At 42.3% G+C, this 57671-nt stretch carries 62 protein-coding genes and 1 pseudogene (1 of these 63 running past the window's edge); 17 read left to right on the forward strand and 46 right to left on the reverse strand.

The genetic code is table 11. The features are described from left to right. Positions 1-43: 43 nt before the first annotated feature. From E2626_RS05730 to E2626_RS05740, 3 genes are read right to left on the reverse strand one after another with little or no spacing between them, the layout of a single operon-like run. The gene (locus tag E2626_RS05730) at positions 44-748 is read right to left on the reverse strand and encodes a type 1 glutamine amidotransferase (protein WP_134380711.1); all 705 of its coding nucleotides are present in this window, start codon (positions 746-748) and stop codon (positions 44-46) included. A 31-nt stretch (positions 749-779) separates the two neighbouring features. Beyond that, the gene (locus E2626_RS05735) at positions 780-1769 is read right to left on the reverse strand and encodes a DUF4003 family protein (RefSeq protein WP_134380714.1); all 990 of its coding nucleotides are present in this window, start codon (positions 1767-1769) and stop codon (positions 780-782) included. Positions 1770-1810: 41 nt separating this feature from the next. Beyond that, a complete protein-coding gene (locus tag E2626_RS05740) occupies positions 1811-2443 on the reverse strand; it encodes a FusB/FusC family EF-G-binding protein (RefSeq protein WP_134380717.1) in 633 nt (210 codons plus the stop codon). Between the two features lie 193 nt (positions 2444-2636). Here E2626_RS05740 and E2626_RS05745 point away from each other — a divergent pair, with 193 nt between their 5' ends. The 3 genes from E2626_RS05745 (at position 2637) to E2626_RS05755 (ending at position 5632) form a co-directional block, all read left to right on the forward strand. Then, entirely contained in the window at positions 2637-3626 is a 990-nt protein-coding gene (locus E2626_RS05745; protein WP_134380720.1) for a Gfo/Idh/MocA family protein, read from the forward strand. Between the two features lie 463 nt (positions 3627-4089). Further along, a complete protein-coding gene (locus E2626_RS05750) occupies positions 4090-4929 on the forward strand; it encodes a transporter substrate-binding domain-containing protein (protein ID WP_424955124.1) in 840 nt (279 codons plus the stop codon). A 25-nt stretch (positions 4930-4954) separates the two neighbouring features. After that, positions 4955-5632: an amino acid ABC transporter permease gene (locus E2626_RS05755; RefSeq protein ID WP_134380726.1), complete on the forward strand. Its 678-nt coding sequence runs from the start codon at positions 4955-4957 to the stop codon at positions 5630-5632. A gap of 43 nt (positions 5633-5675) precedes the next feature. Here E2626_RS05755 and E2626_RS05760 read toward each other — a convergent pair whose 3' ends face one another. From E2626_RS05760 to E2626_RS05795, 8 genes are all read right to left on the reverse strand, one after another. Then, positions 5676-5957 (reverse strand): toxin-antitoxin system YwqK family antitoxin, encoded by a 282-nt coding sequence (locus E2626_RS05760; RefSeq protein ID WP_134380729.1) that lies wholly within the window; start codon positions 5955-5957, stop codon positions 5676-5678. 107 nt (positions 5958-6064) lie between these two features. After that, entirely contained in the window at positions 6065-7063 is a 999-nt protein-coding gene (locus E2626_RS05765; RefSeq protein WP_134380732.1) for a sodium:calcium antiporter, read from the reverse strand. A gap of 227 nt (positions 7064-7290) precedes the next feature. Then, positions 7291-7731 carry a hypothetical protein gene (locus E2626_RS05770; RefSeq protein WP_134380735.1) on the reverse strand — a complete coding sequence of 147 codons (441 nt, stop codon included), beginning with the start codon at positions 7729-7731 and terminating at the stop codon, positions 7291-7293. After that, the gene (locus tag E2626_RS05775; protein WP_424955120.1) at positions 7712-8380 is read right to left on the reverse strand and encodes a uracil-DNA glycosylase; all 669 of its coding nucleotides are present in this window, start codon (positions 8378-8380) and stop codon (positions 7712-7714) included. The genes E2626_RS05770 and E2626_RS05775 overlap by 20 nt, the downstream gene beginning before the upstream one ends. Before the next feature lie 445 nt (positions 8381-8825). Beyond that, positions 8826-9761: a manganese-dependent inorganic pyrophosphatase gene (locus E2626_RS05780; protein WP_134380737.1), complete on the reverse strand. Its 936-nt coding sequence runs from the start codon at positions 9759-9761 to the stop codon at positions 8826-8828. Between the two features lie 170 nt (positions 9762-9931). Beyond that, positions 9932-10312 carry a hypothetical protein gene (locus E2626_RS05785; RefSeq protein WP_134380740.1) on the reverse strand — a complete coding sequence of 127 codons (381 nt, stop codon included), beginning with the start codon at positions 10310-10312 and terminating at the stop codon, positions 9932-9934. A 468-nt stretch (positions 10313-10780) separates the two neighbouring features. Further along, positions 10781-11812, reverse strand: coding sequence for a lactonase family protein (locus E2626_RS05790; RefSeq protein WP_134380743.1), 1032 nt, complete (start codon positions 11810-11812; stop codon positions 10781-10783). A gap of 59 nt (positions 11813-11871) precedes the next feature. Beyond that, positions 11872-12798 (reverse strand): AEC family transporter, encoded by a 927-nt coding sequence (locus E2626_RS05795; RefSeq protein WP_134380747.1) that lies wholly within the window; start codon positions 12796-12798, stop codon positions 11872-11874. Positions 12799-12949: 151 nt separating this feature from the next. On the opposite strand from E2626_RS05795, the gene E2626_RS05800 reads away from it, so the two are divergent. From E2626_RS05800 to E2626_RS05810, 3 genes are all read left to right on the forward strand, one after another. After that, a complete protein-coding gene (locus tag E2626_RS05800; RefSeq protein ID WP_134380750.1) occupies positions 12950-13429 on the forward strand; it encodes a hypothetical protein in 480 nt (159 codons plus the stop codon). A 93-nt stretch (positions 13430-13522) separates the two neighbouring features. Then, entirely contained in the window at positions 13523-14356 is an 834-nt protein-coding gene (nei, locus tag E2626_RS05805; protein WP_134380753.1) for an endonuclease VIII, read from the forward strand. Next, on the forward strand, positions 14353-14892 hold the full coding sequence (locus E2626_RS05810) for a M15 family metallopeptidase (RefSeq protein WP_279587256.1): 540 nt from the start codon (positions 14353-14355) through the stop codon (positions 14890-14892). Before nei ends, E2626_RS05810 begins: the two co-directional genes overlap by 4 nt. A 46-nt stretch (positions 14893-14938) precedes the next feature. Here the strand turns inward: E2626_RS05810 and E2626_RS05815 are convergent, their stop codons facing one another. Together E2626_RS05815 and E2626_RS05820 are read right to left on the reverse strand one after the other, a co-directional pair. Next, on the reverse strand, positions 14939-15568 hold the full coding sequence (locus E2626_RS05815) for an HAD family hydrolase (protein ID WP_134380756.1): 630 nt from the start codon (positions 15566-15568) through the stop codon (positions 14939-14941). Between the two features lie 108 nt (positions 15569-15676). Continuing rightward, the gene (locus E2626_RS05820) at positions 15677-17191 is read right to left on the reverse strand and encodes a UDP-N-acetylmuramoyl-L-alanyl-D-glutamate--2,6-diaminopimelate ligase (RefSeq protein ID WP_134380759.1); all 1515 of its coding nucleotides are present in this window, start codon (positions 17189-17191) and stop codon (positions 15677-15679) included. A gap of 186 nt (positions 17192-17377) precedes the next feature. On the opposite strand from E2626_RS05820, the gene E2626_RS05825 reads away from it, so the two are divergent. Further along, positions 17378-17875, forward strand: a complete 498-nt coding sequence (locus E2626_RS05825; protein ID WP_134380761.1) for a GNAT family N-acetyltransferase — start codon at positions 17378-17380, stop codon at positions 17873-17875. A gap of 125 nt (positions 17876-18000) precedes the next feature. On the opposite strand, the gene asnB is transcribed toward E2626_RS05825, so the two are convergent. The 11 genes from asnB to E2626_RS05880 form a co-directional block, all read right to left on the reverse strand. Then, positions 18001-19836, reverse strand: a complete 1836-nt coding sequence (gene asnB / locus E2626_RS05830; RefSeq protein ID WP_134380764.1) for an asparagine synthase (glutamine-hydrolyzing) — start codon at positions 19834-19836, stop codon at positions 18001-18003. 48 nt (positions 19837-19884) lie between these two features. Beyond that, the gene (locus E2626_RS05835; protein WP_134380767.1) at positions 19885-20331 is read right to left on the reverse strand and encodes a GNAT family N-acetyltransferase; all 447 of its coding nucleotides are present in this window, start codon (positions 20329-20331) and stop codon (positions 19885-19887) included. After that, the gene (locus E2626_RS05840; RefSeq protein WP_134380770.1) at positions 20318-21157 is read right to left on the reverse strand and encodes a GNAT family N-acetyltransferase; all 840 of its coding nucleotides are present in this window, start codon (positions 21155-21157) and stop codon (positions 20318-20320) included. Before E2626_RS05840 ends, E2626_RS05835 begins: the two co-directional genes overlap by 14 nt. 61 nt (positions 21158-21218) lie before the next feature. Next, positions 21219-21602: a DUF302 domain-containing protein gene (locus E2626_RS05845; RefSeq protein WP_134380773.1), complete on the reverse strand. Its 384-nt coding sequence runs from the start codon at positions 21600-21602 to the stop codon at positions 21219-21221. Positions 21603-21659: 57 nt separating this feature from the next. After that, positions 21660-23225: a ribosomal protection-like ABC-F family protein gene (gene abc-f, locus E2626_RS05850; RefSeq protein ID WP_134380776.1), complete on the reverse strand. Its 1566-nt coding sequence runs from the start codon at positions 23223-23225 to the stop codon at positions 21660-21662. Between the two features lie 311 nt (positions 23226-23536). Continuing rightward, positions 23537-25630, reverse strand: coding sequence for a heavy metal translocating P-type ATPase (locus E2626_RS05855; protein ID WP_134380778.1), 2094 nt, complete (start codon positions 25628-25630; stop codon positions 23537-23539). Beyond that, the gene (locus E2626_RS05860; RefSeq protein WP_134380780.1) at positions 25614-25994 is read right to left on the reverse strand and encodes an ArsR/SmtB family transcription factor; all 381 of its coding nucleotides are present in this window, start codon (positions 25992-25994) and stop codon (positions 25614-25616) included. Before E2626_RS05860 ends, E2626_RS05855 begins: the two co-directional genes overlap by 17 nt. 338 nt (positions 25995-26332) lie before the next feature. Next, positions 26333-27112 (reverse strand): sulfite exporter TauE/SafE family protein, encoded by a 780-nt coding sequence (locus E2626_RS05865; RefSeq protein WP_134380782.1) that lies wholly within the window; start codon positions 27110-27112, stop codon positions 26333-26335. A 34-nt stretch (positions 27113-27146) separates the two neighbouring features. Continuing rightward, positions 27147-27623: a DsrE/DsrF/DrsH-like family protein gene (locus E2626_RS05870; RefSeq protein ID WP_134380783.1), complete on the reverse strand. Its 477-nt coding sequence runs from the start codon at positions 27621-27623 to the stop codon at positions 27147-27149. Between the two features lie 59 nt (positions 27624-27682). Then, positions 27683-27946 (reverse strand): metal-sensitive transcriptional regulator, encoded by a 264-nt coding sequence (locus E2626_RS05875; RefSeq protein ID WP_134380785.1) that lies wholly within the window; start codon positions 27944-27946, stop codon positions 27683-27685. 241 nt (positions 27947-28187) lie between these two features. After that, positions 28188-29000 carry an STAS domain-containing protein gene (locus tag E2626_RS05880; protein ID WP_134380787.1) on the reverse strand — a complete coding sequence of 271 codons (813 nt, stop codon included), beginning with the start codon at positions 28998-29000 and terminating at the stop codon, positions 28188-28190. A 146-nt stretch (positions 29001-29146) separates the two neighbouring features. Between E2626_RS05880 and E2626_RS05885 the strand changes: the two genes are divergently transcribed. Together E2626_RS05885 and E2626_RS05890 are read left to right on the forward strand one after the other, a co-directional pair. After that, complete coding sequence (locus E2626_RS05885; RefSeq protein ID WP_134380789.1) at positions 29147-30364, forward strand: MFS transporter; 1218 nt, start codon at positions 29147-29149, stop codon at positions 30362-30364. A gap of 46 nt (positions 30365-30410) precedes the next feature. Beyond that, positions 30411-30800 (forward strand): sporulation protein, encoded by a 390-nt coding sequence (locus tag E2626_RS05890; protein WP_134380791.1) that lies wholly within the window; start codon positions 30411-30413, stop codon positions 30798-30800. Between the two features lie 252 nt (positions 30801-31052). Here E2626_RS05890 and fdhD read toward each other — a convergent pair whose 3' ends face one another. The 12 genes and pseudogenes from fdhD to E2626_RS05945 form a co-directional block, all read right to left on the reverse strand. Beyond that, positions 31053-31865 (reverse strand): formate dehydrogenase accessory sulfurtransferase FdhD, encoded by an 813-nt coding sequence (fdhD, locus tag E2626_RS05895; protein ID WP_134380793.1) that lies wholly within the window; start codon positions 31863-31865, stop codon positions 31053-31055. Positions 31866-31924: 59 nt separating this feature from the next. Continuing rightward, complete coding sequence (locus E2626_RS05900) at positions 31925-33199, reverse strand: L-lactate MFS transporter (RefSeq protein WP_134380795.1); 1275 nt, start codon at positions 33197-33199, stop codon at positions 31925-31927. Continuing rightward, a complete protein-coding gene (locus E2626_RS17180) occupies positions 33166-33303 on the reverse strand; it encodes a hypothetical protein (RefSeq protein WP_166786752.1) in 138 nt (45 codons plus the stop codon). The genes E2626_RS05900 and E2626_RS17180 overlap by 34 nt, the downstream gene beginning before the upstream one ends. A 309-nt stretch (positions 33304-33612) precedes the next feature. Next, a pseudogene (locus tag E2626_RS05905) lies at positions 33613-34149 on the reverse strand (helical membrane plugin domain-containing protein); the annotation flags it as partial. Next, positions 34142-37105, reverse strand: coding sequence for a formate dehydrogenase subunit alpha (gene fdhF / locus E2626_RS05910; protein ID WP_134380799.1), 2964 nt, complete (start codon positions 37103-37105; stop codon positions 34142-34144). The pseudogene E2626_RS05905 and the gene fdhF, both read right to left, overlap by 8 nt. 363 nt (positions 37106-37468) lie before the next feature. Beyond that, positions 37469-37975 carry a MogA/MoaB family molybdenum cofactor biosynthesis protein gene (locus E2626_RS05915; protein ID WP_134380801.1) on the reverse strand — a complete coding sequence of 169 codons (507 nt, stop codon included), beginning with the start codon at positions 37973-37975 and terminating at the stop codon, positions 37469-37471. 14 nt (positions 37976-37989) lie between these two features. Then, the gene (moaA, locus tag E2626_RS05920) at positions 37990-38997 is read right to left on the reverse strand and encodes a GTP 3',8-cyclase MoaA (RefSeq protein ID WP_134380803.1); all 1008 of its coding nucleotides are present in this window, start codon (positions 38995-38997) and stop codon (positions 37990-37992) included. Then, positions 38984-39601 (reverse strand): molybdenum cofactor guanylyltransferase, encoded by a 618-nt coding sequence (mobA, locus tag E2626_RS05925; protein ID WP_134380805.1) that lies wholly within the window; start codon positions 39599-39601, stop codon positions 38984-38986. Before mobA ends, moaA begins: the two co-directional genes overlap by 14 nt. Beyond that, the gene (locus E2626_RS05930; protein WP_134380807.1) at positions 39598-39828 is read right to left on the reverse strand and encodes a MoaD/ThiS family protein; all 231 of its coding nucleotides are present in this window, start codon (positions 39826-39828) and stop codon (positions 39598-39600) included. Before E2626_RS05930 ends, mobA begins: the two co-directional genes overlap by 4 nt. Next, the gene (locus E2626_RS05935; protein ID WP_134380809.1) at positions 39825-40274 is read right to left on the reverse strand and encodes a molybdenum cofactor biosynthesis protein MoaE; all 450 of its coding nucleotides are present in this window, start codon (positions 40272-40274) and stop codon (positions 39825-39827) included. Before E2626_RS05935 ends, E2626_RS05930 begins: the two co-directional genes overlap by 4 nt. A gap of 3 nt (positions 40275-40277) precedes the next feature. Then, complete coding sequence (gene mobB, locus E2626_RS05940) at positions 40278-40787, reverse strand: molybdopterin-guanine dinucleotide biosynthesis protein B (RefSeq protein ID WP_134380811.1); 510 nt, start codon at positions 40785-40787, stop codon at positions 40278-40280. After that, entirely contained in the window at positions 40775-42031 is a 1257-nt protein-coding gene (locus tag E2626_RS05945; RefSeq protein WP_134380813.1) for a molybdopterin molybdotransferase MoeA, read from the reverse strand. Before E2626_RS05945 ends, mobB begins: the two co-directional genes overlap by 13 nt. A gap of 61 nt (positions 42032-42092) precedes the next feature. Here E2626_RS05945 and moaC point away from each other — a divergent pair, with 61 nt between their 5' ends. Next, positions 42093-42593, forward strand: coding sequence for a cyclic pyranopterin monophosphate synthase MoaC (gene moaC / locus E2626_RS05950; protein ID WP_134380815.1), 501 nt, complete (start codon positions 42093-42095; stop codon positions 42591-42593). Between the two features lie 268 nt (positions 42594-42861). On the opposite strand, the gene E2626_RS05955 is transcribed toward moaC, so the two are convergent. Further along, on the reverse strand, positions 42862-43884 hold the full coding sequence (locus tag E2626_RS05955) for a ThiF family adenylyltransferase (RefSeq protein WP_134380817.1): 1023 nt from the start codon (positions 43882-43884) through the stop codon (positions 42862-42864). A 288-nt stretch (positions 43885-44172) separates the two neighbouring features. Here E2626_RS05955 and E2626_RS05960 point away from each other — a divergent pair, with 288 nt between their 5' ends. The 3 genes from E2626_RS05960 (at position 44173) to chrA (ending at position 46368) form a co-directional block, all read left to right on the forward strand. Further along, positions 44173-44481, forward strand: coding sequence for a DUF3243 domain-containing protein (locus E2626_RS05960; RefSeq protein ID WP_134380819.1), 309 nt, complete (start codon positions 44173-44175; stop codon positions 44479-44481). A 394-nt stretch (positions 44482-44875) separates the two neighbouring features. Further along, positions 44876-45184, forward strand: coding sequence for a PadR family transcriptional regulator (locus tag E2626_RS05965; RefSeq protein ID WP_134380821.1), 309 nt, complete (start codon positions 44876-44878; stop codon positions 45182-45184). A 14-nt stretch (positions 45185-45198) separates the two neighbouring features. Then, entirely contained in the window at positions 45199-46368 is a 1170-nt protein-coding gene (chrA, locus tag E2626_RS05970) for a chromate efflux transporter (protein WP_134380823.1), read from the forward strand. A 130-nt stretch (positions 46369-46498) separates the two neighbouring features. On the opposite strand, the gene E2626_RS05975 is transcribed toward chrA, so the two are convergent. Further along, positions 46499-47047 (reverse strand): YtxH domain-containing protein, encoded by a 549-nt coding sequence (locus tag E2626_RS05975; RefSeq protein ID WP_208528127.1) that lies wholly within the window; start codon positions 47045-47047, stop codon positions 46499-46501. A 66-nt stretch (positions 47048-47113) separates the two neighbouring features. After that, positions 47114-47833 (reverse strand): GNAT family N-acetyltransferase, encoded by a 720-nt coding sequence (locus tag E2626_RS05980; RefSeq protein ID WP_134380825.1) that lies wholly within the window; start codon positions 47831-47833, stop codon positions 47114-47116. Positions 47834-47906: 73 nt separating this feature from the next. Here E2626_RS05980 and E2626_RS05985 point away from each other — a divergent pair, with 73 nt between their 5' ends. Beyond that, positions 47907-48413, forward strand: a complete 507-nt coding sequence (locus E2626_RS05985) for a metallophosphoesterase family protein (RefSeq protein WP_341785730.1) — start codon at positions 47907-47909, stop codon at positions 48411-48413. A gap of 8 nt (positions 48414-48421) precedes the next feature. Then, positions 48422-49381: a D-2-hydroxyacid dehydrogenase gene (locus E2626_RS05990; RefSeq protein ID WP_134380828.1), complete on the forward strand. Its 960-nt coding sequence runs from the start codon at positions 48422-48424 to the stop codon at positions 49379-49381. A gap of 288 nt (positions 49382-49669) precedes the next feature. Here the strand turns inward: E2626_RS05990 and E2626_RS05995 are convergent, their stop codons facing one another. Next, positions 49670-49966, reverse strand: a complete 297-nt coding sequence (locus E2626_RS05995; RefSeq protein WP_134380829.1) for a rhodanese-like domain-containing protein — start codon at positions 49964-49966, stop codon at positions 49670-49672. A gap of 1 nt (position 49967) precedes the next feature. Continuing rightward, entirely contained in the window at positions 49968-50336 is a 369-nt protein-coding gene (locus E2626_RS06000) for a sulfurtransferase (RefSeq protein ID WP_134380830.1), read from the reverse strand. Positions 50337-50466: 130 nt separating this feature from the next. Here E2626_RS06000 and E2626_RS06005 point away from each other — a divergent pair, with 130 nt between their 5' ends. Further along, positions 50467-50841, forward strand: coding sequence for a hypothetical protein (locus E2626_RS06005; protein WP_134380831.1), 375 nt, complete (start codon positions 50467-50469; stop codon positions 50839-50841). Positions 50842-50850: 9 nt separating this feature from the next. Here E2626_RS06005 and E2626_RS06010 read toward each other — a convergent pair whose 3' ends face one another. After that, on the reverse strand, positions 50851-51390 hold the full coding sequence (locus E2626_RS06010) for a GNAT family N-acetyltransferase (protein ID WP_134380832.1): 540 nt from the start codon (positions 51388-51390) through the stop codon (positions 50851-50853). A 68-nt stretch (positions 51391-51458) separates the two neighbouring features. Here E2626_RS06010 and E2626_RS06015 point away from each other — a divergent pair, with 68 nt between their 5' ends. Next, positions 51459-52328 (forward strand): EamA family transporter, encoded by an 870-nt coding sequence (locus E2626_RS06015; RefSeq protein ID WP_134380833.1) that lies wholly within the window; start codon positions 51459-51461, stop codon positions 52326-52328. Positions 52329-52575: 247 nt separating this feature from the next. Here E2626_RS06015 and E2626_RS06020 read toward each other — a convergent pair whose 3' ends face one another. The 4 genes from E2626_RS06020 to E2626_RS06035 form a co-directional block, all read right to left on the reverse strand. After that, complete coding sequence (locus tag E2626_RS06020) at positions 52576-53532, reverse strand: Gfo/Idh/MocA family protein (RefSeq protein ID WP_134380834.1); 957 nt, start codon at positions 53530-53532, stop codon at positions 52576-52578. Then, entirely contained in the window at positions 53533-54336 is an 804-nt protein-coding gene (locus E2626_RS06025; protein WP_134380835.1) for a GNAT family N-acetyltransferase, read from the reverse strand. 27 nt (positions 54337-54363) lie between these two features. Next, positions 54364-55326: an acetamidase/formamidase family protein gene (locus E2626_RS06030; RefSeq protein ID WP_134380836.1), complete on the reverse strand. Its 963-nt coding sequence runs from the start codon at positions 55324-55326 to the stop codon at positions 54364-54366. Between the two features lie 379 nt (positions 55327-55705). Continuing rightward, a protein-coding gene (locus E2626_RS06035; protein WP_134380837.1) for an ATP-binding protein crosses the window boundary here: on the reverse strand, positions 55706-57671 show its 3' portion. The gene runs 812 nt beyond the window's last position; the window shows 1966 of its 2778 coding nt (coding positions 813-2778); its start codon lies off the right edge, out of view — the gene reads right to left on this strand; the stop codon is at positions 55706-55708.

The following is a 57671-nucleotide window of genomic DNA, read 5'->3' on the forward strand; positions in this document are numbered from 1 at the left end:
TCTCATTATTATTGTATACACAATTCAAATGTTTGTCCAGTTTTTAATCAATCTTTTTTTCTCCATGAACATTCAGGAACTTTTCAAGTATCGGCTGAAAGCGATTGTGGCTTTGTTCAACATATCCCGGATCCGCTCTCGGACCTTCCATATCTACTGTTTTGTCACGCTTTTCAATTTCCTGATCATCATGATCGATCAGATTCTGAATTCCGTTGACTGTCATTTCCGGATGGAACTGAAATGCCAGAATATGGTCCGTGTAGAATCCCTGAACTGGTGTCAGTTCGGACTTACCAACAGGTTTCGTGCCTCCTGGCAAATCATAAATATCGCTATGCCAATGAAAAAGCGGAATGTTCAATTGATCCACATCGAAATCTTCAAGAAAAGAGGTATGCCAATTCAGTTCTGCCCATCCCATTTCATACTTTGGCAACGAAGAAACTTCTGTTCCGAGAATATGAGCAATCAGCTGTGAACCAAGACAAATTCCCATCACTTTTCTTTTGTCGTTGATTGCTTTTTCAATATAATTAACTTCTTGTTGCATCCAATCCGTTTCAGGAAGCTCCTGGACACTCATCGGGCCGCCCAGGATGACGAGTACATCCTGATCTTTTAACACAGGATAATCGTCAGGATTTTTTGCATCTATATAATGGAGCTCACAGTCCCACGCTTTTGACCATTCCTCAAGATAACCTGCATTGTCATACCATATATGTTGAAGGCAAATAAACCTCATTGTTCATTCCTCTTTCCGATGACCTCAGCCATTAATTATTTGACGAACTTGCTGATGCTGCAGCTCCTGCTGACACTGCAGCAATCATCGCAGCCTGCTGTGCCTGCAGTATGGATTCAATCGTTGAAGCAAGACCTACATCCAGCACATTATTTTCTTCGACCTTCTTTTGCAAAACAAATCTTACTGCTGTCATAAAACAAATTTCTTTATGCCACTTAAAAGCCTTTACACTTACTAGCTGATCATACATTTCTTTTACTTCATTGATCAGTGCTGATGGTGTTCCTGCAAGTGCTAACACACCAACAATCGGAAGGTGATTCCCACGCAATTTAACTTTGTTTGTTTTCAAATCATCCAGCCAGGTTACTGTGTTTTGAACGAGCAGCTGTCTGTTATCCTGCCGCCCGTATGTAAGAATTTGTGATAAAAACTGACGATTGTTACCTTTAGCAAGAACAATATGAAGCTGATCGTAATAATAAGCCATATCATCCAGAAGTTCCTCTTCTTCTCCCTCTTCCTCTGCCAGCAGCACAGATAATGGATAATCTTCATGTGAAGTAAGGAAGAAATGCTGCTTCTTCATTCCGTTATACATATTTTTTGCACGTTTTACATGTTCGTCCATCTCTTCCTCTGTACCTGTTTCAAGAGAAACGTACAGGGCATAGGATGCAATATAGGCATGAGGGCTTCTTGAAAATCCCTCATTAATTAACTTTTCATAAATGATCATCATATCCTCAAACGACTTCTTCGGGTCATCGAATTTCGAAATCAACAATCCTGAAAGCATCAGACGAAGATCTGCTGACTGGATATATGAAAATTGACTGGATTCATTTTTAATAAATTCATTTAATGAGATCAGTTTTTTGATATCATATGGTTTTTCTGCATTCATCAGCTGTCCGGCAAGCATCATAAGTGAAGGATTACTCACCCGCCACCGGAATTTTTTTTTCAGTTGCTCATAAATCGAATGATATTGCTCCACCTGTCCCGTTATTTCCATTTCTAATCACCCTTTTGACTTATTTTACTTTTTGTAAAGCGCTACACCTGATCAAGAAAAGCTTCAAGCCGCGCTGAGTCCTGGATCGCCTGATTACACTCTTTGCTGTCATAACAAATATACTGCCCATAGGATTTCAGTTCTTCCGATTCTCTGGGTTTATTTTGAATACTGGTCAGCGCCACATCACCATAGCGATTGCATACGCCACAAATTCCCTTTCTTGCTGAAATCACGTACCTTCCCTGTATACCCTTTAATTCACCATTCTTAAAGTAGACGAAGTACTGTCTGCTCTGACTGATATCTTTCCACCCTAGATAGGTTAATGCCCGAAAATCGAACCTTTCCAAATCAGGTATGAATAACTTTTTCACCTTTGGAAAAAGCCCCCGCAAATCTGCTGGTGATACCTCCGGAAATGTTTTTCTGTAAGGTGTCAGATTCATCAGGAATTTTGTCCGTTCTTCTTCTGTTTCAAGTTCTGCAATACCCGAAATCAGCGTTTCCTGATCCGGAGTTAAATCTTGAAAAACATCATGGACCTTGGCTTCTGCAGCTTCCTTCACAGCAGTTTTCACACCCTCATCCGATGTCACAACTGCCTGCTTTTGCATACCAATAATTTGTGATTTAATGACATTAAATTGTTCGTTTGAGATAAATTGCTCCATTGAAAAAGCCCCTTTACTTCATTTGAACTGATACCTTTGTATACAGCCTGAATTACCAAATAGTTTCACGAATCATTCACTTATTTATGCATATACCCCACTTTGAACAATTTGACGCATAAGGACAAGGTTGTCATTTTCTGTTTGTTGTATGTACACTGATAATAAATGAATTGAAAAGGAATGATAGACAATGAGATTCGGAGTAGTAGGAACAAACTGGATTACAGATACTTTTATAGAGGCTGTACACGAAGCGGACGATGCACAGGTAACCGCTGTATGTTCGCGGAAGGAAGAAACAGCACTTTCCTATGCAAATAAACATCAGTTAGCGTATACATATACTTCACTGGAGGCGATGTGCGAAAGCGGAGAGATAGACGCCGTGTATCTCGCTACCCCTAATGCCGTTCATCATGAACAGGTATTAACCTGTCTTGCTAAAGGAGTTCCTGTACTATGCGAAAAGCCTCTCACTGCCACAAAAGCTCTTGCTGAAAAGATGATTGATACTTCAAGAAAACATCATGTTCTCTTAATGGAGGCCATGAAATCTACTGCAATGCCTAATTTCCAACGAGTAAAAGAACTGATTTCTTCTATTGGTACAATCAGACAAGTGCGTTTCCAATACGGTCAATATTCTTCACGCTATGACAAGTTTAAGGCCGGAGAAATATTAAATGCATTTAAGCCGGATATGGCAAACGGCTCTTTAATGGACCTTGGTGTTTACACACTGTACCCGATCATTTCACTATTCGGGAGTCCGGACCGGATTCAGTCAGACAGTACCGTTCTCCACACCGGCGTCGATGGACAGGGCTCAGTGCTGCTTTCATATGAAGGAATGATTGTAACTGCAAGTTATTCAAAAATTGCTGACAGCTTTCTGCCAAGCGAAATATCCGGGGAAAATGGCGCGATTCACATTGACCATATCAGCTCACCTGGAAAAATCACGCTCGTCACAAAACAGGGTACAGAAGACATGACTGTGAATCAGAATAAGCCTCCTATGTCGTATGAAATTGAGGAATTTATCAAAACTGCCAAAGAAGGAAAAATCGAATCTTCTATTAATACGCATGAGATTTCGCTGCAGACAGTGGAACTGATGGAGCATATCAGAAAGCAAAATGGCATTGTTTACCCGCTTGATACAGCAGATGGTGAATAAGTAATTGAGCAGCGGCAATGGATGGAGACGTCCATTGCTTTTTTGTTTTGGACAGGGATTATGGGCGAGGGCTGCGATGGCATGATTTGATTGAATCATGTATGAAGTTAATTGGTTCGGCTATCTGAATAATTGATTAACCTCTCCGGATCATTGAACCATCTGTCTTAGGAATGACCGTTATTAATCCTTTTCCTGCATTTATTTAATCACTTGGAGAATTAATTGATTCACCCTTCCCGTTAATTGAACACAACCTTTCCAAGCTGCTCATTGCTTAACATCTCACGAGCTTTTAAGTAACAAATATTACATTCTCTTCAGTATAAAACTCCACTAATGCAGATACCCCCACTATGTAAGCGTTATCTGAATATCCCCTACCTATTTAACCCTTGTGTCATATTTGTTAAAATGCTATGTTTTTAAAGGATTAATTTTAAGGAGGATTTACAAAGTGGATATAAAAAAGCTTAATGTTCGTGGACTATCTGCCGGTCTTTTAGCAGCTGTGGTTCTTGCCGGCTGTGGTTCTGATGATTCAGGATCGGAAGAAACAACGGCATGGGATGACATACAGGAAGAAGGCGTACTTAAAGTAGCAACTTCAGGTACACTTTTCCCAACTTCATATCACGAAAGTGAAACAGACGAATTGACTGGATTTGAAGTTGAGGTCGTAAAAGAGCTGGCAAACCGCCTGGATCTTGAAATTGAATGGGAAGAAATCGGTTTTGATGGTATGTTGACAGCTGTTAATACAGGACAAGTTGACTTAGCATCGAACGATATTGAAATTACTGAAGAAAGAGCTGAACAGTTTGCTTTTTCTACGCCAATTAAATACTCTTACGGCACAGCTATTGTCCGTGAAGAAGACCTTTCAGGTATTGAAACATTCGAAGATCTTGAAGGAAAACGTGCTGCCGGTGCAGCAACTTCTGTATACATGGATCTTGCACGTGATTACGGAGCAGAAGAAGTCATTTATGATAATGCCACAAACGAACAATACCTTCGCGATGTATCTGTAGGTAATACAGATGTTATTTTAAATGACTATTACTTACAAACACTGGCGCTTGAAGCATTCCCTGACTTAGGGATTGTGATTCACCCTGACTTACAGTACAGCCCGTCAGAAGTTGGTCTTGTTATGAACAAGGATAACGAAGAACTTGTAGAACAGGTCAATACTACACTTGAAGAAATGCTTGAAGACGGTACGATCGCTGAAATTTCAGGCGAATTTTTTGCAGGCGGGGATGTTACACAGAAGCCTGACATCGACTTTGAAGAATAGTAAAAAGTAGAAAGGAGCGGCCGCTTTGGACGGAATTCGCTGGGATTTATTATTTAACCCTGAACTTGCGTGGGAGTCACTTCCCTATGTCATGTCAGGGATTGGCTATACCCTGCTGATTTCAATTGTCAGTATGGCGGCCGGTCTGGTTCTGGGGTTTTTTATTTCGCTGGCAAGAACCTCAAAATTCGGCATTTTGAGCTGGCCTGCCCGTACATATATTTCATTTATGCGGGGCGTGCCCATTCTCGTAATATTGTTTCTCTTGTACTTTGGCATGCCTGTGATCGGGGTACAGATTCCCGCTGTTAATGCTGCTTTAATTGCATTCAGTATTAATAGTGCAGCCTACATTGCTGAAATTATCAGATCTGCCTTATCTTCAGTGGATAAAGGACAGTGGGAATCCTCCAAAGCGTTAGGCCTAACTTATTGGCAGACAATGTATGGAGTGATTCTTCCTCAGTCAGTCAGGATCGCGATACCACCTCTCGGAAATGTATATGTGGACATTATTAAGGCAACTTCTCTTGCCGCCATTATTACAGTGCCTGATATTTTTCAGCGTGCACGAATTGTCGGCGGACGTGAATTTGACTTCATGACCATGTATATACTGGTAGCACTGATCTATTGGGGCATCTGCTCACTGATGACCATTTTCCAGAACTATTTAGAAAAAAGATATGAAGAATATCTGTAATGAATTAAAAAAGCTCAAAGCTAAGACTTTGAGCTTTTTTAATTCATTTTTTATCCCGATTCGTAATTTTGTATTCTTCGCCTTTACTGTCATAGGTGATCCATTCTCCAACCGGGTCGCCGTTTTTAAAATAACCGGAACGCTTTTTCGTTCCATCAAGTCTGTACCACTCCCAGTAGCCATCAGGCTGACCTCCTGCCATCTTCCCTTTTGACCACATTGTTTTTCCATTTGCATGATACTTAATTGTGTAGCCATCAATGACTTCTGATTTCTTTTTCTTCACGCTGCTATTATTCGTCAGGTCACAATTTTCTTTTACCACAAAATCACCTCAAGCTGGTTTTGCTTTTATATTAACATAATGACTTATCGATCATTTCCAAAAAAATAAGTATGGAAAAATGAATTTTCCATACTTATCGTTTTCTTTTAAGATCCCATGAAAATCAGATAAGATACAACAAAATATCCCATTACAATCAATAGTGAAGGCAAAATATACGTAAACGTTGAACGTGATTTCTTTTTCACAACTGAGAACATCACGAAGATGGATAAGATCGTTACACCAATCGCCGTGAAAATATGAGAATCTGACACCGCTGAAAGAATAGAACCGCCTCTGTAAAATACATCTGAACCAGCGATAATCAGCATATTAAAGATGTTACTTCCCAGAATAGACCCCAGCGCCAGATTAACATTTTTAAGTCTGAGTGCTACAAATACGGCAACCGCTTCAGGTAAAGAAGTCGTAGCAGCAATTAGGAAGCTGCCAACAAAACTTGATCCCAGGCCGGTTATCACAGCAATTTGATCACCCATGATCGAAAGTACAGTTCCTGCACCCATGATCACGATCGCTGCAATAATGAATCTGATGACTGCCTGCTTCACAGTCATCGAAAAACCTGCAGCAACCTCTTTCTCCTCTTCAGGTGCAAGTGCGGCTTCCACACCCTTATTTTCAGGCAATTTACTAATAATAATCATGCCGACAACGTATGCTCCTGCAATGATGAATGCATCAATTCCGATACCAAGGAAAGTGGCATCAATTCTTAAATACAGTGCAACAAGTGTCAAAAGAGTGAGTAATAATCCCAAACTTGCTGTATGCAAATGACTGTTACTTGCATCTAAAAACAGTCTTTTCTTCCTGAAAAACAAATCAAACCCTGCAATGATAAACAGATTGAATAAGTTTGATCCCAGCATGTTACCAATTGCAATATCCGGGTTATCAATGACAACCGCAGATAAACTTGTTGTCACTTCAGGAAGTGACGTTGCCCCCGCAAGAAGCAGCGTTCCTACCAGCATGCCCCCCATAGCTGACTTCGTACTGATCACATCAGCATAGGTGGATAATTTAATGGCCGCATAAACCGTTACAGCTGCAGCTAATATAAACCAAACAAAAACCAATGATATTCCTCCTCAAATTCTCTTAACGAAAAAAGACCCTTTTATGAGCGCTCAGCAAATTGAGTACTCATAAAAAGGTCTTGCGTACTCTGCATATGCAGAGCTCAATGAACCGAGCAGGTAGTCTGCCGTAATGACGATTCATTAACCGTTAAGGTCGCTACTCCCCTTTTTAGGGATATATTCGTTTATATTAATATACCATATCCAAAGTCTTTTGAAACCTTTTAAGATAATTCTTTTAATTGACCCTCAATGTAATCGCGGTCCTTCTTATTTTCAAGCTTGGCAGTCAGTACTTTAGCTTTTCTGAGCGCCTCTTCCGCTTTTACTTCATTCTCCAATAATTTGTATGCCCGGGCTAACGCTTCATAGACAAACACTTCATCAAACCCAGTTAAGCCGTATTCAAGATATATTCTTTCATTCGCTTCCGCGTATACAAGCGCCTGTCTGCCATCTCCCGCTCTTGCATAAGCGTGGGAAATCTGCCATTCACCACGGGACCAATTCACATAATCACCCGCAACTCCCCAGTGATAACGAGACGTTTGAGCAAGACGGATCATTTCAAGCGTTTCGTCCGTCGTTCTGTCTCTTTTATCGATTAAATCCCATGCTTGATTAAAGCATTGCACTGCTATTTTCTTATGTTCTTCCTTGTTCATTTTTTAACCCCCGGTCCTCTATCAGCTTTTTCAGTTTCACTAAATCTTCCTTCAATTTTTCATCCAGGCTTCTGTTGTAAAAGATCGCCGCCGGGTGGAAAGTCGGGAAAATCTCATAGGCCTCTTCAGTCCATTTAAAACCGGCATCCGGATTTTCCAGGTATTGCACCGGCTGTTTCAGCAGTTGTCCGTGAACTTGTGTAACCTTCTTGTCTTTTCCTGCAAGTCTCTGTAGTCCAATGTTTCCAAGCGTCACAATAATAGGCGCATTCACATGTTTCACTTCATAATCTAATATAGGTGCATGCGCCTTAATTTCTCCGCCAGTAGGGGCGCGATTATATTTTCTTTTGATCATTTCGCCACTTTTACGGTCTTTCTTTTCTCCCCATTTATAAGGACGGCTTCTGACCGCGCTTGTGATATAGACGTCGTCTCTCGTCAGTCCGAGGAAATCCAGCGACTGCATCAGTTCTTTGCCGGCTCTTCCGCTGAAAGGTATACCATTATGTATTTCGGTTTCTCCCGGTGCTTCTCCTACAAGCATGATGACAGGATGATCAGGGCCTTCTCCATACACGAATCCTTCAACCGGATAGTTTTTGATACGTTCTTTCCCTTGCTTTGCAAGTGATTCAGGAATTTTCATTAAAAGCACCTCCATGCTTTTTTATTTCCTTTCATATGTCTAATTAAAACCAGTCTTTTTAAAAAGTCTCGCGGGAAGTGACCGGTTCATTTACGCTCCAGGTGTAGGCTTTCCGGATCGGTGGACCGTTTTGTGGTCCGATATGGCCTCCTCGCCTTCGGCTGCGGGGTCTCAGCTATCCCGCTTATCGTCCCGGAGTCCACACCTTCCGCTTCAATGAACCTAAGTATTTTAATTCATTACATTACAAAAAAGGAAAAAGTTATGAAAAATCGTTATTTATTTTTTAGAATGAGGCGTCAATAAAGGTACATTAATATTCCAGACACCCCTTCAGAATCGTTGTTCATACTCATGCAAAGAACTGCTCAGTTTAGCTTAAAAGGTATAAAAGCTCATAATCAGAAAAAAGGCAGAACCCTCTGAAGAATTCTGCCTTTGTAAATTATGCTTCTTCGTTAAATGCTTCTGTTAGTACAGGAACGATTTGTTTTTTACGCGATACGACACCTTCAAGCAGTGCAGTATGATTGATGAATGTTACTTTGAATGCTTTTTCAGCAAGTGACACGTGAGAACCTTTGACGATAATGGCAGAATTGCTGTTTAAAATATCGGTTACTACGACTGCAAATAAAGCCAGCTTTTCTTCTTCAATTGCTGTTTCAGCTGCTTTCTCAATTTCTTCCTGCAGGTTAAGGATATCCTGTGGATCAACTGCATTAACCTGGGCAATTTTCACGTGGTGGCCGCCCATTTCAAATACCTTTGCATCAAGTGAAATAAGTTCTTCTGCCGTTTTACCGCTGAGGTCTGCTCCGGCTTTCAGCATTTCAAGACCATATTCTTCAGCATTTACCCCTGCAATTTTTTCAAGCTCTTTTGCAGCTTTTACATCTTCTTCTGTGCAGGTTGGAGACTTAAACAATAGAGAATCTGAAATGATTGCAGATAACATTAAACCTGCAATGTTCTTAGGAATCTCAACTCCGTGCTCCTTGTACAGTTTCAATAAAATCGTTGCAGTACAGCCGACTGGCTCTGCTCTAAAATAGATCGGGTCACTTGTTTCAAAGTTTGCGATTCTATGATGATCGATGACTTCAATCACTTTCACTTCATCCAGATCATCCACACTTTGCTGACGCTCGTTGTGGTCTACAAGAATCACGCGGTCTGTTTCCCCTGCTACTTTATCAATCAGGCGTGGCGCCTCTGCATTGAACTGTTCAAGTGCATAGGCTGTTTCACCATTAATTTCACCAAGACGTACAGCTTCTGTCTCAAATCCAATTTCATTTTTTAAATGTGAATAGGCAATTGCTGCCGTAATTGTATCTGTATCAGGACTTTTATGTCCAAAAACCAATGCTTTAGTCATAAGTAGACTCCTTTATTCGAATAATTTTAAACGCTTCTTTTATTCTACCAATTTTACTTCAAGGAATGAAGTATTAATCAAGATCTGACATGAAATTAATCCAACGCAAAAAAGAGCGCACGTGCGCCCTTTCTTTCGAGTTGCTAAATGTACCAGTAAAAAAATAGCCGTTATTTTTTTCTAAGCAGCTCAAGTGTTTTCTCGATATTATTTAGCAGCTCCTGATCAGGCACCTTCTTTTTCTCTTCTTTTTTAGAAGGGCGGTCCATGATGCTGAATGGTTTCTCGGTGTAAGTGGTTGCACTAAGGTCAGAAATTTTTTCTAAAATCGCTACGTGGCTAATTCTAACGTATTTTCCTTCTTCATCATAAAGCTCTTCATTTACACTGATTTGCGCTTTAACTTTTTCACCTTCTACAAGTCCTTTATCAACTGCAGTAGTCCAGATGAAGCGGTTTTCAGCAGAATCAATGAAATGAACTACATTAGATAAATGTGATTTAACACGAGGTTTGACGTGTACTACTTTAAGGTCAATCGTAATCCTCATTCTTATGCAGACCCTCTCTCTTTAGTTCTATATGTATATTTTTCCACCAAAACCAGTTCATTACCAATAAAATGAAAAGTTCAGAGGACTTTTTCAGTATAAAGGATAGACCACTAGTTTTGTCAATTAGAAGTTTTATCCACATACGCCAATATTGACATGATCCCTTATTCTAATAGGATTTCATTATATATATTTTTTTTGAATTTTTTAATTTATCATCCTTTGGGAATTTTTTTGATGGATAAAAATTTGCTGTTTGCAACCATATAATAGTAAGAACTATTTTAAATACATCTTTTAAAAGATAATTTTTTCAATACTTTTCATCTGTAGTAAATGTGATATTTGATTTTTCTTGAGGTGAGGAACTTAAAAGTTTTAAAAAAGCTGCGGATGTCACCAATGACCATCCGCAGCTTTTCTGTATCTCAATCCGGCACTGCATGGCCGGGATTGAAGCTTTAATTAGTTAGATATAAATTTCACACACACTGGTTCAGGTACTTCGACTTTAACACCTGTTGCAGTCAGACGTCCTGATTCTGCATCACGTTTGAATAAAACGAGGGAATCACTTTCCTGATTAGCAGCTACTACGTATGTTTCAGAAGGATCCAATGAGAAGTCTCTTGGCCAATTCCCCTCTGTTTCAACGTATTCAATATGAGTAAGCTCTCCGCTGTTTTCATCAGCTGCGTACACTGCAATAGAATTATGTCCTCTGTTTCCTGCATAGACGAACTTACCATCAGAAGTAATGTGAATTGCACTTCCCTGACTATTTTCTTTAAAGTCCCCAGGGATCGCAGGAATAGCCTGGAGCTGTCTGAATGAGCCATTCTCGCTGTCATAAGCAAGTACTAATACTTCATTGCTCAACTCGGTCATAACGTACGCAAGAGGCTTCTCAGGGTGAAATACCAGGTGTCTTGGTCCCGCTCCAGGTTCTGCATTAAAAGTAGAAGCATGCTTCAATTCCCCACTCTGATAGCTGTAGCTGATAATTTCATCAGTTCCTAAATCAACGGCTACAATATACTTACCATCAGGTGAAAAGCCGCTATAATGGGCATGGGCTGCGTCCTGCCGTTCTTCATTTGGACCATTCCCTTCGTGCTGAACAACTGAAAGCTGTTCTGTCACTTTACCAGTTTCCTTGTCGCGGTTATAAAGTGCGATTGTGCCATCAAGGTAAGTAGCTGATGCCGCGTATTGACCGTCCGGACTTACGCTGACATGACACGGAGACCCGTCTTTTTCATTTGCGTGAGCCAATAAAGATAAAGAATCACCAACTTTGTAAGAAGCCATCCCACCTGGAGCTACCGTGTAAAGATACTCCTGGTCCGCATCCATGTTGACATAGGTAGGGCTTTGCATTTCAGCTGCTACCCCTTTCACTGTCAGTGCTTCTTTTTCTGTATCGAGTTCAATTTCATAGACACCCTTACTCGACTTCTTGGTATATGTACCAATAAAACCTTTATATTTTGTCATTTAAATCGCTCCTCTCATATTAGTATCTTTCCTTATTTTCAAGGAGAGAAACCGAAAAATCAAATTAAGAGCCAGGCGATAAATGGAATTGTGACCAGACTTAGCAGCGTAGAAGCGAAAATTGTGACGACCGCTGTTTCCTCTTCTTCTGTAAATTTAGAAAATAAGACGGCTGTAATCATAGCTGCCGGCATAGCGGTCTGGAGCACGATCAGCTGCGCTGTCCATCCTGTAAATGAAAATAATGATAAGACAGCCATGACGATGAGTGGGATCACTAATAGTCTGACCGTAACCGGGAACCATAGGTGCGGAAACATGACCTCCTTTTTTCTCTTCCAAAGTGGAGGCAGCAGCATACCCACATAAAGCATAGCCATCGGGGCTGCCAGTGCTGCAAGCATCTCAACAAACTGCACCATCATACCCGGTGGCTGAAATCCACTGAGCGCTACAACCAGACCCAAAACAATTGCAATAACCGGCATATTAATCATCGCCTTCAGCTGACTGATATGAAATTTCCCTTCAGCCTGCAAAAGATAAATCACAATTGTATAAACGGTTAGGCTCAGTCCTGCATCGAAAATAGCTGCCAGAAATCCACCGGCCGGACCAAAAATTGTAGCAGCGAGCGGGATTCCCAGAAAACCTGTATTTCCAAGTGCCCCAAGAATCATCATCTTCTTCGCAAACATTGAACGCATTTTCAGGATGACCGTCAGAACTTTAACAAAAATCAGCGCTGCAACGTGATACACAATAGATATCGCAAAGATCAATCCGGCTTCTGCCAAAGCATCACCAGTTAAATCCACACTGAAAACACCATTTAAAATGACAGCAGGGACCGCTATATTTAAAATTAATAATATGTATACTGATTTAACTTCACTTGTTACATTTACCCTGAGTGCAAATATTGAGCCTGTGGCGATCATCAGACCCATGACAATAATTGTGGATACGACCGTTTGAATCTCCATTCCTTAAACTTCCTTTTACATTTAATTTTTTCAATCGTACGCTACTCTTTCTTCGATGTCCAATTGATTCATTATTTAGAGAGGTTTAATGAATCAATTCCCGGGAAACATGTCTAGACGATACATGAAAAATTATGTTAGAGGTGTTTAAATGTTTCAATTAAAAGATATATGGACTTTTTTATGGTCTTTCATGCTTGTATTCCCAACAACTTCACTTGTCCACCAGCTTGGACACAGTTTTTTCGCTAAGATATTTGGCGGTTCTGCTGAATTTTCGTTAGGAAGAGGCAGAAGGTTATTTAAGTTCGGAAAAGTCAGTGTTCACGCTATTTACTTTCTGGACTCTTTTTGTAAATATACTAAATTAAAATATAGTAATCGCTTTACAAATACACTTGTTCATCTCGGTGGTGTGATCTTTAATATCGGTTCAATACTTTTGATAAACCTTCTGATCATACAGGATATCATTGGACCTGATATCTTTTTCTATCAGTACGCGTATTTTTCACTTTACTTTGCTGCTTTCTCATTGCTTCCTGTCAACTTTGGAGGAGGAAAGTACAGCGATGGTTATGCTGCCTTCCGTATCCTTAAATATGGAGAAGATATTCAGCTGGAGAATTAACACGGACAGATTCAGGGATGCAGGGTGTATACTCCTGCATCCCTTCCTGCATAAATTCAGTTAACACAAAACTTTTATAAAGGAAGATGCATAATGCCGGAAGGTCCTGAAATCAGACGTGCAGCCGATCAGGTTGAAAAAGCGTTGAAAGGCAAAAAGATAATGGAAGTTCATTTTGCTTTTGATCACCTTAAAGACTATGAAGACTTCTTTACCGGCGCTGATATTTTACGTGTGGAAACCGTAGGAAAAGCCATGCTGATCCGTTTTTCAAATGGGTATACGGTTTACAGTCACAATCAGCTTTATGGAAAATGGGTGGTCAGAAATGCGTATAACTATCCTAAAACAAACAGGCAGCTCAGGTTTGCTGTTCATAATGAAAAAAAGTCTGCTCTCTTATACAGCTCATCAGATATCGAAGTGATCCGGGATGAAGAAGTTCACCTTCACCCATTTATACAAAAAGCAGGCCCTGATGTTTTAAATGACACAGTTACAATTGACCAGCTCATTGAAAGGATCAACAGCAAAAAGTTCAGTGGCAGAAGGTGGACTGCCCTCTTGCTCGACCAGGGGTTTGTCGCAGGAAATGGCAATTATCTGCGCAGTGAAATTCTGTTCAAAGCGGGTATTCATCCATCCCTTCGTCCCCGGGACTGCAGCGCCCATCAAATTAAAGCTGCTGCTGAAGCAATCATTCAACTGACTGTTCAATCATATGAAACCGGTGGAATAACCAATGATATTGAGCTGGCAAACCGCCTTAAAGCAGAGGGTAAAAAGAGGGCACAATACAGACATTGGGTGTTCAACAGAGCAGGCCAGTCATGCCGCATTGATGGTACACCGATAGAAAAAATAACCGCATCTTCAAGGCGCTTGTATTTTTGTCCGACTTGCCAGAAAACAGATGATCACAATTGAAAAAACTCATACTTTTTTTGATCATCGCTGGTATTGGAGGATGGCTAATTAACGAAGAAATAAAACATCGGGAGGAATTGAGCAACCGTCCTTTACCTCAGGGACTTCATCCTGCAGTGGAGGAAAAAAGAGATGAACTGGTTCTCAAATCTGCTGAACAGGAAATAAATATTGTCATTACCGATGGATTCAGATCTTTCGACGAACAGGATGACATTTATGCACAGGGCAGAACAAGAGATGGAAATATTGTTTCCAATGCACGAGGCGGGGAATCCTATCATAACTACGGCCTTGCGATAGATTTTGCGCTTCAGACTGAAGATGATGTGATCTGGGATATGGATTACGATGGGAATGAAAATGGACAATCCGACTGGATGGAAGTCGTAGAAATTGCTAAAAACCTAGGTTTTACATGGGGTGGTGATTTCAGGGGTTTCAAAGATTATCCCCACTTTGAAATGCGCTTCGGTCTTTCCATTCGGGAATTAAAACGCGGCGAACGTCCTGAAGAAGGTCCTGTTATATATTAAAATGAAAAAAGCGTTGAATTGGAATCAACGCTTTTTTTCATGCAGATCAACTGACAATCGCACGGACTTCATCAATTTTTCCGATGCGGTAATCCGCCATTACAGCTTCTTCTTCAGTGCCAAACCCGTATGTACAGTAAATGACAGGAACCTCATGTTCTTTAGCAGCTTCTATATCGGAATAACGATCTCCGACAAGATACGCTTTTTCTTTACCGAATTTTTCGAAGTGCGCTGCTAATACCTCGCCTTTTCTTTCTCCATAGATCGAACCAAGACAAAGCGGTGACGAAAAATATTGTCTGATATCCTGGGTGTCCAATATCATATCTAAATAGTGAGTTCCACAGTTCGATGCTGTCGAAAGTGTGTGTCCATCTGCTTTTAACTGCTTCAGCGTTTCTTTTACGCCAGGAAAAAGTATATCCTTTCCTTTGACCAGCTGATCAAGGAATTCACTTCTCCTCCTTCTGATAATCGTTATATCCTGAGGAGAAGCGTCCGGAACAACTTTTGCCCAGAAATCATTGCCTGTCAGCCCATATGCAGATTGAAGCGTTTCTTTTGTCGGTTCTTTAATATGAGGCATATCCTCTACAGCCAGATGCAGAGCCTGCAGTAAATAGTCAGTGGAATCAATAATGGTTCCATCAAGATCGAATAAGATCAGTGCCACATTCATGTCCTCCTTTTTTTCATTCATTTAGTTATTATTATGGCATACTTTTGCCATGAAGGAAAAAATGAGTGAATGTTCACAATACTTTCCGATCTGAATATATGTCTATCTGCATTCCTCCATTCTTATGCTTTCAATTTTTTTTAAGTTATGAAAGTATTCCTTGATGATTTCTTCATCAGAATGAGGAATATACTCACCCTTAATAATCTGCGCACCATTTATGCAGCCGCTCGTCAAAAGAATTAAGTCCCCCTCCTCGGAATGAGAAAGTGCCTTTAACACCCCTTCTTCTCTTGTAAGTGAAGTCGAGATAGAAGGGTCAGAAGAATTTTTGAATCCTGTCATCACCTGATCCACTACGATTTGAGGATCGTGATCTCCCGGGTGGTCAACGGTGACAATGATATGATCTGCCCGTCCTTCCGCAGTTTCAGCCATTTTAGGCATTTTATTAAAGTCACGGATGCCAATCCCTGCAATCATCGCAATCATTCTGCTGTGCGGAAGCTTTTTAGCTTCACTCAAAAGACTGGTTAAAGCAACAGGCGTGTGAGCATAGTCTATAATGATTTTACGTCCGCCATATTCTTCTATGACTTGAAAACGACCTTTCGGATTTTCAATATTTTTTAGCACGGGAATGATTTGTTCAATCTGAATTTGATTGTGCAGTGCTGTACCAATTGCTGCAAGTAAATTGTGGACATTATAATTTCCATAGACCGAGGAATTGACTAAATAGGACTGATCATTCATCTTCAGTTCAAACATTGTTCCACTTTCTGAGACATGACAATTGTCTGCGATGAGATCCGCTCCGGAATGACGGTCAAGACTGTAAGTGATCAGATCCCCCGTAAAATGTTCTGCCAGTTCTAAACCCATTTCATCATCAATGTTGACAACAGCTTTATCCGCCTGATTAAAGAGCTTCATTTTTGCCTCTTTGTAACGTTCAAACGTTTTATGATATTCAAGATGTTCTGAGGAGATATTCGTGTGAATTGCTGTATCAAACTGGATACCAGCTATTCTTTGCTGGTCAATTGCAATAGACGATACTTCCATCACCACGGCCTGATCCTGTCTTTTATTCAGCTCACTGAATATTGCGTGAAGATCTGAGGCTTCAGGTGTCGTGGGGGTACTTTTTTTATATATAATTTCTTCACGGGAAGCAAAAATACCATTTGTGCCGATTGAGCCTGTTTTTATTCCGCACTGCGTTAACAGTGATTTCACAAAAGCAGCCACTGTCGTCTTGCCATTGGTGCCGGTTACACCGATCGTTTTGATTTTCTGATCAGCTTGTCCATAAAAGTAAATAGCAAATTGCGCAAGTGCTTCACGATCATCGGAAACTACCCCGAAAGAACAGTCCGGATATTGAGCAGATGCAAGTTCCATCAGCTTCTGATCCGTACCGATCACCATGACTGCCCCATGTTCAATTGCCTCTTCTATATGATCATGACCATCTGAATTTTCTCCTTTAAGACAGAAAAAAATATTGTCTTTGCCTTCCTGCCTGGAGTCATAAGTAATATGAGAAATCTGCTTTACCGGTTCATTATAAAAAGCAGTTATAAAATTCAGTTCATTTAAATGTATAAGCATGGTTCATCTCCTGTCTCTTTTCCTGATATCTTTCCATTCCCTGAAATTCGACAAAAAATGCATGTCTGTTTATATTTTATCCGATTAATGTGCTGTTAGTCCAACAACCATTAATTTCATAGCCGACTGTTCATTTTCCGGCAAGTGTTTTAAGATAGATAAAAAAGTGAAATTCCGGAGGGTATTATGACAGTCATTAGAAAAGCAAAAGAAGCTGACATTAAGGCAATGAACGACATTTATAATCAGGCGGTACTTGAAACCGTTGCAACATTCGATCTGAATCCCCATACGATCGAACAGCGGACTGACTGGTTCAGTCGCTACCAGGATCGTTACCCGCTTTTTACCGCAGAAATTGATGGACAGGTCGCAGGCTACGGCAGTTTAAGTCCATTTCGTGACAAAGAAGCGTACAAAGATACAGTTGAACTCTCAATTTATTTGTCACCAGGCTTTCAAGGAGCGGGATTAGGAAAAAAGATGATGAATGTGTTAATTGAGGATGCAAAGAAAAGAGGATTCCATACAATCATCAGTGGTATCACTGGAGGAAACGAAATCAGCGTGCGACTGCATGAGCGCTTCGGATTTGAGTTTGTGGGGAATTTTAAAGAAGTAGGCTTCAAATTCGGGGAGTGGCAGGACGTCCATTTTTATCAACTGGTTTTGACGAGATCATAAAAACATTTTTCAGCTGGACGGTGCGAATGAGTCATGACGAGCGTGCTTAATCGAATCATCCCTGGTGCTAATAGCGAAACGAGAAAGAAGATGAGACAGCTTTCGCCTCATCTTCTTTCTTATTCTCAGAGATCAAATTTCACTTCATACATGTCAAACCACGCATCAAGCTGGACCAGGTATGCAATCAGCTGAGGTCCTTTCATTAACTGACCAAACCATGGCACTTTAAATGAAGCCCCATCACTTTGTATTAGCTCCTCAATCTTTCCACGTTCAAACAGCTCAGGCAGCACGGAACTGCTTTTAGACAGGGACTGAGTGAGCAGTTGCTTTACAGATTCCGTATAATCCGGGTGATACGTTTTCGGATACGGACTCTTTTTGCGGTAAAGCACTTCATCAGGCAATAAACCTTCCAGTGCTTTTCGTAATATACCTTTTTCTCTGCCGCCAAGCTGCTTCATGCCCCATGGAATATTCCATGCATATTCAACAATTCTGTGATCTGCAAAAGGGACACGCACTTCCAGTCCTGCCGCCATACTCATCCGGTCTTTCCGATCCAGCAGTGTCGTCATAAAACTGGTCATGTTTAAGTACGCCATTTCCCTGCGTTTCTGAGTCAGCGAGGCTTCTCCATCCTGCTGGGGTGTTTCTGCTCTGATTGTGCGGCTTTGTTCAAGGAGATATTCACTCAGCTTTAGCTTTTCTTTCCATTCAGGAAGAATAAATGCTTCCCTTTCATTCACTGAAGTAATCCACGGAAATCCATTCTGGGTAAGCAGCTTCTCCTGCTGAAACCATGGATAACCGCCAAAAATTTCATCTGCGCATTCCCCGCTCAGTGCTACTGTGAAATCCTTCTTTACCTGCTCGCAAAACCACAGCAATGAAGAGTCAATGTCCGCCATCCCTGGAAGATCACGTGCACGCACAGCATCCTTCAGACGATTTGCAAGTTCAGTTTGGGAAATGACTTTGTCGTGATGAACAGAAGAAAGGTGTGACGACATTTTTTGAATCCAGGGACCGTCATCACTCGGTTTAAACCGGTCAGGCTGATAGTGCAGCTCATTCTCTTCATAACTGATTGAGCACGTATGGAGATTTTCTGATAAATGGGAGGTTGCGGCTGCACTAATCGCACTTGAATCCACACCTCCTGATAAAAAAGTACAGATCGGTTTGTCTGACACCAGCTGTCTGCTGACTGTATCTTCGAAAAGCTCGCGCAGATATACGGCTGTTTCCTGTTCTGTATGCGCATGATTTTCACTTTTTACATTCCAGTAGCGCCACTTTTTCAAACCGGCTCTTGTGTATTTAAAAGCATGTGCCGGCTTAAGTTCATAAATTCCTTTAAATACACCGCTACCCGGGTTGCGTGATGGTCCCATGCTCAGTAATTCCTGCAATCCTTCAAGCGTCACGAGTGCTTTTTGTTCAGGGTGTGCCAGAATGGCTTTTAACTCTGAACCGAAGATCAGTTCACCTTCTTTTTCTGCATAAAATAACGGCTTTACCCCAAGTCTGTCCCGTGCCGCAAAGCACTCTTCACGCTTGTGATCCCAAACCGCAAATGCAAATATTCCATTAAAACGTTCCGGACATTCTTCTTTCCATTCAATATAAGAGCGGAGAACCACTTCTGTATCAGACCTGGAAATAAATGAATGTCCTTTCCTTTTCAGCTCATTCCGTACTTCGTCTGTATTATAAAGTTCTCCATTATAAATGAGTGTATACTCACCAGATTCTGTTTTCACACTCATTGGCTGCGCACCGCCAGCAGGGTCTATGACTGTCAGACGCGTATGTCCAAACAATGCATGATGCATAGCCTTAATCCCAAAAGCGTCAGGACCCCTCCTATCGAGTGTCCTGACCATTTTCTCTATTGTTTGCCACTCACTCGTCAGCGGACGTTTCCAGCTGATCCACCCCGTAATTCCACACATACTCTGCCACCGCCTTTCACCAGGCATTATATGTGCTGAAGCGATCGTTTAGAACGTATAGCGGGCTACCTGTTCTCCTTCGACCATTACTCCGTTTTGCTCTTCAAATCCCATTTTAGTATACAAATCTCTCGCAAATGTATTTTCAGGTTCATAAGACAATGTAAGGGTTTTATGGCGCTCTTCTTTGCGCTGCCTGATATCATCAATGACAAGGTGAATGGCTGCTTTGCCATAACCCTTCCCTTGATGTTTTTCATCAATCATCATTCTGTACATCCAGTATTCACCGTCTTCTTCATCAATTCCATACAAAGTGAATCCCACCATTTCATTATCCGCATATATACCCTGTGCATGAAAACCGTCGGGTAGAAAATTCAGCTGTGCCAGTGATACTGCATTGGACGCTACAAAATGATTTTGATCTTCTCTTACTTTCAGACTGATTGCTTTTAGCCAATTGTCTTTATCAATTTTTTTAAGATGCACCATTTCTATTCCCCTTTTCATATACCTTCATAAGTTCTTCAACTGAAATACCGTCTATTGTCATCCCGGATATATTGCAATTTTCAAGCGCCACACCTGACATATCTGATGTTCTGAAAACAGACCCGCTGAGATCAGCAAACCAGAACGTAGCGTTTTGAACGGTTGCATCTGCGACAATGCTGTCAGATAAATTGACGTTTTGCAATTTTGTCTGCTGCATGGCTGCATTTGAAATATGTAATGACCTTATGTTGGCATCAGTCAACTTAACCTCCTGCGCATTAATGGATATTAGTTCCGCGCGAGTGTAATCCTGATCCTGTTTTTGCATGATGTGATCATTCCGGTTTTTGCAGTCTGAAAGATTTTTCTCAAACATTAACTCTTCTGTTTCCCATACACATTCATAGCCCACAGATTCATAAAAATACCGGTTGTTCGTCTGCCTTGCTGATGTTTCAAGCTGCCAGCGCTTTACATTTGGATAGGCCTTCTCAATTAATTGAATCGCTTTTTTGCCGTAACCCTTCCCCTGCAAATTATGATCAATAAAAATCCTGTCAATCCTTGCGTAAGTAGAGATAGGCGCTGTAATAACTACTCCTCCAATTAAGTTGTTACCTTGATAAATACCAAATACATCAAGGTGAGTGATCATATAGGCCATCATATCCTCCGAGTCATAACCGGGCGGCTGAATATTTGCATCTTCCGCACCTTCCGGCAGCCAGATTGACGCTTCCTGACTGAAAACTTCTGATGATAAGCCCGTCAGCTTCTTTACCATCGATTCATCTGCCTTTATTAATTTTATTACATTCTTCATTCTTTATTTCCCCCATTAAAAAAGGCAGCGCAAAAGAGCGCTGCCGTCCCTTTGTTCTGTTTTACACACTCTTATCCATACACACGATCAGTCTTTCTTCAATATCTGCTGCGAGTGTTTTAATGTCTTCATCCTCCACCATCTGAATCAGTGAAGTCGGTTTTGGCATACCTATTTTCGTTGTCCCATTTTCTTCGTACACAACCATTTTACATGGCAGAAAATAGCCTGCGAGCAGGTTCTTTTCAAGTACATTTTTTGCTTCTTTAGGGTTACACACTTCAAGCACATGGAACGTCTGGTCAAAATCCAGCCCTTTTTCCTGCAGCTTATTTTTAATGTCAAACTGCCATAGAACCCCGAATTGTTCCTCTTTCAGATTGTTCTCAAGTGTTGTCATTGCTTCTTCAACTGACTGCTTTGTTTCCACTGTGTAATGAAACATGATATTACCCCTTTCTGAATGTAAGTCACATACTTACAATACCCTTGTGAGTATTAATTAATCAGAAATAAGGGCACGTTTTTTACGCAGCAGCTGCTGAAATTCATGGTCCAGCTCTTCAGTCGGCTCTATACTGAGGCGGCTTAACACTTCAGTGAGTTTCGTCTCCAATTTTAATAATTCATCTGCGGTATCATTCTGTTCTTTCGGTTCATGCTGCGTAAATTCCTGCAGATTCCCATCAAAGATCGTTAGCCTGCCATTTTTAATTTCGAGCACTCTTTCTGCAAGCTTAGAAACCATTTTCCGGTCATGGGAAATGAACAAAACAGTCCCCCGGTAATCCTTTAATAACCCCTCCAGCGCTTCAACCGCATCAATATCAAGAAAATTGGTCGGCTCATCCATGACCAGTACATTTAAATCACTGACAAAGATTTTGGCAAACGCCACTTTTACACGCTCACCTCCTGAGAGCACGCGAACAGATTTGAAAACATCATCCCGATAAAAATGTAAACGTGCCAGAATCGTTCTGACAATATCCTCAGTTTGAATCGCATCTTCCATGACATTTTCAAGAATGGTTTTATCCGGCTTCAGAATATCAAGGTTCTGACTGAAGTAACCAAATTTAACTGCAGGTGAAACGGTGATCCCTTCCCTTCTGGCAAGAATCGATTTGATCAGCGTTGTTTTACCGGTCCCGTTACCACCGATCAACGCTGTTTTCTGACCACCCTTCAGATAAAAAGGCTGCAGCTCAAATAGTCTTTTGGTGCCGGCTTTAACGATTTGCTCTTCAAACCTGATAATCGGCCGGCCCTTCATATCCGATTCATTCGGCAGTGCCATTTTAATTGGTGCTGCTTCTTTAGGGCGCTCCACCTTTTCCATTTGTCCAAGTCTCGTTTCAAGGGCTTTTGCTGTCTGCCTCAGCTTTTTTTGTTTTTTTGCAAAGTAAGGCTTTGCGTTTTTAGCTACTGAAGCTGTTCCATCTGTCGGTTTTTTCGTCGCACGTTTTGCCCGCTTTTCTTTTTCTTCGATGGCTGATTCAAGCTGTTTTTTCTTTCGCTCGTATTGTTCATGTGCAGCTTCCTTCTGGCGGAATTCAAGCTGCTTTTGATCAGCATAATCCTGATAATTGCCTTTATATTCTTTCAGACGACCGTCTTCAATCTCCCATATTTTCGTACAGAGCAGATCCAGAAATGTCCGGTCATGTGAGACGAGAACCATCGATCCCTGGAACCGCTCCAGATGCTGTTCAAGCGTTTTTACTCTTTCTACATCAAGGTTCGTTGTCGGCTCATCCGCTAGCAACAGATCCGGGTTCTCTGCAAACGCCTGATTAATATAATCCTGTGTTACTTCACCTCCGCTTTGTACCGTATCTGTATTTTTCAACTGGGGAAGAAGCGTGATCCATCCATTTCTGAATATCTCTCCTTCGTCCGGCTTGATCTTGTCACTAATCAGGTGGAGAAGTGTTGATTTTCCTGAACCGTTTTTACCAACAAGCCCAATACGGTCACCTTTTCTGATTTCAAGCTCTTCAATCTCAAAGAGTACTCTTTCTCTTACTGCATAGCTTATGTCTTTCATTGAACAGATTATCGTCATTCTATCATCCCCTATTTTGATCTGTACGGGGACAAAAAAGCCCCCTATCCGCTTTACCGAATAGGAGGCATTTTGGGTATACGCAAACAGACCACGGCACATGCCATGAACGTAAAAACCCGGGTGAATCACCTAATCCTATTTGGAAAACGGATGATGCGTGCGAAGACAGACTGGTTGCGTTTGTCTTTCATCACTTCATTCATCTTTGTTTTCAAAAATAGAATTAGTTCCACATTCTCCCGGGTCACCCTTCCGTTGTTTGTTAGCATTATCTTATGGTAAAAAGTTATTTATTGTCAAGCACTCATTCAATTGTCGTCTTTCACTTTCAGCAGTCTCATACCGTTTAGCGTCACAAGGAGTGTTGCCCCAAGATCGGCGAAGATGGCGATCCACAGCGTGAGCCAGCCTGGTACGACAAGCATAAGCGCGAGTACTTTGACGCCAATCGAGAAAATGATATTCTGCTTAATGATCCACAATGCTTTACGGCTCAGCTTCACTGTAAACGGGAGTTTTTCAAGGTCGTCTGCCATGAGCGCAATATCCGCCGTCTCCATCGCAGTGTCTGTTCCGGCACCGCCCATCGCAACGCCAACTGTTGAGGCTGCAAGTGCAGGCGCATCATTAATGCCGTCTCCAACCATCGCTACCTGGCGTCCATCAGCTCTTAATTGTTTAATGACAGCTAGCTTATCTTCCGGCAATAGTTCAGCACGTACTGAAGTCACACCTGTTTGCGTACCAACTGCAGCTGCTGATTTTTTATTGTCACCAGTCAGCATGATTGTGTCTTTGATACCCAGCTGATGAAGTCGTTCAATCACAGAATAGCTTTCACTTCGCGTTTCATCTGCAACCGCGATGAACCCAAGTACAGCTTCCTCTGTTCCGAATACCATGACGGTTTTCCCGTCGTTTAAGAGTTCATCCAGCATATCATTGTCTTTTATCATATTCACATCAAAAAATGACGGCTTACCAATTTTATATTTGATCCCTTCAATACTTCCTGTCATTCCCTTGCCGGTTACAGCCTGAACATCCTCCGCCTGATACACATCAGCATCAGCACGCTCTAAAATGGCGGATGCAAGTGGATGACGTGAGTGGTGTTCCAGCGCAGCAGCAAGGTTCAATAATTCTTTCTCAGACATGTCACTGAGTGAAATCACATCTGTCACAGCTGGCTTACCCTTCGTCAGCGTCCCCGTTTTATCAAATGCGATCGTATCAAGACGTCCCATTTCTTCGAGATAGACGCCGCCTTTAATGAGCACACCTCTTTTCGCAGCGTTACCAATCGCAGTTACAATCGCTACAGGCGTAGAAATGACAAGCGCACACGGACAGCCTACTACCAGCACTGCCAGTCCCTGATAAATCCAGGTTGACCACTCCGCTCCTCCAATAAGTGGTGGAAGAATGGCCACTAAAAAGGCAATAACAATAATGACCGGCGTATAAACCTTAGCAAAACGATCGACAAATGCCTGTGAAGGTGCACGATCCGCCTGGGCTTCTTCAACCATATGAATAATTTTTGCGAGTGTGGTATCTTCTGAACGTCTTGTTACTTCAACTTCCAGTACACCTTCCTGATTCAGCGTTCCGGCATACACAGTATCCGAAACATCCTTTTCAGCAGGCACTGATTCGCCTGTAATAGCGGCCTGGTTAACAGTGGATCTGCCTTTTACAATCACGCCATCCAGCGCTACCTTATCTCCCGGCTTTACAATCATAATATCTCCTGCATTCACCTCTTCAACAGGAGTCTCCATTTCACCATGGTGACCTCTGACTAATGCAGTCTTCGGGGAAATATCCATTAATGACCGGATAGATGCTCTGGCTTTGTCCATTGAATAACGCTCAAGCGCTTCACTGATCGCAAACAAAATCACGACCACTGCACCTTCGCCCCATTCACCGATCAGAGCTGCACCAATGACCGCAATCGTCATAAGCGTTCTCATATCGAAGTTTAATCTCGCAAGGTTTTTGAAGCCTGTGATAAACAATGAATATCCGCCGGTCACAATGGCGCCACCAAACAATACAGGCGGGACCCAGTCAGGTGCTTCGGAAAGTGACGTAATAAAGCCTGCTATTGTTAACACAAATGCAGCTATGACATGCCAGTAAGCGTTGAGGAAAGGTGTTTTTTCCGGCGGTTGGTAAGCCTCCCTGTCACTCGTCACACGAAGTCTTTCAAAAGCACCTGCTTTCTCCAGCTGATCAATGCTTGCATCTCCCCGCACCGTTATTTTTGATGCACCGAAATTGACCTGGGCATCTTCCACACCCTGAAGGTTCTTCACATTCTTTTCAAACGTATTTGCACAACCGGCACAGGAAAATCCACTTACACGGTAAGTCTTTTCATTTGTTTGTTCCATCTCTTTCCTGCACCTCCTTCGTATGCTCGACAGCCAGTTCAATTAACCCTTTCACATGGCTGTCATCAAGAGAATAATAAGCCTGCTTTCCTTGCTTTCTGCTTTTAGCAAGGCCGAGCGACTTCAACATTCTCAAGTGATGAGACGCAGTTGCATTAGATGAGTCGATCACTGCCGCCACATCACATACACAAAGTTCTTCTTCTTTTAACAGTGTATAAGCAATTTTCATTCTCGTTTCATCTGCCAATGCTTTAAAAAGCTGGGCAACTGAAGCTGAATCAGTCTGTGTTAAATGTTGTTTTGCACTTTCAACTTTATCTTCGTGAACACATTTCGTTTCGCAAACATCAATACGTGGCATATGATCCCTCCTTTCATTCAAACGTTTGTTTGATTGTATTGTAACGCTTTAAGCTATAATATTCAAATGATTGTTTGAATGATCTGAATGAAATACCTAAAAATTAATACTTTTTCTGCACTATTTTCTCATTCAGAGAATGATAAGCGGGGTTCATGAGATTACCCGTGGTATTCAGGAGATTATACCCAATGTTCGGGAGATTACGTATCGTGTTCATGAAATTTCAAAGACAGTCCAGAGGATAGTGTAATGAGACCTGCTCCATCCGCACAAAAAAATGCCTGGCGCAGCCTGAAAAGTAAAAGTTACTTACTTTTCAGGCTGTCCAGACAGTTTTATAATAGAATATCCATCCAGATTTTAATGGCAGTTGCTAAAATAATCAGTGCCAGTAAAATTTGAAGTATTTTCGTATTCATGTTCTTGCCTAATTTCGCTCCGAGTGGCGCAGCAATTAAGCTGGCTACAACCATTACAAGAGCTGGCAGGTACTCTACTTGACCTGTTGTCACCTTACCTATAGTTGTTCCAATTGATGCGATGAATGTGATCGCAAGTGATGAGGCAATCGTTACTCTCGTTGGAATTTTCAGGACAACCAGCATAATCGGTACGAGCAGAAACGCGCCGGCTGCTCCAACTATTCCCGCACTGATCCCAACAATAAAAGCTAAAATTGCTGCAAGCCATTTATTAAATGTTACCTGATCAAACGGTATATCTTCACGGCCTTTTTTCGGAATAAACATCATAACAGCTGCAATAAGCGCTAATATACCATATACAGTATTAATTGCTGCTTCAGACAGGTCTCTTGAACCGACACCGCCAATCAAACTTCCTATTAGCACGCTGACACCCATATAGATAATCAGGGTTTTATTTAAATAACCGCCTTTACGATAGGCCCAGACGCCGCCAATCGTAGCGAAAAACACCTGTACTGCGGATATACCTGCTACTTCATGCGCCGAGAATGCTGCAAGACCAAATAGTGGCGGAATGTATAATAGCATAGGATATTTAATAATCGAACCGCCAATTCCAAGCATGCCTGAAATATATGAACCTACAAAACCAATTAAAAATAATACAATGATTAACTCGATACTCAACGGTTAAGCACCTCCTGACCTTTACATGATAGGGTTAGATGAATAGATTGACATTGCCTTCTTCTGCGTCAGCCAGATATGCTGCGACACCTGCATATTCAATTTCATCCAGCAGTTCCTCTTTATGAAGCCCAAGGAGATCCATCGTCATTGTGCAGGCAACCAGCTTAACATCCTGTTCCTGAGCCATTTCAATCAGATTGGGAAGCTCCATTGCATTATGCTTCTTCATCACACTTTTAATCATTTTTTGGCCCATACCGCCAAAATTCATTTTTGACAGACCCATCTTATCTGCGCCTTTAGGCATCATCTTGCCGAACATTTTTTCCATACCGCTTTTTTGCACTTCCACATCTCCATCTTTACGAAGTGCATTCAAACCCCAGAATGTATGAAAAATTGTTACTTCATGATCATAAGCCGCTGCTCCATTCGCAATAATGTATGCAGCCATTGCCTTGTCATAGTCACCACTGAATAATACGATCGTTGTTCTTTTCTTTTCCATGTTAAAAACTCCTCCTAAAAACTATATTACCCTATGGGGTATAATATTTTTCAAAAAAATTACCTGCTTTTCACAAGCAGGTTCACCGCTTCTTTGATTACATCTTCCGGTTCGCGATCTTCATCTTCTCTCGCTTCTCTTACACACGATACCAGATTTTCACTCACGACTAATCCAATTGTCCGGTCAATAGCAGTACGGATCGCTGACAGCTGCGTCACAACATCCTTACAATCTTTTTCTTCTTCCATCATTGAAAGAACGCCTCTAAGCTGACCTTCCACACGTTTTAACCGATGGATAGATTGTTTTGAGTAATCCATGAAGTGAACCTCCCTTGCCTGTTCAATAATTATTACAAGCCTTATAATATACCCCATACGGTATATTGTCAAGAGGTATGATCACACTTTTACCATACAGAAATGTTTAAACCCTGATTGGTTTATTGCAGGTTCAGGCAGCGCGGTAAATCAACAGCCGGTAAACGTTTTGATCAACGCACACCTGCAGAATCCAGTACCTTATCATACAAAAAAGGCCGCATCAGCAGCCTTTTCTCTGTTAAATCTTTAATCCTTCTATTGCCATTTTTAAGTTTTTGCGAATCGTCATTCCTTCAAATTTGATGCCGATCTCAACGACTGCCTGAGCAATTTCCGGACGGAGTCCCGTTAAAATTGTTTTTACACCAATCAGCTTAAGTGAATCGATCACCTGCGATAATTCATTTGCAACCATTGTATCGACAGTCGGTACGCCTGAAAGGTCTAAAATCAAAGTTGAGTTTCGAAGTTCCAGGCATTTATGCAGTGCCACTTCTTTTAATACTCTCGCTCTGTCATCATCCAGTTCACCGATTAATGGTAAAATCGCAACATCATCATTCAGCCCTACAACAGGTACAGAATATTCCATCACACTACTCTGCGCTTTTTTCAAATAGCGACGGTAATCTTCAACATATGTCAGACTGAATTCGCGTGCGGCTTTATTAATAATCGGTTCAATATTAAAATTAATTCCTGTCACTTCTTCAGCAGAAAAATTAAACTCATTTTGCTTTTCAAGCATGATATTCCAAATCAGCACTCTCAGTTGTGACAGCATGCTAAGCCCTTCATCAAGCTCAATTCCTCTTTGAACAGCAGACTCTCCCGCTTTACGTGCCCACTCAATCACTTGTTCATCTATCATGGAAGGGTCATCTTCTTTTATTGCAGTACCAATGTAAGAAATCAGATCACTTTGCAAATCGAGCAGTTTTTGTTCATCATTCTTCGACAGCAGCAAATCCGGACTGCCTCCATCAAGCTTTGATGCTAATTCATGTCTTTTTTCAATTATGTATGCACCCAGTTGCTCATAAGTTTTCATTCATTCATCCCCCCTAGTATTGTCGAATCTATACGTATAATGTTCTCCTATTTCATGTGAAAAGTAAATGTAAATTATTATATAGACAAACGAAATAGTTTGCCCCATACTTTTTCAATAGGAACAAAACAGAAAGTAGGTCCGTTATGCTACGCAATCGTAATGTTTGGATACTCCTGAGCGGGGAGTTTATTGCCGGGGTCGGCTTATGGCTCGGTATTATAGGAAATCTTGAATTTATGCAGGAGAAAGTCCCTTCTGACTTTATGAAATCACTGATTCTTGGTGCTGGTCTTCTCGCAAGTATTCTGATTGGACCGCTTGCAGGCAGACTGACAGATCAGCTGCGAAAAAAAACCGTGATGCTTGCTTCAGGCTTCGTAAGAGCGTTCAGCGTCATATTCATGTTAATCGCGATACAGCAGGATTCAATTATATGGATGATTGTCTTTTTAATTTTCATCCAGGTTTCAGCAGCGTTTTATTTTCCGGCACTCCAGGCAGCATTACCCCTGGTAGTAGCTGAAAGAGATTTGCTTCAGTTAAACGGCATACATATGAATGTAGCAACACTATCAAGGGTTCTTGGAACAGCGGCTGCAGGTGTGTTAGTTGCCCAGCTTCCCCTTTCAATCGTCTATCTATTATCACTTATCTCTTATTTACTATTGTTTGGATTCACGTGGCTGCTTTCAATAGAAGAACATCGCCCGTCACAGCTCCCGGCTGAAGGAAAACGACCTGCAGGGTTTAAGGAAGTTTTTCCGATTATTAAAGGACTGCCCATTGTGATGATGACGTTAATTTTGACACTTATACCGTTATTATTTATCGGGGGATTCAATCTGGTTGTAATCAACATCAGCGAAATCCAGGACAGCTCAGCCATTAAAGGGTGGATCTACACAGCTGAGGGAATTGCATTTATGGTCGGCGCTTTTGTGATTAAAAAGCTTGGAGAAGCATTTTCTCCTTATACGATATTGTTTACGTTTTCGTTTGTTATTGGATTTTCCCAGCTCATTCTGTTCTTTGCTGAAGTTCCATTTCTTTCTATCCTTGCATTTATTATATTTGGCTTTGCGGTCGGATGCTTCTTCCCAACTGCCGCAACGATTTTTCAGACAAGAATACCAAAAGAGTTTCACGGCAGATTCTTTTCATTCAGAAATATGCTCGACAGAATTGTTTTCCAGGTTGTACTGTTGATGACGGGGCTATTTCTTGATTTAATTGGACTTGTCTACATGGTGATTGTGTTCGGTCTGTTTTCACTCGTTCTTACCGGAATATTTTATGCAAGATTTATCCGTCTGCAAAACAGCGAAAAACTTGCATCCACACCTGGTGGCATGATTAAGTGAAACCTAATTGATCGCTCATTCGTATCATGATAAAGGACGTGACATAATGTTAAAAAAGCTAACGAATATGTTTTCTCCCGGCAAAGGAAAAGTTGATTTAGTATTAGATCAAAACATTCTGATACCGGGTTCTAAAATAACAGGAACATTCTATTTACAGGGACCGAAGAAAAAGAAAAAAGTTTCCCGCCTGGAATGCGATCTGATGGCATTTGACCCGAAAAACATGAATGAAAAACCCGTGGAAATCGCAACTACCATCTATATGTCAAAGGAAATCGACGAAAACTTTTTAAGAGAAATCCCTTTTTCTTATACAATACCGGAGCACTTAAAAGATAAAAGTAACCAGTGCCGCTATCGTTTCAGAACAAAATTGATTTTTGAAGATCAGGTTCAATATATTGACCATGATGAACTGAGAGCAGAATCATAGAAAAAAAAAGAGGCTGAGACATAAAAAAATGTCTCAGCCTTTTCTATAACCGGTTCACTGCGCTCCAGGCGGATGCTTTCTGCGAGGACCGTTATTTGGTCCTATACGAAAGCCTCCTCAGGCTTCACCTTGCGGGGTCTCAGCTGTCACGCTTTTCACGCTGGAGTCATCGCCTTTCGCTCCGTTCACCTCTAATTTAATCTATGAAACATCCAAATACTTCTGATTTTATCATTTCGTCTCAGTCTGTTTTTAATATACAGGTGATTCTGTTAACTGGATTCTTTCAGGGCACGTATATACGTTGAAGGAGTTCCCTCTGACAAACCCTACTGTTGTCATATTCAGCTCTTCAGCAAGGTCAAGTGCCCTTTCTGTTGGCGCTGATTTTGAGATGACAATTTCACAGCCGATCTTAGCCACTTTCAATAAAATCTCCGAAGACATTCTGCCACTGAAAACAATGACTTTACCCTTAACTGATATTTGATTACGCAGACAGTGTCCATAAATTTTATCAAGCGCATTGTGACGCCCGATATCCATGCGGGTCAGTAACAGTTCATCTTCTGTACATAACGCTGCATTATGGACGCCGCCAGTCTCTTTGAATGTCTGTGCGGACTGCTGAAGCTTTTCCATCAGCCGGAAGCACTGATCAGGTTTTAATTTTATGTTCTGTTCAGTCATTTTTTTCGCCGTCATTGCGTCACTGGCAAACACAAACCCCTGACGGCTTCCCCCGCAGCATGACGTGATATATCGTTTATTCTGGAGTGCATCATAAAGTGGGTTAATCTGATTTGCGGTCACATGAATAAATCCTGATTTATGATCCAATCTGATTGAAGAAATGTCTTCCGGCGAGCGGATCACACCTTCTGAAGCCAGATAACCGACGGCCAGATCCTCCATATACTCCGGAGAACATACGACTGTTACAAATTCTTCACCGTTCAGCTTAATTGTCAGAACCTGCTCAGTCACAATTGAATCTTCAATCCAATCAGATTCTCCATCATGCACTCTCAATATCTTTCTTTTTTTAATGGAATCAGCGCTCACTTCGCACACTCCCTTTTTTGTAAGAAAAAGTCCGGGCTTGGAAGCCCGGACTTACACCTTTAGCTTGCCGCTTCTGCCGGTGCGGCATTTTCCTGACGGATTTTCTTAATATTAACACGGATCAGCAGAGAAACAATTAATGCAACAACAAATGCGCCTGTGAAAATGTACATCGTCAGTGCATAACTGTTTGTTGCTTCTTCAATACGCGTTACAACACTCGGTCCAACAAGACCGGCTGCTGCCCACGCAGTTAAGATATAACCATGAATTGCGCCAAGCTGCTTTGTACCGAAAAGGTCTCCGATGAAAGCTGGAATTGATGCGAAACCTCCACCATAGCATGACAGGATGACGAAAATTAAAATTTGGAAAACCAATGCGTTGGTTACATTTGGTAATAATACAAATGCTGCAATTTGAATGACAAAAAATGCTGTATATGTGTTTGGACGGCCAATGTAATCTGATGCTGAAGCCCAGCCGAGACGACCCAGTCCATTGAATACACCCATAATTCCTACCATGACAGCTGCTGCACCTGCAGTCATTCCTGCGATGGACTGCGCCATTGGTGATGCCACTGAAATAATGGCAATACCACAAGTAACATTGATGAATAACATAATCCAAAGCGCCCAGAAGCGGACAGTTTTAACAGCTTCATTCGCTGTTAATTGAGCAAGATCGCCCGTTTTATTATTTTCCTGCTTTTCTTTCTTTTCTTCCTGCGTCATGCCTTTAGGCACATAATCTGCAGGCGGCTTTTCGAGATAAAGAGAAGAACTGAACATGAGAACAAAATAAATTGCACCCAATAGATAGAATGTACCTGAAATACCGATATTATTAATCAATGCTTCCATCACTGGGCTGGCAATCATTGACGCAAAACCAAAGCCCATGATCGCAAGACCAGTAGCCAAACCGCGGCGGTCAGGGAACCATTTAACAAGTGTAGACACCGGTGTGATATAACCGATTCCAAGGCCAATTCCACCTAATACGCCATAAAAAAAATAAAGTAAGTATAAGTTCCCAATTCCATCTGCAAAACCTGAACCAATCATTCCCAGCCCGAAACTGATGGCTGCGATCATACCTGATTTTCTCGGACCGTGTTTTTCCACGAAATGCCCCATGAAAGCTGCTGAAAGTCCTAAAAACAAGATTGCAATACTAAAAATAAGTGCGATTTCACTTGCTGCCCATCCATGTTTTTCATTTAATGGGTTAGAAAATACGCTCCAAGAATAAACCGATCCGATTGATATATGAATTCCTACCGCTGCTGCAGCAATTAGCCAGCGGTTTTTAAGCTTTTTTTCAGCCATTGTTGTTCCCCCTTAAAATTTGAGGATGATTGTTCAACCTCTTTAATCGTTGCACTACGCTTCAGGCGGAAGCTTTCCGGACGTGGACCGTTTTTTGGTCCCATAAGAGCCTCCTCGGCTTTCGCCTGCGGGGTCTCAGCTGTCCCGCTAATCGTCCCGAAGTCACCGCCTTCCGCTCCGTTACACTCTGATGGATCTTAAGAAAAGTATTTTTTGAAAGTATTAAAGATTTAGCTCAAGCTTTATTAATATTACTTTTTCTTTAACAGATACGATAATGGAATTGCTGCAAGGGCAATTCCTGCCGGCAGAAGCCAGTTACTTTTACTGGAGGAATCAGAATTCCCTTTTACAGGGTTAGACTGACTGTTCAGTTGATGATATTCATTTGTGAAGATATCACCGTTCCAGTTTTCTTCTGTTTCACTTTGCTGAGATTTCTGATCTTCAGACTTTTGAGTTGTTCGTTCATAATCATCCTGTTTCACACCGAGCCCTTTGAGAAAAGCAGCACCTACTGCCATGGCACGCTTAACTTCCGGATCATTCAGGGAACGCAGGAGCGTGAAATACCCCTCCTGCTCCTGTTTTTCATCCAGCTCTGCAACTCGGGCAATTCCGGCATTTACTTTTAAAATCAGTGGTTCAAGCTGCTGAACGTTCAGCGTGCCCAGTGTCCCAACCATGAGGAGCAGGTTTTTAAGACTGTTTGTTGTCTCTTCTGAATCAAGCGTTTTGACAATGACATCCATCACTTTATCGCCTTCTGCAAAAAGCGACGTTCCCATATCAAGCACACCTCTTTTTTGCATGTGCTCAATCATGTCAAAAATCTCATGGATGGCTTCTTTATTTTCAAGCAATCGCGTTTTTATTTCTTCCAAATCACGCTGACGAATTTCTTCCTCACTGATTTCCATACGGTGAATCACTTTTGTCGCTTTAGCCACGCTTAGACGCCTCCTTTCGAAGTTTCACAAGGTCACCTGGGAATACGTAGTCTTTACGCGCCCATTTTTTATCGACTCTGACGCCAAGCTGCGGCTGAGGATTTCCGTTACGGTGATTCGTTCTTGGAATTGGTCTTTCACCTTTTGGCTTAAGCACATCCATTTTCGCACTGATTTCTTTATAAGCTGGCGTATCGGTATCTTTATCAGCTTGAGAACTGGTCAGGTAGTTTATCGCACCTTCACCATTATCGTTCATCGGCAGATACACTTCTTTACCTTTTACGCGGTCAGTCACTAGACATTCTACTTTTACAACACCATATGGAGAAGTCAATCTGACCAGTGTGCCATCTTCAAGTCCTCTATCCTTAGCAAGCTCTTCAGAAACTTCAAGGAATACATTTGGTGTTTTAGAAGAGATCCCCTCAGATTTATAAGTCATATTCCCTTCATGGAAATGTTCCAGTAGACGTCCATTATTGACGTGAATATCATATTCTTCGTCAAATTGAAGCGGCATAGTCCAGTCAACCGGGAATAGTCTTGCTTTTCCATCCGGGAATGGGAAGTCTTCCAGGAATAGAAGTGGTGAATCTGTACCATCAGCTGCAACCGGCCACTGAAGGCTCTTATATCCTTCAAGTCGTTCATATGTTACACCTGCGTACAGTGGTGAAAGCGATGCAGCTTCTTCCATGATTTCGCTTGGGTGTGTATAGTTCCAATCAGCGCCAAGACGACTTGCAAGATCCTGAATAATTTCCCAGTCAGGTCGTGAGTCACCAAGTGGTTCCAATGCCTGATACAGACGCTGTATACGTCTTTCCGTATTTGTGAATGTGCCATCCTTTTCAAGACTCGGGCTTGCAGGAAGTACAACATCAGCAAACTCAGCAGTCTTAGAAAGGAAAATATCCTGTACAACGAAAAAGTCGAGTTTTTCAAATGCTTCGTGTACATAATTGATATTTGAATCAACAATTCCCATATCTTCACCCTTCAGATACATCATCTTCAGGTTGCCGTCATGGATTGCATCAATCATTTCGTGGTTGTTCAAACCAGTCTCAGCAGGAATCGTAGTATTCCAGGCTTTTTCATATTTTGCTCTGACTTCATCATCAGCCACTTTTTCATAGCCGGGGAAACGGTCTGGCATACTGCCAAAGTCACTCGCGCCCTGTACGTTGTTGTGGCCGCGCAGCGGATAGCTTCCTGCGCCAGGCTTACCGTAGTTGCCTGTAATCAGCAGCAGATTGGAAATTGCAGTACTTGTATCACTGCCTCCTGAGTGCTGCGTTACGCCCATCGCCCAAAGAACAGATGTTGTTTTTGCATTATGCACTTCTTCTGCAATCTGAATCAGTGTCTCTTTTGAAAGACCGGTTGCTTCTGATGCGTAGTCCAGTGTAAATTTCTCCAGACTGTCTACATATTCCTGAAGCCCGTTCACACGGTTATTCAGGAAAGTTTCATCCGCCCAGCCCTGATCAACAATATATTTCGTAACTGCTGACAGCCAGACGAGGTCAGAACCCGGCTTAGGCTGGAAGAACAGATCTGCTCTTTCTGCCATTTCATGCTTTCTGATATCTGAAACGAGCAGACGCTGACCGTGAAGCTTATGTGCACGCTTGACGCGTGTCGCGAGTACCGGATGAGATTCAGAAGTGTTTGAACCAACAATCAGGACCAGTCCTGCCTGTGCAATATCAGTAATAGAACCGGAGTCACCACCGTGACCGACTGTTCTGAAAAGTCCCATTGTAGCTGGTGTCTGGCAGTATCGTGAACAATTATCCACGTTATTTGTACCAATTACACCTCGTGCCAGTTTCTGCATCACATATGATTCTTCGTTTGTACATTTAGAAGAGCTGATAAAGGCCATTGAATCTGCACCACTGTTTTGTTTGTGCTCTTTCATTTTTGAAGCAACAAGATTAAGTGCTTCATCCCAGCTTGCTTCTCTGAAAGCATCGCCTTCACGGATTAAAGGCTTTGTAATTCTGGATTCGCTGTTCACGAAATCCCAGCCGAATTTTCCTTTAACACAAGTAGAGATACCGTTAGCAGGTGCATCAACTGAAGGCTCAACTTTAAGAATTTTGCGATCCTTCGTCCAGATGTCAAAGCTGCAGCCGACACCACAGTATGTGCAGACTGTTTTCGTCTTCTCAATACGGTCATCACGCATCGCTGATTCAGCATCAGAAATGGCAAGAATTGAACCGTATCCAGTTTCAACATTTTTTGTAATTTCGATCATTGGACGAAGTGTATTTTTCGCAAGTCCCGTAAGGAATCCTGCTTCGCCTTCCATCCCTTTTTCCATCATGGCGTTACATGGGCAGACTGTTGAACAGTGACCGCATGATACACATGAAGATTCATTAATTTTAGAATCTTTATCCCAGATGACGCGGGGCTTTTTCAGTGTCCAGTCGATTGTCAGTGTTTCAGTTACCTGCACATCCTGACATGCTTCGACACATCGTCCGCATAAAATACACTGATCCGGGTCATAACGGTAAAACGGATTTGAATCGTCCACTTCATAAGGCTTTTCTTCAAACGGCATACTTTGATGATTCACTTTCATGTCCTTGACGGTATTATGTATTTCGCACGTGCCGTTGTTGTAATCACATACTGTACAATAAAGCTCATGATTTCTCAGGATCCGATCCATCCCGACTACCTGGGCTTCCTTTACGTCCTCAGAGACTCCATCAATTGCGTCTCCTTGTTTTAACTGTGTAGAACATGAGCGGACAAACTCCCCATTCACCTTCACGATACAAGTATCACACGTCTCAATTGCTCCGAGACTCGGGTGATAACAGACTGAAGGTACTTCGGTCTGGTGATCCTCTAATGCCTGCATAGCAGACAAATGTTCATCAATCACAGCCGGCTTGCCATTAATCGTTACATTAATTTGACCTGACACACTGATCTCTCCCCCGTAATTTATTCTGCTGACACACAGCTTTACCAAAATTATTCAGTTTTCGCACCTGCTCATAAATACCCTGATAAATGTTTCGTAAAACTATATTCTTTAAAAAAAGACAAATTTCCGACAAATTTTTATTTTAGGCTGCAGGTTTGGTAGTGATTGGAACTATTCTAGGAATGGATTGCTACCACTTCCTCACATGATTGCTACCGGCGCGGCGGGGATTGCTACCACTTCCTCACGTGGTTGCTACCAATGTGGTGATGATCACTACCACTCAGTCATAAATCACTGCCTCCACCCCTCAAACCAAAAGAAAAACCTGCAGATCCCGATTATCTGCAGGTTAACCAATTAATCTTTGTTCAATTCTCGTATCACGTGTCCAAGCTCCGGCAAAATGAGTTTTTCCATCGCAAGATTCACAGCACCAGTTGAGCCCGGCGTTGAAAAGACAGCCGTTTTCCCGGTGACACCTGCGACAGCACGCGACATCATTGCTGCTGAGCCGATATCTTCTGTGTAACTTAAAAACCGGAAAAGTTCACCAAAACCGGGGATCTCTTTTTCAAACAGCGGCGTAACAGCTTCAATGGTTACATCTCTCGGTGCTAGACCGGTTCCTCCATTGATTAGCACTGCCTGAATTCCGTCATCCATCAGGCCATCTTTAACGGCGCGCTGAATCAGAATCACTTCATCGGTCACAATTTCATATGCAGCAACCTCGTGCCCTGATGCCTGAAGCAGTTCTTTCATCCGCTTTCCGCTTTTATCCGTTTCTTCATTACGTGTATCACTGACTGTAATGACTTTGCAGACAACACAATCAGGCGCCTGTTTTTTATGTTCCTCATGCACTCTGCTTCAGCTCCTTAGCCACCGATATAAGACATTTCAATCTTAGGACGGTTTTTCGCTGTTTCTTCTGTTCTTTCATCGGAATAACGATCTTTCCTTACCCGCCAGATTGAAGATACCGCCTCAACCAGTTCGCTGTGATTTTTCGTCTGGACCGCTTCTTTCAAGTCATATCCTTCAGTTGCAAACAGGCAAGTATACATCTTCCCGTCTGCTGACAGCCTTGCACGCGTACAGGTTGAGCAGAATGAATCTGATACAGATGAGATGACACCAACTTCAGTGTCAGTCCCTTTATAAATATAGCGGTCAGCTACTTCACCGAAATAATGCGGATCAGCAGGTGCCACTTCGAATTCTTCATTCAGCATTTCAATGATCTCTTTTTTCGTCACAACAGATGACATCTTCCATCCGTTTGTACTTCCGACATCCATAAATTCAATAAACCTCAGCATGATGCCGCGTTCCTTGAAATATCGTGCCATCGGAAGGATCTGATCATCATTTACATCTTTTTGCACGACCATATTAATTTTCACTTCAAGTCCTGCTTCAAGTGCTGCATCTATCCCTTTGATGACAGGTCTGGTGCTGACATTTCTGCCGTTCATTTTCTTAAATACCTCTTCTTCAATCGCGTCCATACTGATGTTGACACGTTGAAGGCCTGCAGCTTTCAGTTTTTCCGCCTGTTTCGGCAGCATCATCGCATTGGTCGTCAGTGCGATATCTTTAATTCCTGGAATCGCTGATAATTTCTCTATTAATTCGTGGATGTCTTTCCTGAGAAGAGGTTCTCCTCCTGTCAGCCTGACTTTTTCCACGCCCATTTCACTCATGGCAGTGACAAGTTTTTCAATTTCATCAAAAGTCAGGTACTGCTCTTTTGGCATGAAAGCAAAATCCGGTCCGAATATTTCTGCCGGCATGCAGTATCCACATCGGAAGTTACATTGGTCAGTAACTGATATTCGAATGTCATGTAGCGGCCGCTGGTAAAAATCTTTAATCGGTTCCATCCATTGTCCTCCTCTGTGCGTTACGTGTTAATTGCTCGTATGCCTGTTGATCATTTATATTACTAAAGGCTTCTTCACTGATTCCGAGATCAGTATGCGAAACTTCCCGCCATTTTATATGGTCAAAAAAACTTCTCATGCGGTAATTCCCACTTTCTAGATACTCTTCAATGACTGGCAAACAGCTTAGTGAATAAATAGCTGAGAGCGGTTGAAGCTTCCCGTGAACAGAAGGGATCAGCGCCTGGATATCGTGACTATTTTTAAAAAGAAGCTGCAGTTTCTCTGCATCCTCTTGTTCAAATAATGGCATATCACACGGTAATGTCATGATCGCATCACCGTCAGTCTGCTTCATCAGCGCATACAATCCACCAAGAGGTCCGCATGATTGATAAGGTGCTAAATCCGTCACGAGTCTGCCCTTAAAATCCGTGAAATCCATCAGCTGATCTTCTCTGACTGATAAAACCACTTCATCGCAGGTTTTCAGTGCGCTCACTGCTTTTTCATAAAAGCGGCTGCCTTGCCATGAGGCGAATGCTTTTGGGCGTCCAAATCGTCGTGACGCACCGCCAGCCATTACAGCGCCTGTTATCATCATCCCCCGCTCACCGGCGGAATCAGCGCAACCGTATCATATTCAGTTACCTGATCATCCGGAAAAGCATACTCTTCATTAATCGCAACTAAAACAGAGTCAGTCTGAATATGATATTTTTCCTGTACTTCCTGAAGCAATTCTTTTACTGACATTTCTTTGCGGTCAATATGGATATGATTGCCGCCTGCCTGTTCCTTTAAATGGGCAAAGCAGTTCACTTTAATCATCTGATTTCCTCCTTGTCAGGAATACCGGCACTCTTTTCAAGCTGATCACCGATCCACTCTTCTCCGTCTTCCCATTTTTCTTTTTTCCAAATCGGCACAATTTGCTTAATCCGCTCAATTGCATATTCATTTGCCTCATAAGCATCTTTTCTATGCGGCGTTGATACGGCAATGACAACGGCAATATCTGAGATACCAAGTTTTCCGGTTCTGTGAGAAATTGCAGTGACCGCTTCCGGCCAGCGCTCTTTTATCTCATCTCCAATTCTCGTAAGCTGCTTTTCAGCCATTGAGGCATAGGCTTCATATGTTAAATAAAGTGTACGCTTACCTTTTGTGAATTCTCTTACCGTCCCTGTAAAAGTGACCACTGCACCAGCTTCAGGACGCACTACTTTCTTTGATATCTCTTCTATAGAGAGTGGCTCAGATGTGACTTCAAACATGCCTTAAGCCTCCTTTATCCATTTTAAAAACCAGGTTTTATATGATTCCGGATCGTTAAATTTAAATACCGGCAGTTTCGTATGAATGTCCGGTACTGCTGATATGACAGCTTTTATATTACTTGCTTCGAGCAACGTTATATCTTCTTCACGACGCACTACTGCAACCTTACTGTAATGCTCCTTTTTATAACCTTCTACAAGGATAACATGAAGGGGGAGGGTCCTGTAAAAAGTGAGCAGTTTCTCTAAATCTGCCAAACCGGATTCCGATTCAACGACAAACGCTCCATCTCCTTCAACCGTACTGATTGCAGCACCTGACTGAAAATGAAGACTGCTGTCTTTTGAGGAATTGGCATACTCAGGGGTGCCCCCATGTCCATGGTGTTTAATTGTTCCGGCTCTCAAGCCTGCCTCTGAAGCAGCCCTCAGTAAATGATGCATAACAGTTGTTTTACCGCTGTTTTGATAACCGATGACTTGCAGCACAGGCATTACTACCATGACCATTCGCTGCCTTCAGTCGTTTCAAGCAGTGCGACTTTTACCTGATCACCTGCTGTAAATCCTCTTGTTCCACCAGGCAGTACGATGAAACAATTCGTCGCGGCCAGCGAACTGACCGCACTGGATTTGTTGAAGCCTGACGGACTCGCCTCCAGTCTGCCATTTTGAATAGAGAACGTCCCTCTGACAAAACGGGTGAATGGATTCGGCTTCGTAAAGTCGGCACCGAGTACTGCATCTTCCAATGGCAAATGAGGCTTCGGATTGCCCATCATCCGTTGAATCACAGGGCGCGTAAACAGTTCAAAGCCGACATAGCATGCAGACGGATTACCTGAAAGTCCGAATAAGAACTTCCCGTTTTTATGCGCCACTGTTGTTACGCTGCCTGGACGCATCGCCACTTTATTGAACAGCACTTCCGCTTCAAGTCTCTGATAGACTTCTGGTAGAAAATCAAAGTCACCGACTGACACACCGCCCGTGGTAATTAATATATCTACTTCTTCCATCGCCTGTTTCACAGATTCATAGCATGCCTCAAGATCGTCTGACAGTTTTCCGAGCATTTTCACTTCTGCTCCGGCTCTTTTTATCTGCGAAGCCGCCATCAGCGCATTGCTGTTTCTGATCTTACCCGGCTCAAGCGGTTCGTTCACTTCTAAAAGTTCGGAGCCTGTTGCCAGTACCCCTACTACCGGTTTTGATGCGACCTTTATGTATTCATAGCCAAAAGTAGCGAGGAGCGCAACTGTCCCGGGATTTATCATTTCTCCCTTTTGTACAAGCACAGTTCCTTCTTTCGCGTCTTCCCCTTTAAATGATATATTATCTCCTTTATTAAACGCACGCTTAATTCTCATGATGCCCTTTTCTGGTTCAGAAGTCAGTTCCAGCATCACAACCGCATCACACTCCGCAGGCATCATTGCCCCCGTCATAATACGGGCTGCTTCATGTTCTCCAACCGGAACAGATTGAACAGATCCTGCACCGATCGTTTCTGTCACCCTCAAATCAATCGGATTTTCTCTTGAAGCCGTTTTAGTATCTGCAGAACGCACTGCAAAGCCGTCATATGGCGAGCGATCAAATGGCGGTACCGGATGGGTTGCGACCAGATCTTCCGCAAGCCTCCTGCCCAGTGACTCCTCAATATGTATGCTTTCACTTTTAAATGGAATCTCTTTTAACATCACACGCTGAACTGCTTCGGCGACTGTGATTGGTTTACGTTGTTCAAGCATTTGATGCACTCCTTTCTTCTCGTGCTACAATAAGTTTAATCAAATAGATGAGGTGATTGTTATGTCAGATTTAACACATTTTAATGAACAGGGACGTGCAAGGATGGTAGATATATCTGAAAAACAGGATACGGTCAGAATGGCTGTTGCGCATTCAAGTATCGTGGTGAATGAAGAAATCTATCGCCACATTAAAGAAGGAACATCAAAAAAAGGCGACGTACTGGCCGTTGCACAGGTAGCCGGAATTATGGCCGCTAAACAAACGTCCACAATTATTCCGATGTGCCATCCGCTTTCACTAAGTGGAATCGACCTTTCATTTGAATGGGATGTATCTTCCCGATACGAACTGAAGATTTCAGCTTCAGTGAAAACAAAAGGCAATACCGGCGTCGAGATGGAGGCACTAACTGCGGCTTCCGTCTGCGCACTTACAATCTATGATATGTGCAAAGCTTCTGATAAAGGCATGGTGATAGGCCCAACCTTCCTCGCTGAAAAAACAGGCGGGAAGAACGGTGATTATCAGCGCGTCCAAAGTCCTGAAATGAATCTTTAACGCATCTTATTTAATTATAATGAAAATCAGACTCACCGTCAGAATCAACGCAGCGCCTCCGGCAAACGGCAGGCCTGCTTCTGACTGATTAAACTTTGACGGTTTAAATGATTTGAGCATGCAACATAAACTAACTATGACTACCTGTTAATATTCCCTAATTTGAATGTTGAAAACTAAGTTCCTGTCTACAATGAACAAAGTTTGTGGTTTAAAAAACGTCTTCTCCCTTAGTATTTCCACATAGGGAGAAGACGTTTCTTCCGTTTCAATTAAATACTCTATGGTAAACCTTTTTCGCTTCTGTCTTATCACTCGTACCGTGTATCAGCACTCTGCCATCTTTAAAGATGACCATTCTGTAAGGATCAAAGGTAATGCTGATTAAAAATTGGTTATATTGCACGGGCAGTCCCTGAGTTGAGAAAATTGTATGTAAATCGCCAAGGTCCACTGTTTTTTTCTCAGCCGGTCTAATTTGAACTGTATCTCGTCCGCACAGGACAGCAGTTTTCATCGCAGACTCCATTGTTAAGTATGGGTAAGTAGGCTGTTCGCCACACGATGGACAGTCAGTTTTTTTCATCCTTGAAACACCAATTGCCTGGTAATCATTCTGCCAGACGTCAAATGTGACAAGTTTTCCGCTGAGTGCATCAGCATTCCCGGAAAGAATTTTCAATGCATCCGCGGTCTGATGAGCTGTGACCATCATAACTGCAGGGCTGATAATACCTGCTGTGTCGCACGTTTGACCATTGGGAGGAGTTGCTTCCCACAGACAGTTAAAGCAAGGCGTAACTTCAGGCACAACAGTAAAACTCATGCCGGTACTGCCCACACACGCACCATAAATCCATGGCAATTTCAGTTTTTGAGCAACATCATTAATCACGAACCTTGTTTCAAAATTATCGGTTGCATCTATCATCAAATGACTTTTATTAGCATATTTCAGCAAATCTTCGTAGGTGATATCAGCTACAATTGCCTGAATTTCCACATAGCTATTTACCTGCTCCAGGCGATATTTAGCTGCAATCGCTTTTGGTATTTTTTTTCGTGCGTCTTCTTCACTATATAAAGACTGACGCTGTAAATTGCTCCATTCAACATAATCCCGGTCAATAATCGTAATTTTCCCCACACCTGCTCTTGCAAGCGATTCTGACGCACCTGTTCCGAGCGCACCAGCGCCGATTATCAGTACGTGTTTTTCACTGAGTGCTTCCTGACCGTGCGCTCCGATTGGCTTGAAAAGCTCCTGACGTGAATATCGATCCTGCTGCAACTGATCCGCCCCCTTTTAAAATAGTTTTTTATAAAGATAGCAGTTATTACAAGTCATCACAAGGTTACGGCTTGAGAATTCATACAATTCTTTTATTTAATCACCTCTGCTAAAGATGGATCATGCTCAGCATTCGCTTCCTTACGCTCTGATGATCCACTGTTCAGAAACAACGGTCTTTGAAAAAGATTTTAAAATATGCACTGTTATCTCCTGTTATGTTTTAATTTTCCCAGAAAGGGAAACCCTCTACTAGAACAATATGAAAATTTCACAGGAGGTTTTATCATGGATATCGAAAACAAAGTAGAAAAAGAAGCACGTCAGGCCGACCCTGAAAAGAAAGAAGAAATTCTGCAAAGCTTTGATCGCTTTAAAGATTACTTAGGTGATCAGGTATCAAAAGGTGAAAAACTTGGACTTGGCGAAGAAGCACTTGCTAAAGGTGCTGAGAGAGTCGGAGATTACCTGGCTAAAAATGAAGAACCCCGCAACCGTGAAGAAAAGCTTCTTCAGGAACTATGGAAGCTTGGCGATAAAGAGCAGCGTCACCAAATGGCTCATCTGCTTGTGAGACTTGCACAATCGACAAACTAATCAAGAATTCCTGCCTCCGCACATGTGCGGAGGCTTTTTTGTGCTGGTGTAGTGCTGTATTCCGTTTGGCAGTGGGCGTTCAATTAATGATCAAGATGATTCAATTAAATTAGGCGGTGTATCAAATAACACAAGTTCTGATACAAAAATCTTCCGACCGGCACTCTTCCGTTTAATAAATCATTCGGATGAACCAATTAATCAGAACGGTGATACATATATCGCCCGGGATGATTCAATTACCTGACTACGCTCCCCGATCATCAAAAAACATTACTTTGTAAATTTAATGTTAAGATCCACACCGTTCCCTTCACAACTGATCACACCCCTGTTAAAATCTTAATATCGAATTCCGATATCGAAAATCGATTACAGCAAAGGAGATATGCGTATGGATGACAAAATACTGCGGAAACTGTTTCTTGGATTTATACAGATTCATATTCTTCATCACGCTTCAGAGCATTCGATTTACGGAGCATGGATGACTGAAGAGCTTCGTGAACACGGCTATCGAATTAGCGCAGGCACACTCTATCCTATTCTTCATTCAATGGAAGCAGACGGACTTCTGCTAAAAGAGGAACGGAAAGTCGAAGGTCATATCCGAAAATACTATACGGCTACTGCCCGCGGTGAAGAAGTGTTGAAGGAAGCGCGCAGTAAAGCATATGAATTGTTTAAGGAAATAAAGGATTAAGAAGGGAGATTCAAATGAAAAAACAAGGATCATTACTTGAAATTTTACTTGTTTCACTCCGTCTCGGATTAACTTCGTTTGGTGGACCTATCGCTCACCTCGGTTATTTCAGAGATGAATATATTCAGAGAAGGAAATGGATGACTGATAAGACCTACGCTGACCTTGTTGCTCTCAGTCAATTCCTGCCGGGGCCTGCAAGCTCTCAGGTCGGAATCGGAATTGGCGTCATGCGTGGCGGATTACTTGGAGGACTCGTTTCTTTTATCGGCTTCACAATGCCTTCAGTGATTGTACTGATTATTTTTGCAATGATTGTATCAAGCTTTGATGTTTCAGACACAGGATGGCTGCAAGGGCTCAAAATTGTCGCTGTGGCAGTCGTAGCACACGCTATCATGGGAATGGCAAAGAACCTGACGCCAGACCTTCAGCGCAAAGCTATGGCTTTACTCGCCCTTTCTGTTACGCTACTTTGGCAAACCACCATCAGTCAGGTAGTTGTGATTGTCATCGCAGGGATTGCAGGCTTCTTTTTGTTTAAAGGAGATACGTCTGCTCAGAATCCTGAGTTTAAGTTCCCTGTTTCAAAAAAGTTGGGAGCGACATTTTTAGCGCTCTTCTTTGCATTACTTGCCATTCTCCCTATTGCCCGGGAAATAACGACAGCAAACTGGATTGCAATGTTCGACAGCTTTTACCGTTCAGGTTCACTCGTATTTGGCGGAGGACACGTAGTACTTCCCTTACTCGAGCGTGAATTCGTTCCAACCGGATGGCTGACTGAGGAACAATTCCTTGCGGGTTATGGTGCAGCACAGGCAGTTCCGGGACCGTTATTCACATTTGCTGCTTATATTGGTGCAGTGATTGGCGGATGGCAGGGCGGACTGCTGGCGACTGCCGCCATCTTCCTTCCTGCATTTCTGCTGATTCTGGGTGCACTCCCATTTTGGAATGCCCTGAGAACAAATCCAAAGATGAAGGCTGCTTTTATGGGTGTAAATGCTGCAGTAGTCGGCATTCTAATCTCAGCTTTCTACTTCCCGATCTGGACAAGCTCCATCTTAGAACCAATCCACTTCGTACTGGCTGCTTTCCTGTTTAGTATCCTTGTTTTCTGGAAGCTGCCGCCTTGGGTTGTAGTGCTGACTGGTGCGGTTGCAGGGTTGTTGTTTTTATAGAATGAATGTGCACTTTGGGGACGGAGGTGAGAGTGTCATGAAATGACACTCTCACCTCCGTCCCCAAAGTGCACGCCCGTTAAAAAACAAAAAAGGGAATCGCCATCGGCGGTTCCCTTTTAACACTCAATTATTTGTCACGGCCTAGATCGCCAGGAATATCTCCCTGTGGTGATGCGTCTACTGTGTTTTGGCTTTTTTTGTTCAGCTGTACGACTGAATCGTCAGATGAGTTTGATGAGCCTGTAGAAGTAGAGACGCCCTCTTTTACTTCAGATCCGGCATCGGCAACCTGGCTGCCAATTCCTTTTGCGTCTTCAGTCGCTTCTTTAGCTGAATCAGCAATTTCAGAAGCGCTCTCACGGATTGCTTCAACCTGAGGGACAACATCTTCATTTACTTTCTCATAAAGTGACTGTGCTTCACTCATTGCATTTTTCAAAGTCGATACTGCTGATTGGAAACGTCCTGAAAGATCGTTTTTAAATTCTCCCGGGTTGTCTTTTACATTGCGTACGAAACCGCTTGTAGAAGAACCTACATTTTTGCTTCCTGTTTTCACCTGGTCTCTCGTATTGCTGTCAAGAAGAGCAATAGCTCCACCAACTGCTGCACCGACAAGCACACCCATAAGTAATTTGCTGTTCCCATCATTTTTAGCGTTATAGTTTTGCGCCATGATTAATAGCCTCCTGTAATATGTTGTATATATAGAAGTCTACCCTTCACCCACGCGATTAAACCTTCAGACTGATTCTTTCAGTCTGGCCATTGCGAGCCAAACCCCCATCGGAGTCCTGCTTATTCCAACGCCCACATAGCCTGACGCCATGAAATCTTTTTGTCTGTCAGTTTTATCTGTTCTTACAAAAATATAAGAATCTTTGTCTACAAAAATCTTTTGTTTCAGCGGTTTATAAAAAATATAGCGCGGCATATTCCCATATTTGTCCTTCACGTCCACTACGACCATTTCCTGCTTAAATTTGTCTCTCATACTTGGCAGATTAGCAGGGGAAACAGTGCAGCAGACATGTTCAAAATACGTGTTTGTAAACTTCAGTTCCTGCATGATCACTTTAGCCATGGTTTGCTGAAGTCCATTCCCGCGGTATTCAGGGGCAACAAGAGAAATTTCCTGATGTACAACCCGCATCTGCTCATCATAGGAAAGTCCGAGATCCCGGCCCAGGTTTTCTTCATCGTCTCCCGGGAAAAGAAGTGCACGCGCAGCAATCAGCTGATCTTCTGCATAAACGCCAAGCAAAATGCCTCCGTCTCCCAGCACATATTGGATTTCTTCATCTGTCAGTGGCTGTAGAGAGGTTTGATCCTCAAGCTGTGTAGCAATTCTATGCTGAAAAGAATTAAATTCGTCAAATTGATTTTCTGTCATTTGTCTGATGATATATTGCACTTTAGTGCCGTCTGGCTTTCTGACAGCTTCTCCTTGATATAGCTCCATAAATTGATCTCCTTTACGTTCCATCTGAATTCATTGATAATTAATGTTAGTTTAACACGTTAAAATCAAAGGTGTGAAAGATTTGAAAATCATTGTCATATCAGATACTCATATGCCGCGAATGGCTAAAGCGATTCCACCCCGGCTTACAGAAGAATTAAAGACTGCTGAACTGATTATCCATGCAGGCGACTTCAACACGGTGGACGTTGTTAAGGAGTTGGAGCAGTATGCCCCTGTTAAAGGTGTATACGGTAATGCAGACGAATTAGCAATACGTGGGATGTATCCCGAAAAAACGATTATTGAAGCAGGATCCTTCAGAATCGGTGTCACACATGGTCACGGAAAAGGGAAGACGACTGAAAAAAGAGCAATGGATTTGTTTCAGACAGAGGAGATTGATCTGCTGATATACGGCCATTCGCACATCCCTTCTTTTAAAACAATTGATGGTCTTCAACTATTAAATCCAGGCTCCCCAACAGATAAAAGACGTCAAAAACAATTTTCTTTTGTCATATTGACGGTTGAAGAGGCATTAAATGTGGAATTTGTTTATTATGACAGCAAAATATAGGAGGAAATATTATGGAGAAAAAAATCATACTAGCTCATGACTTGGAAGAAAATCTCGTAACTGCAGTGAAGGAAGCCGCTCCTGAGTGGACTGTAATCACAGGAAAAGATGAAGAACAATGGGGTCCCCACATGAAAGATGCGTCCATTGTAGCAGGATGGAAGAAAGCGATGACCCCCTATCTTGAACAGGCTGAAAATCTAGATTGGGTGCAATCATGGAGCGCAGGCATCGACAGCCACCCGCTTGAAGATTTCGAAAAACACAATATTAAACTGACAAGTGCAAATGGGGTACATGCATACCCGATTTCAGAAACGATCTTTGCCATGTTGCTTGGCTGGACTCGCCATATCCATACATATACACGCCAGCAACAGGAGAAAAAGTGGCATCACGCCGGACTAAAACTTGAACTCCACGGAAAGAAAATTGCTATTTTAGGTGCAGGAGCAATTGGAAAAGAAACTGCTAAAATTGCAAAAGCATTTGGCATGAAGGTTGCGGGATTCCGCAGAAGTGGTAAAGATGAAGAATATTTTGACCAGATGTATAAGCTGGATCAACTGGAAGCAGTGTTACCAGACTGCGATTATGTTGTAATCACACTGCCTCTTACAAAAGAAACGAATGGACTTTTCACGGCAGAAACCTTTAAATGTATGAAGCCTGACAGTTTTCTTGTGAATATTGGCCGCGGAGAAATTATTGATGAAGAAGCGATGATCCAGGCTCTTAGAAACGGCAAAATCGCCGGAGCAGGACTAGACGTATTTGCAACAGAACCACTGCCGGAAGAAAGTCCGCTGTGGAATATGGAAAACGTGATTATCACCCCTCATACAGCAGGGTCGACACAATATTATAATGACCGTGTAATAAAAGATATTCTGCTTCCCAACTTGAAGTCATTTATAAACGATGAGAAGCTGCTGGTAAATCTTGTGGATTACAGTAAGGGGTATTAAAACAAGTGTCAGCTGGTGTTTCTATCGGTGAAGAAACTGGGAAACGGGTTTAAATGGATTCAATTTCAAGTATAAGTATTATGTTATAGCTATTTAAGGCGAACGAAGCAGAAGGCGGTGACTCCAGCGCGATAAGCGTGACAGCTGAGACCCCGCAGAGCTTTAGCTCGAGGAGGCTCAGCGCACGCCGCGCGGAAAGCGTCCGCCTGGCGCGCAGTGAGCCGCTTACTAAGAAAAAGACCTGAACATTACACTTTAATGTGTGATGTTCAGGTCTTTTAAATTCAATTATTCAGTCTTCCCCTGCCAGTTCATCATTCCGCCTGACATGTTCGTTACGTTAAAGCCCTGACCTTCAAGATACTGTGTACCCATTGTACTGCGACCGCCTGAAGCACACACGACAATATATTCCTTCGACTTATCAAGCTCCTGTTTTCGGAATTCAAGTAAGCCAAGCGGAATGTTCACAGCACCCGGAATTTTCCCGCCCTGTACTTCCTCTGTTTCTCTTACATCAAGGATCTGAAGTTCTTCATTTGCATTTAACTTTTGTTCTAATTCTGCTGGCATCATAGTTTTCATATTAAAAACCTCCACATTTTTTAAGTTTAGCGACCTGTTGTTCCTGCTTAAGAAGAGTCATTTTATTCACTTTGTAACCTTTACTTTTTAAAAAACGGATACCGAGCTTCAGATCAACGTGATCCGATGCGATAACATGAATATTCTCTTTTGGTAACTCTCTATAAAACCGCTTCAGGTAAGCGTAAGGAATTTGCTGAAACGTCGACTGACGATCTACGGTTCCGTCATTATAAGGTCTCAAATCAAGAATGCGCTCAGAGCTGCTCATTTCGTCTTCAGGCACGCACTGTACGCCACTGACTGGAGCATAACGTTTGTATATTGAAATGATTGCGATCATGATTGCTGCGACAAGAAGAAGTTCCACTTCAACACCACCTCTAAAAGTTTACATTGATTATATTATACCCCCAGGGGCATATAGTCAAGAGAAAAGTTTTTGCGTATTTGCCTATTTTTCTTCTATACTGAGAGTAGAAATTTCGGGAGGATATACTATGAAATTATGGATCAATCGAATTAGTTCACTTCTCGCACTTGCTTCACTCTCAATGGTCTTTGTGCGATTTTTCTTTCCGGACGTTGTTCCTTTTCTGACAACCGGGATCCTTTTTATTTTGTTTTTCATCTTTTTAGCCGTGTCTATTGTAACCTTTGATCCTAAAGCATCAAAGCGTGACGAACTGGTCGGTCTGCCCGTTACGATTTATTTTTCAGTGCTGGTTGTTTTTCTTCAGCTGATCGGCGGAGAGACAGATACCCCACTCAGCATTAATCAGCCCTTTTTATGGATTGCGATTGCCATCGGGATCTGGCTTGATATAAAAAGGACACGTAAGAATAAAAAAGACAGAGAAAAAAGCGCCGCGTAGGCGCTTTTTTCATTCAGCATATATTGAGTAAATCAAATGGTCCGTCCATTCTCCATTTTCATGAATAAACTTTTTACGAGTACATTCATATTGCATACCTGCTTTTTCTGCTATTTTAACAGAAGCAGTGTTATCTAAATTGATCTGAGCTTCCAGTCTGTGGAGATTCAATTTCTCAAACGCCATTCGTATCAAACCACGTAAACTTTCGGTTCCATACCCCTCACCCCAAAACTGGTTATGCAATGCGTAACCGCCTGAAGCCCACTGTGTATCATCCCGCTGTAAAATCAGCATATCTACATGTCCTAACAGTGCCTGATCTTCTTTTCTAATAATGGCAAAAACGTAAATATGATCGTCTTCTGCCCATTTATTAAAACGATCTAATTTCTCTTTGAATTGTTCAGCTGTAAATCCAGTCAGATCAATATAGCCTTCGTCATGCTGGTGCTGAGCAGGTTTTCGTCTGCTTATCTGCTTCACATATTGCTTGAAATCCACTGGTTGAAACGGTCTTAATATGATTCTTTCCATCTCTAAGTTCATGAATTCACCTCTTACAGATCCTCATTTTTCACCGTATACTGGAAGAAAAGAAATCCAGGTGGTTATTTATGAAATCTGCTTCTATTCTATTCGTACTTTTAGCTGCCATACTATGGGGCACGACTGGGACGGCACAGTCTTTTGCGCCTGAAGGTACTCATCCGGTCGCATTTGGTGCTTTCAGGTTATGTATTGGTGGTGCTGCGCTGCTTATCTTTTCAATTCTGCAGAAAAACTTTTCTTTATCAGGCTGGCCAATACAGTCATTAGTTGGAGCAGCTTTATGTATGGCTTTTTATCAGCCATTTTTCTTTTCTGCTGTTTTGATGACAGGTGTGGCTGTTGGCACGGTTACTGCAATTGGTTCAGCACCTGTAATTGCCGGGTTGCTTGAATGGCTTTTATATAAAAGACTGCCTGACCGTAAGTGGTGGGCAGCAACAATTACTGCGATTACGGGATGTATATTTTTATTCGCAAACCCTCAGTCCATTACAGTTGACCCTATAGGTATGCTGCTGGCACTCGGGGCAGGAACGGCATTTGCAACTTATACAATTGTCAGTAAAGAATTGCTGCATACACACCCTCCTGACACTGTAACCGCTGTCGTGTTTACACTTGCTGCGCTTATACTGGCACCTGTGTTATTTTTCTTCGACCTGAGCTGGATTTTAACGCCAACCGGCCTCGGAACAGGTCTGTATATAGGAATCATAGCCACAGCGATTGCCTACCTGTTATTTGCCCGTGGGCTGAAAGGAATCAAATCCTCCACTGCCGTTACATTATCACTTGCAGAACCAATGACCGCGGCACTGTTAGGTGTCATTCTTGTAGGAGAAACACTCTCAATGCTGTCCTGGACAGGTGTTTTACTGCTTATGATGTCCATCGTTATTCTTTCCTTCAAACGAAAAACAGAAGCAAGGATTTGATAACAATCTGGACAGAAGGACCGGTTCATTTACGCTCCAGGCGTAGGCTTTCCGGACGGCAGTCGCTGAGCCTCCTCGGCTTCGCCTGCGGGGTCTCAGCTATCCTGCTAATCGTCCCGGAGTCCACGCCTTCCGCTTCAATAAACCTAAGTTTTCAATAAATTTTAATATAATGAAAAGGAGGATGATGCTTAAGAAACAGAGTTTCCTCTTTCTTACTTTCTCCTGCAATTAAAAATTCTACTTTTTATATTTGCTTATAAGCCAATTCATTCACTTTGGTCAATCGACGCATATCCTGCCTCGTAATAAATGGAACCTGACCGCGCTGAATCTGCATGACCCACTGTGTCATAGCGCTTGGTAATCCATCAGACAGAACTGCTTCCTGCCATTCGCCGTCAGTTTCGTGATTCTTAAATCGCGCATGCTTGTCTTCCACAATATAAACACCCTCTGAACCGTGGATTTCAAGCTGAAATAATCCGCTTGTCACAAAGCCTGTTTCAAGTACAGCCATCTGACCATTTTCATATTTAACGAGAACTGCTGACTGGTCATCTACTTCATGATCATACACGTGCTGAAACATCGCTTTTACATCAACAGGTTCACCGAACAAACGATTTGCGAGGTAAATAGGATGTGCACCCAGATCAATGAATGAACCGCCTGCAGTCCCTTCCTTTTTAAGAAAATGAGGGGGCAGCCATCCTGGTTCTCCATTTTTGGGAACAGCACCGTCATGCGCTACACGACATCTGACTGATGACACTTTTCCAAGCTTTCCTTCATCAACCAGCTGCTGTCCATACAAATAATAATCTGCCGACAGTCTTGGTAATGACAACATCAAATGAACACCTGCTTCGTCAACCGCCTGAAAAATTTCTTCACATTCCCGCTCAGTTAGACCAAGCACTTTTTCAGAAAAAATATGCTTGCCATGCTGTGCAGCTTTTATGATGATATCTTTATGCATCGTTGTAGGCGTGTCTACAATAACACCTTCAATTTCCTGATCAGCCAGCAGATCGCCAAGCTCTTTAACAAATGGAATGCCCTGTTCATTTGCCCATGCTTCTCCTCTTATACGATCTTCATCCCAGATCGCAGCAACCTCAATATCTGGATTGTTTAAAGCTTCTTTTATGTAATCATCCGCGTGAACATGCCAGCGGCTTAACATTGCTACTTTGATCATTTAATGATTCTCCTTTACAGATGAGTGATTGAATTCTCTTAATATGAGCGTAAAACCGGTAGTAAGCAAAACTGCGCTGAAGATCAGTGGAAAAATGCTTGTTTCCTGCATTGCAGTAAAGAATTTTCCGTATCTTCCATCCCAACTGTCCAGTGTTGATGCGTAAATGGCTGATGTAATCCAGGATCCGATCAGCAATATAACACCTGAAAGAAATGCTGAAGCACCAATCAAAAGCTGATTTCTTCTCGTATAATGATCATTTTTTATCTTTGCCAAAGGAGTTGTAGTAATTCTCTGAAGGTTTCTGATTCTCTGATCGGCTTCTGTCAAAAAAACCTGCATCGTAATAGACGTACCCGACACCCCAACCTTTTCAAAACCAAAATCCCTATAAAGTTTTAAAGCCTGATGATTATAAGGATCCACACTCAACGATAGCGACTCATAACCCTGATTCATCGCATGTGAGACCACTTCTTCAAGCAGTTTTCTCCCTATCCCTTTTCCTCTTTCAGATGCTTTAACTGCCATTCCAACCTCAGGTACATCAGGCCCAACAAAACCATAACCCGGCTGCTCCTTTGTGAACTGCCGGTACCAGATCGCACCGACCAGCTCTCCGTTTTCTTCAGCGACGAGTACCTCATCACCCGGTCGACCCCATCCCTCATGGTATTTTTTCATTCCATCCGAAGACAAAAGCACTTCTTTTGAAGGCTTGTCTTCCGTTATGTAAATCGATTCATACAGCATCTGAAGAAAAAAATCGTGTTCATTCTCGTCGATCTGTCTGACCTTCATTCTTTCAACCCCTTTTTAACTAAGCGCTCATCTGACCGCGTTATCAACCGATTTCACTTCTAAAAGCCCATGAGGAAGTACTGCGTGTACACCCTTAACTTTATTGACAACCTGCGTAATTCTCAGATCAACAACTGTACTGCCGAGCGCGATTGCTTCTTCCCTGCTCACCTGAAAACGTTCCTGCATCAGATCAATCATCTCTTTCAGTGCAATGCCTGCAGCTTTGTTCAAGTCCTCATCAAAGCCAAAAGTCAGCCAGCCTGATGGTGTATCTGCACGCGGCATACGGATCGTCTGGTTTTCAAATAGCGTAAATGTCATACTGACTTCATCCATCGGGCACTCAATTGCTGTCCCGGACACTTCTCCGTCACCCTGTACGGCATGGCCATCTCCAGTAGAGAAAAGCGCACCTTCTACTGCTACCGGCAAATAAACTGTACTGCCTTCAACAAGCTCTTTACAATCAATGTTCCCACCACAGTAGCGGGGCGGGATCGTCGAGTGAAGACCTTTTTCAGCAGGCGCGGTAGCCAGCACCCCCATAAATGGTGATAGTGGAATCTGAAATTCTCTGGTGCCAATAATCGTTTTTCCAGTCATATTTTCAGCATTCAGTTCCCAGTTTAATGTCGTCTTTTCTTCAAAAGAAATTCCTGCATGCTCGTTCTGCCAGGATTCAGAGCCTCCTCCGACGTTCCATCCGTACCAGCCTGGCACGATTTTATTCATTCTGACCGCAAGCATCATACCAGGTTTAGCTCCATTAATATAGACTGGTCCGATTAATGGATGTCCTGACTTTTTCTCCTTCGTGCGAGAGCGGAATGAAATTGAACTTCCATCTTTATTTTTCAGGCCCCATTCAAGGCCGATCGTATTAAGCGTGACACTGTCTCCGTTTTCAATCGTCAGTACCGGTTTATGCTCCGGACTGAATGATCCGTGCAGTACTTTATCAGATGCTTCTATATGATGAGTTGCCATGCATGTCCCTCCAGCTGTTCGTTTCCTCCATTGTACGTGAAATGGGATAGAAATGAAAAAGGTATACTGAATATTCTTGAAAATACAAACATCTAAACAGGTTACTATAGTAAGAAGCTGAAAAGAGCTTTATAAGGAGACCGGTCAATTTCCGCTTCAGGTGGAAGCTTTCCGCACGGCGTGCACTAAGCCTCCTCGGCGTTGCCGGCGGCGTCTCAGCTGACACGCTAATCGTGCTGGAGTCCCCACCTTCCGCTCCAATTGACCTGAGTATTCATGAACTAATTACGTTTATAAAAAAGAGTATTACCCTGTATTCCTACAGAATAATACTCTTTTTTCAGTGACCTTAATAGTCAAACTTAGCGCTGCAACTAATTTATGACCTCATAAATGCCGCTGAAAGTTTTTCAGGCGGGTATGGTTTTGTTAGATAGCTTGTGATGTGATATCTTTGGACTTTTTCAGGATCTTCATCCAGAGCAGAAGAAATCACGATTGGCAATGTGTTATTCCCCTCCTGGTTTCGAATCTGTGCAATGACATCCCAGCCGCTCAAATCATTACCAAGCATCAAGTCTACAACGACACCTGAGAAGGAAAGGTCACCAATCTCTTCAACTGCACGTTCCGGCTGATAGTGATGTACGACTGAAAAGCCTTTAGACTTCAATTCATCGGCAATCAGAAGCGCAAGACTTGGATCATCCTCAAGCACGAGAATTTTATCCTCTCCGGTAATTGAATGACTTTGATTTTCCCGCATTAGCGGAAGCTCGATATGGAAAGCAGAACCTTCACCGGTTTCACTTTTAACAAAAATATCACCAGCATGTTTGTCAACGATTTCTTTACAAATTGCAAGACCAAGTCCGGTTCCGCCAATTTTACGGCTTTCACTGTTATCCACTCTTTTAAATTTCTGGAACAGGTTGCTGACTTCCTCACCTGGAATACCAATACCCTGATCCTCTACAATGACAGAAGCCTTGCCGTCAATCGATTGTAGACGAACTGTTATATCTCCGCCCTGTGGTGAAAATTTCACAGCATTATTTAAAAGGTTAGTCATGACCTGGGTCAGTCTTTCCTTATCACCTTTTACAATACTATTCTCCATCTCATCCCTTAAAATTAATGCATGAGATGACGGTATACTTGTTTTCTCCAACACTTCCATCATGAGTTCATCCAGCTTCACTTCTCCCATGTGGTACTCCTGTTTTCCGGACTCCATCCGCTGAAGATCAAGGAAATCATTTATAAGATTTGTCAGCCTTTTTGCCTCTTTATGAATCGTTTCAATGTAGCGCTTTTGTTTCTCAGGCTTCATTTCTTTCGTTAAAAGCAACTCTGCAAATCCGAGCACACTGGAAAGTGGTGTTCTAAGCTCATGACTGACAGTACTGACCAGTTCGGACTTCATTTTATCGACTTCATAATCCTTTGTAATATCACGGTGTACAAAAATCGTTCCGGTCCATTCCTGATCCCGATAGACCGACATTGCATACACATCGAATACCTTCAATGAATCATCCTGCGTTTTGAGCGTGTATCTGATTGAACGTGTTCCATCAAAAGCTGCATCTATTGTATTTTCGAAAAATGCTTTTAACTCCTGTTCTTCATTCACTGTCGAAATGATTTTCAAGAGCCATTCATCACATTCAATTTCTTCGTCTTCTGCTGTATCCATTCCAAGCAGTCTGCATAACGCCTCATTATGCTGTACCATACATTTATTCTGGTTTACAAGCTGAAGACCTTCTGTCATATTATCAAGCATATCCTGTGTCAGTTCTCTGGAGTACTTAATTTCGTCAAACGCCAGCAGTCTTTCAAAAGCAATGGACATGCGCTGAACAAGCCCTCTGATTTCTTCACATTCCTCTTCTTCAAAAGGCCGTCCATAGCGGTTTGCTCTGAAAATCCCGAGCGGCTTTCCTGAAGCATCAGTAATCTCAGCTGTCAGATCATAGACATAACTCTTAGCAATATTAAGATCATCTTCCTCAGGGCGTGCCAGCCTTTTACGCACTCTCATACCTTTTTCATCAATGAGAATCGGTGCATGCAGAATCTGATTAATCTTTTCTGTAGATACATTCACGGCAGAATACGCAGAACGGTCTGCCATGAAAAGCATGATCTGATCAAATGCATACAGCCTGTTCATGTACTGAACCATATCATCTAAAAATTTATATCGATTTGAAGTGCTCGACAACACATGATTCAAATCATTAAATAGCTCCAAACGTCCTTTTGTTTCCTGAGTCTCCATCAGTGTGGCAGCCAGTTGATCCTGCTGCTCATGCAGCGCTTCCTGCTGGGCAAGCAGC

Source organism: Jeotgalibacillus salarius (assembly GCF_004405125.1).
Taxonomy (GTDB): Bacteria; Bacillota; Bacilli; order Bacillales; family Jeotgalibacillaceae; genus Jeotgalibacillus; species Jeotgalibacillus salarius.

Coding starts and splice junctions, on each gene's coding strand:
- E2626_RS05900 (WP_134380795.1), bottom strand. CDS start 33,199: ATGGCTGAAAAAAAGCTTAAAAACCGCTGGCTAATTGCTGCAGCAGCG.
- abc-f (WP_134380776.1), bottom strand. CDS start 23,225: ATGACGATAATCTGTTCAATGAAAGACATAAGCTATGCAGTAAGAGAA.
- E2626_RS05930 (WP_134380807.1), bottom strand. CDS start 39,828: ATGATTAAAGTGAACTGCTTTGCCCATTTAAAGGAACAGGCAGGCGGC.
- E2626_RS05780 (WP_134380737.1), bottom strand. CDS start 9,761: ATGACTAAAGCATTGGTTTTTGGACATAAAAGTCCTGATACAGATACA.
- E2626_RS05790 (WP_134380743.1), bottom strand. CDS start 11,812: ATGACAAAATATAAAGGTTTTATTGGTACATATACCAAGAAGTCGAGT.
- E2626_RS05880 (WP_134380787.1), bottom strand. CDS start 29,000: ATGAAAACTTATGAGCAACTGGGTGCATACATAATTGAAAAAAGACAT.
- E2626_RS06010 (WP_134380832.1), bottom strand. CDS start 51,390: ATGAACTTAGAGATGGAAAGAATCATATTAAGACCGTTTCAACCAGTG.
- E2626_RS05825 (WP_134380761.1), top strand. CDS start 17,378: ATGACAGTCATTAGAAAAGCAAAAGAAGCTGACATTAAGGCAATGAAC.
- E2626_RS06030 (WP_134380836.1), bottom strand. CDS start 55,326: ATGGCAACTCATCATATAGAAGCATCTGATAAAGTACTGCACGGATCA.
- E2626_RS05875 (WP_134380785.1), bottom strand. CDS start 27,946: ATGGATTACTCAAAACAATCTATCCATCGGTTAAAACGTGTGGAAGGT.
- E2626_RS05785 (WP_134380740.1), bottom strand. CDS start 10,312: ATGAGGATTACGATTGACCTTAAAGTAGTACACGTCAAACCTCGTGTT.
- E2626_RS06025 (WP_134380835.1), bottom strand. CDS start 54,336: ATGAAGGTCAGACAGATCGACGAGAATGAACACGATTTTTTTCTTCAG.
- E2626_RS06005 (WP_134380831.1), top strand. CDS start 50,467: ATGAAATTATGGATCAATCGAATTAGTTCACTTCTCGCACTTGCTTCA.
- moaC (WP_134380815.1), top strand. CDS start 42,093: ATGTCAGATTTAACACATTTTAATGAACAGGGACGTGCAAGGATGGTA.
- E2626_RS05975 (WP_208528127.1), bottom strand. CDS start 47,047: ATGGCGCAAAACTATAACGCTAAAAATGATGGGAACAGCAAATTACTT.
- E2626_RS05935 (WP_134380809.1), bottom strand. CDS start 40,274: ATGTTTGAAGTCACATCTGAGCCACTCTCTATAGAAGAGATATCAAAG.
- E2626_RS05840 (WP_134380770.1), bottom strand. CDS start 21,157: ATGAAGAATGTAATAAAATTAATAAAGGCAGATGAATCGATGGTAAAG.
- asnB (WP_134380764.1), bottom strand. CDS start 19,836: ATGTGTGGAATTACGGGGTGGATCAGCTGGAAACGTCCGCTGACGAGT.
- E2626_RS05835 (WP_134380767.1), bottom strand. CDS start 20,331: ATGGTGCATCTTAAAAAAATTGATAAAGACAATTGGCTAAAAGCAATC.
- E2626_RS05730 (WP_134380711.1), bottom strand. CDS start 748: ATGAGGTTTATTTGCCTTCAACATATATGGTATGACAATGCAGGTTAT.
- E2626_RS06015 (WP_134380833.1), top strand. CDS start 51,459: ATGAAATCTGCTTCTATTCTATTCGTACTTTTAGCTGCCATACTATGG.
- chrA (WP_134380823.1), top strand. CDS start 45,199: ATGAAAAAACAAGGATCATTACTTGAAATTTTACTTGTTTCACTCCGT.
- E2626_RS05775 (WP_424955120.1), bottom strand. CDS start 8,380: ATGAAAATTCCTGAATCACTTGCAAAGCAAGGGAAAGAACGTATCAAA.
- E2626_RS05795 (WP_134380747.1), bottom strand. CDS start 12,798: ATGGAGATTCAAACGGTCGTATCCACAATTATTGTCATGGGTCTGATG.
- E2626_RS05800 (WP_134380750.1), top strand. CDS start 12,950: ATGTTTCAATTAAAAGATATATGGACTTTTTTATGGTCTTTCATGCTT.
- moaA (WP_134380803.1), bottom strand. CDS start 38,997: ATGGAACCGATTAAAGATTTTTACCAGCGGCCGCTACATGACATTCGA.
- nei (WP_134380753.1), top strand. CDS start 13,523: ATGCCGGAAGGTCCTGAAATCAGACGTGCAGCCGATCAGGTTGAAAAA.
- E2626_RS05965 (WP_134380821.1), top strand. CDS start 44,876: ATGGATGACAAAATACTGCGGAAACTGTTTCTTGGATTTATACAGATT.
- E2626_RS05745 (WP_134380720.1), top strand. CDS start 2,637: ATGAGATTCGGAGTAGTAGGAACAAACTGGATTACAGATACTTTTATA.
- E2626_RS05885 (WP_134380789.1), top strand. CDS start 29,147: ATGCTACGCAATCGTAATGTTTGGATACTCCTGAGCGGGGAGTTTATT.
- E2626_RS06020 (WP_134380834.1), bottom strand. CDS start 53,532: ATGATCAAAGTAGCAATGTTAAGCCGCTGGCATGTTCACGCGGATGAT.
- E2626_RS05740 (WP_134380717.1), bottom strand. CDS start 2,443: ATGGAGCAATTTATCTCAAACGAACAATTTAATGTCATTAAATCACAA.
- mobA (WP_134380805.1), bottom strand. CDS start 39,601: ATGATGATAACAGGCGCTGTAATGGCTGGCGGTGCGTCACGACGATTT.
- mobB (WP_134380811.1), bottom strand. CDS start 40,787: ATGGTCATGGTAGTAATGCCTGTGCTGCAAGTCATCGGTTATCAAAAC.
- E2626_RS17180 (WP_166786752.1), bottom strand. CDS start 33,303: ATGGGACCAAAAAACGGTCCACGTCCGGAAAGCTTCCGCCTGAAGCGT.
- E2626_RS05980 (WP_134380825.1), bottom strand. CDS start 47,833: ATGGAGCTATATCAAGGAGAAGCTGTCAGAAAGCCAGACGGCACTAAA.
- E2626_RS05995 (WP_134380829.1), bottom strand. CDS start 49,966: ATGAAAACTATGATGCCAGCAGAATTAGAACAAAAGTTAAATGCAAAT.
- E2626_RS05820 (WP_134380759.1), bottom strand. CDS start 17,191: ATGCTTATACATTTAAATGAACTGAATTTTATAACTGCTTTTTATAAT.
- E2626_RS05845 (WP_134380773.1), bottom strand. CDS start 21,602: ATGTTTCATTACACAGTGGAAACAAAGCAGTCAGTTGAAGAAGCAATG.
- E2626_RS05960 (WP_134380819.1), top strand. CDS start 44,173: ATGGATATCGAAAACAAAGTAGAAAAAGAAGCACGTCAGGCCGACCCT.
- E2626_RS05890 (WP_134380791.1), top strand. CDS start 30,411: ATGTTAAAAAAGCTAACGAATATGTTTTCTCCCGGCAAAGGAAAAGTT.
- E2626_RS05735 (WP_134380714.1), bottom strand. CDS start 1,769: ATGGAAATAACGGGACAGGTGGAGCAATATCATTCGATTTATGAGCAA.
- E2626_RS05855 (WP_134380778.1), bottom strand. CDS start 25,630: ATGGAACAAACAAATGAAAAGACTTACCGTGTAAGTGGATTTTCCTGT.
- E2626_RS05945 (WP_134380813.1), bottom strand. CDS start 42,031: ATGCTTGAACAACGTAAACCAATCACAGTCGCCGAAGCAGTTCAGCGT.
- E2626_RS05860 (WP_134380780.1), bottom strand. CDS start 25,994: ATGCCACGTATTGATGTTTGCGAAACGAAATGTGTTCACGAAGATAAA.
- E2626_RS05770 (WP_134380735.1), bottom strand. CDS start 7,731: ATGAACAAGGAAGAACATAAGAAAATAGCAGTGCAATGCTTTAATCAA.
- E2626_RS05870 (WP_134380783.1), bottom strand. CDS start 27,623: ATGGAAAAGAAAAGAACAACGATCGTATTATTCAGTGGTGACTATGAC.